Annotated in this window: 52 protein-coding genes, 4 tRNA genes and 2 pseudogenes (2 of these 58 only partly in view); 36 read left to right on the plus strand and 22 right to left on the minus strand. The window is 58.9% G+C overall.

What is annotated here, in order from left to right; all coding sequences use genetic code 11:
- A protein-coding gene (gene yjiA / locus ABH912_RS24620) for a GTPase (RefSeq protein WP_429511861.1) crosses the window boundary here: on the plus strand, positions 1–164 show its end. It extends 814 nt beyond the left edge of the window; the window shows 164 of its 978 coding nt (coding positions 815–978); its start codon lies off the left edge, out of view; it ends in the stop codon at positions 162–164.
- A 118-nt stretch (positions 165–282) separates the two neighbouring features.
- Here the strand turns inward: yjiA and ABH912_RS24625 are convergent, their stop codons facing one another.
- The 3 genes and pseudogenes from ABH912_RS24625 to ABH912_RS24635 all read right to left on the minus strand — a co-directional run bounded on the left by ABH912_RS24625 (position 283) and on the right by ABH912_RS24635 (position 3111).
- Positions 283–999 (minus strand): GntR family transcriptional regulator, encoded by a 717-nt coding sequence (locus ABH912_RS24625; RefSeq protein ID WP_429511862.1) that lies wholly within the window; start codon positions 997–999, stop codon positions 283–285.
- A gap of 25 nt (positions 1000–1024) precedes the next feature.
- Complete coding sequence (locus ABH912_RS24630; protein ID WP_033054262.1) at positions 1025–1729, minus strand: FadR/GntR family transcriptional regulator; 705 nt, start codon at positions 1727–1729, stop codon at positions 1025–1027.
- A 67-nt stretch (positions 1730–1796) separates the two neighbouring features.
- A pseudogene (locus tag ABH912_RS24635) lies at positions 1797–3111 on the minus strand (C4-dicarboxylate transporter DctA).
- Between ABH912_RS24635 and ABH912_RS24640 the strand changes: the two are divergent.
- Complete coding sequence (locus ABH912_RS24640; RefSeq protein WP_429511863.1) at positions 3110–3391, plus strand: hypothetical protein; 282 nt, start codon at positions 3110–3112, stop codon at positions 3389–3391. The pseudogene ABH912_RS24635 and the gene ABH912_RS24640 overlap by 2 nt on opposite strands.
- Here ABH912_RS24640 and glyA read toward each other — a convergent pair.
- Positions 3388–4641 carry a serine hydroxymethyltransferase gene (gene glyA / locus ABH912_RS24645; protein ID WP_033054266.1) on the minus strand — a complete coding sequence of 418 codons (1254 nt, stop codon included), beginning with the start codon at positions 4639–4641 and terminating at the stop codon, positions 3388–3390. The genes ABH912_RS24640 and glyA overlap by 4 nt on opposite strands.
- A 235-nt stretch (positions 4642–4876) precedes the next feature.
- A complete protein-coding gene (locus tag ABH912_RS24650; RefSeq protein ID WP_429511864.1) occupies positions 4877–8725 on the minus strand; it encodes a sensor domain-containing protein in 3849 nt (1282 codons plus the stop codon).
- Positions 8726–9010: 285 nt separating this feature from the next.
- On the opposite strand from ABH912_RS24650, the gene ettA reads away from it, so the two are divergent.
- Positions 9011–10675 (plus strand): energy-dependent translational throttle protein EttA, encoded by a 1665-nt coding sequence (ettA, locus tag ABH912_RS24655; RefSeq protein WP_429511865.1) that lies wholly within the window; start codon positions 9011–9013, stop codon positions 10673–10675.
- 345 nt (positions 10676–11020) lie between these two features.
- Positions 11021–12358, plus strand: coding sequence for an NADP-specific glutamate dehydrogenase (gene gdhA, locus ABH912_RS24660; RefSeq protein ID WP_429511866.1), 1338 nt, complete (start codon positions 11021–11023; stop codon positions 12356–12358).
- Here the strand turns inward: gdhA and ABH912_RS24665 are convergent.
- The 5 genes from ABH912_RS24665 to ABH912_RS24685 form a co-directional block, all read right to left on the minus strand.
- Entirely contained in the window at positions 12355–12849 is a 495-nt protein-coding gene (locus tag ABH912_RS24665) for a GreA/GreB family elongation factor (protein WP_033054275.1), read from the minus strand. The genes gdhA and ABH912_RS24665 overlap by 4 nt on opposite strands.
- Before the next feature lie 70 nt (positions 12850–12919).
- Entirely contained in the window at positions 12920–13276 is a 357-nt protein-coding gene (locus tag ABH912_RS24670; RefSeq protein ID WP_033054276.1) for a hypothetical protein, read from the minus strand.
- Between the two features lie 78 nt (positions 13277–13354).
- Positions 13355–13660: a chorismate mutase gene (locus ABH912_RS24675; RefSeq protein ID WP_033054278.1), complete on the minus strand. Its 306-nt coding sequence runs from the start codon at positions 13658–13660 to the stop codon at positions 13355–13357.
- Between the two features lie 34 nt (positions 13661–13694).
- A complete protein-coding gene (locus ABH912_RS24680; RefSeq protein WP_429511867.1) occupies positions 13695–15548 on the minus strand; it encodes a DUF4105 domain-containing protein in 1854 nt (617 codons plus the stop codon).
- 95 nt (positions 15549–15643) lie between these two features.
- A complete protein-coding gene (locus ABH912_RS24685; protein WP_033054280.1) occupies positions 15644–16132 on the minus strand; it encodes a DUF3015 domain-containing protein in 489 nt (162 codons plus the stop codon).
- Between the two features lie 275 nt (positions 16133–16407).
- On the opposite strand from ABH912_RS24685, the gene ABH912_RS24690 reads away from it, so the two are divergent.
- On the plus strand, positions 16408–18846 hold the full coding sequence (locus ABH912_RS24690; RefSeq protein WP_429511868.1) for a Lon protease family protein: 2439 nt from the start codon (positions 16408–16410) through the stop codon (positions 18844–18846).
- A 317-nt stretch (positions 18847–19163) separates the two neighbouring features.
- A complete protein-coding gene (locus ABH912_RS24695; RefSeq protein WP_033054282.1) occupies positions 19164–19505 on the plus strand; it encodes a hypothetical protein in 342 nt (113 codons plus the stop codon).
- 5 nt (positions 19506–19510) lie between these two features.
- Here the strand turns inward: ABH912_RS24695 and ABH912_RS24700 are convergent, their stop codons facing one another.
- Complete coding sequence (locus ABH912_RS24700) at positions 19511–21340, minus strand: hypothetical protein (protein WP_429511869.1); 1830 nt, start codon at positions 21338–21340, stop codon at positions 19511–19513.
- 159 nt (positions 21341–21499) lie between these two features.
- Here ABH912_RS24700 and ABH912_RS24705 point away from each other — a divergent pair, with 159 nt between their 5' ends.
- From ABH912_RS24705 to ABH912_RS24715, 3 genes are all read left to right on the plus strand, one after another.
- The gene (locus ABH912_RS24705; protein WP_033054284.1) at positions 21500–21988 is read left to right on the plus strand and encodes a TIGR00645 family protein; all 489 of its coding nucleotides are present in this window, start codon (positions 21500–21502) and stop codon (positions 21986–21988) included.
- Positions 21989–22119: 131 nt separating this feature from the next.
- Entirely contained in the window at positions 22120–22419 is a 300-nt protein-coding gene (locus ABH912_RS24710) for a DUF6482 family protein (protein WP_033054285.1), read from the plus strand.
- 121 nt (positions 22420–22540) lie between these two features.
- Positions 22541–23158, plus strand: a complete 618-nt coding sequence (locus tag ABH912_RS24715; RefSeq protein WP_046048787.1) for an FKBP-type peptidyl-prolyl cis-trans isomerase — start codon at positions 22541–22543, stop codon at positions 23156–23158.
- A gap of 116 nt (positions 23159–23274) precedes the next feature.
- Here ABH912_RS24715 and ABH912_RS24720 read toward each other — a convergent pair whose 3' ends face one another.
- The 3 genes from ABH912_RS24720 to ABH912_RS24730 form a co-directional block, all read right to left on the minus strand.
- A complete protein-coding gene (locus ABH912_RS24720) occupies positions 23275–23532 on the minus strand; it encodes a PA4570 family protein (RefSeq protein ID WP_008154268.1) in 258 nt (85 codons plus the stop codon).
- A gap of 206 nt (positions 23533–23738) precedes the next feature.
- Complete coding sequence (locus tag ABH912_RS24725) at positions 23739–24080, minus strand: zinc ribbon domain-containing protein YjdM (RefSeq protein WP_010467527.1); 342 nt, start codon at positions 24078–24080, stop codon at positions 23739–23741.
- A gap of 113 nt (positions 24081–24193) precedes the next feature.
- Entirely contained in the window at positions 24194–25162 is a 969-nt protein-coding gene (locus tag ABH912_RS24730) for a polyprenyl synthetase family protein (RefSeq protein ID WP_033054288.1), read from the minus strand.
- A 240-nt stretch (positions 25163–25402) separates the two neighbouring features.
- Here ABH912_RS24730 and rplU point away from each other — a divergent pair, with 240 nt between their 5' ends.
- The 5 genes from rplU (at position 25403) to ABH912_RS24755 (ending at position 29160) form a co-directional block, all read left to right on the plus strand.
- The gene (gene rplU / locus ABH912_RS24735) at positions 25403–25717 is read left to right on the plus strand and encodes a 50S ribosomal protein L21 (RefSeq protein ID WP_003176051.1); all 315 of its coding nucleotides are present in this window, start codon (positions 25403–25405) and stop codon (positions 25715–25717) included.
- A 34-nt stretch (positions 25718–25751) separates the two neighbouring features.
- Positions 25752–26009 (plus strand): 50S ribosomal protein L27, encoded by a 258-nt coding sequence (rpmA, locus tag ABH912_RS24740; protein WP_003176049.1) that lies wholly within the window; start codon positions 25752–25754, stop codon positions 26007–26009.
- Between the two features lie 194 nt (positions 26010–26203).
- Positions 26204–27427, plus strand: coding sequence for an Obg family GTPase CgtA (gene cgtA, locus ABH912_RS24745; protein ID WP_010467530.1), 1224 nt, complete (start codon positions 26204–26206; stop codon positions 27425–27427).
- Between the two features lie 137 nt (positions 27428–27564).
- Positions 27565–28683 carry a glutamate 5-kinase gene (gene proB, locus ABH912_RS24750; protein WP_033054289.1) on the plus strand — a complete coding sequence of 373 codons (1119 nt, stop codon included), beginning with the start codon at positions 27565–27567 and terminating at the stop codon, positions 28681–28683.
- Positions 28684–28695: 12 nt separating this feature from the next.
- Positions 28696–29160: a CreA family protein gene (locus ABH912_RS24755; RefSeq protein WP_033054290.1), complete on the plus strand. Its 465-nt coding sequence runs from the start codon at positions 28696–28698 to the stop codon at positions 29158–29160.
- 182 nt (positions 29161–29342) lie between these two features.
- Here the strand turns inward: ABH912_RS24755 and rpsT are convergent, their stop codons facing one another.
- Positions 29343–29621: a 30S ribosomal protein S20 gene (rpsT, locus tag ABH912_RS24760; protein WP_008154937.1), complete on the minus strand. Its 279-nt coding sequence runs from the start codon at positions 29619–29621 to the stop codon at positions 29343–29345.
- A gap of 252 nt (positions 29622–29873) precedes the next feature.
- Here rpsT and murJ point away from each other — a divergent pair, with 252 nt between their 5' ends.
- The 6 genes from murJ (at position 29874) to ispH (ending at position 37288) form a co-directional block, all read left to right on the plus strand.
- Positions 29874–31412 (plus strand): murein biosynthesis integral membrane protein MurJ, encoded by a 1539-nt coding sequence (gene murJ, locus ABH912_RS24765; protein WP_429511870.1) that lies wholly within the window; start codon positions 29874–29876, stop codon positions 31410–31412.
- A gap of 129 nt (positions 31413–31541) precedes the next feature.
- Positions 31542–32492: a bifunctional riboflavin kinase/FAD synthetase gene (gene ribF / locus ABH912_RS24770; RefSeq protein ID WP_008154932.1), complete on the plus strand. Its 951-nt coding sequence runs from the start codon at positions 31542–31544 to the stop codon at positions 32490–32492.
- Positions 32493–35324 carry an isoleucine--tRNA ligase gene (gene ileS / locus ABH912_RS24775; protein WP_429511871.1) on the plus strand — a complete coding sequence of 944 codons (2832 nt, stop codon included), beginning with the start codon at positions 32493–32495 and terminating at the stop codon, positions 35322–35324. It begins immediately after the preceding gene.
- Complete coding sequence (gene lspA, locus ABH912_RS24780; protein WP_033054294.1) at positions 35317–35829, plus strand: signal peptidase II; 513 nt, start codon at positions 35317–35319, stop codon at positions 35827–35829. The genes ileS and lspA overlap by 8 nt, the downstream gene beginning before the upstream one ends.
- A 7-nt stretch (positions 35830–35836) precedes the next feature.
- Positions 35837–36274, plus strand: coding sequence for an FKBP-type peptidyl-prolyl cis-trans isomerase (fkpB, locus tag ABH912_RS24785; RefSeq protein WP_197281706.1), 438 nt, complete (start codon positions 35837–35839; stop codon positions 36272–36274).
- Between the two features lie 66 nt (positions 36275–36340).
- Positions 36341–37288 carry a 4-hydroxy-3-methylbut-2-enyl diphosphate reductase gene (gene ispH / locus ABH912_RS24790; protein WP_033054296.1) on the plus strand — a complete coding sequence of 316 codons (948 nt, stop codon included), beginning with the start codon at positions 36341–36343 and terminating at the stop codon, positions 37286–37288.
- Here the strand turns inward: ispH and ABH912_RS24795 are convergent.
- Positions 37257–37814, minus strand: coding sequence for a GspH/FimT family pseudopilin (locus tag ABH912_RS24795; protein WP_429513152.1), 558 nt, complete (start codon positions 37812–37814; stop codon positions 37257–37259). The genes ispH and ABH912_RS24795 overlap by 32 nt on opposite strands.
- A 131-nt stretch (positions 37815–37945) precedes the next feature.
- Here ABH912_RS24795 and ABH912_RS24800 point away from each other — a divergent pair, with 131 nt between their 5' ends.
- From ABH912_RS24800 to thiO, 7 genes are read left to right on the plus strand one after another with little or no spacing between them, the layout of a single operon-like run.
- The gene (locus ABH912_RS24800) at positions 37946–38419 is read left to right on the plus strand and encodes a GspH/FimT family pseudopilin (RefSeq protein WP_429511872.1); all 474 of its coding nucleotides are present in this window, start codon (positions 37946–37948) and stop codon (positions 38417–38419) included.
- Positions 38416–38865 (plus strand): type IV pilus modification protein PilV, encoded by a 450-nt coding sequence (gene pilV, locus ABH912_RS24805; RefSeq protein ID WP_033054300.1) that lies wholly within the window; start codon positions 38416–38418, stop codon positions 38863–38865. Before ABH912_RS24800 ends, pilV begins: the two co-directional genes overlap by 4 nt.
- Positions 38862–39575, plus strand: a complete 714-nt coding sequence (locus ABH912_RS24810; protein WP_033054302.1) for a PilW family protein — start codon at positions 38862–38864, stop codon at positions 39573–39575. Before pilV ends, ABH912_RS24810 begins: the two co-directional genes overlap by 4 nt.
- Before the next feature lie 11 nt (positions 39576–39586).
- Positions 39587–40066 (plus strand): pilus assembly PilX family protein, encoded by a 480-nt coding sequence (locus ABH912_RS24815; RefSeq protein WP_033054303.1) that lies wholly within the window; start codon positions 39587–39589, stop codon positions 40064–40066.
- Positions 40053–43112, plus strand: a complete 3060-nt coding sequence (locus tag ABH912_RS24820; protein ID WP_429511873.1) for a pilus assembly protein — start codon at positions 40053–40055, stop codon at positions 43110–43112. The genes ABH912_RS24815 and ABH912_RS24820 overlap by 14 nt, the downstream gene beginning before the upstream one ends.
- A gap of 14 nt (positions 43113–43126) precedes the next feature.
- On the plus strand, positions 43127–43519 hold the full coding sequence (locus ABH912_RS24825; protein WP_033054306.1) for a type IV pilin protein: 393 nt from the start codon (positions 43127–43129) through the stop codon (positions 43517–43519).
- Positions 43520–43574: 55 nt separating this feature from the next.
- The gene (thiO, locus tag ABH912_RS24830; RefSeq protein WP_033054308.1) at positions 43575–44675 is read left to right on the plus strand and encodes a glycine oxidase ThiO; all 1101 of its coding nucleotides are present in this window, start codon (positions 43575–43577) and stop codon (positions 44673–44675) included.
- 3 nt (positions 44676–44678) lie between these two features.
- On the opposite strand, the gene ABH912_RS24835 is transcribed toward thiO, so the two are convergent.
- The 4 genes from ABH912_RS24835 to ABH912_RS24850 form a co-directional block, all read right to left on the minus strand.
- On the minus strand, positions 44679–46019 hold the full coding sequence (locus ABH912_RS24835) for a sigma-54-dependent transcriptional regulator (RefSeq protein WP_429511874.1): 1341 nt from the start codon (positions 46017–46019) through the stop codon (positions 44679–44681).
- Between the two features lie 2 nt (positions 46020–46021).
- Positions 46022–47611, minus strand: a complete 1590-nt coding sequence (locus tag ABH912_RS24840) for a sensor histidine kinase (protein ID WP_429511875.1) — start codon at positions 47609–47611, stop codon at positions 46022–46024.
- Positions 47601–47834 carry a PP0621 family protein gene (locus tag ABH912_RS24845; RefSeq protein WP_008037883.1) on the minus strand — a complete coding sequence of 78 codons (234 nt, stop codon included), beginning with the start codon at positions 47832–47834 and terminating at the stop codon, positions 47601–47603. The genes ABH912_RS24840 and ABH912_RS24845 overlap by 11 nt, the downstream gene beginning before the upstream one ends.
- A 122-nt stretch (positions 47835–47956) precedes the next feature.
- Positions 47957–48979 carry an outer membrane protein assembly factor BamD gene (locus tag ABH912_RS24850; protein ID WP_429511876.1) on the minus strand — a complete coding sequence of 341 codons (1023 nt, stop codon included), beginning with the start codon at positions 48977–48979 and terminating at the stop codon, positions 47957–47959.
- Between the two features lie 151 nt (positions 48980–49130).
- Here ABH912_RS24850 and rluD point away from each other — a divergent pair, with 151 nt between their 5' ends.
- The 9 genes and pseudogenes from rluD (at position 49131) to ABH912_RS24895 (ending at position 56018) form a co-directional block, all read left to right on the plus strand.
- Positions 49131–50093, plus strand: coding sequence for a 23S rRNA pseudouridine(1911/1915/1917) synthase RluD (gene rluD / locus ABH912_RS24855; RefSeq protein ID WP_007942311.1), 963 nt, complete (start codon positions 49131–49133; stop codon positions 50091–50093).
- Positions 50090–50815, plus strand: a complete 726-nt coding sequence (pgeF, locus tag ABH912_RS24860) for a peptidoglycan editing factor PgeF (RefSeq protein ID WP_429511877.1) — start codon at positions 50090–50092, stop codon at positions 50813–50815. Before rluD ends, pgeF begins: the two co-directional genes overlap by 4 nt.
- Before the next feature lie 130 nt (positions 50816–50945).
- Complete coding sequence (gene clpB / locus ABH912_RS24865) at positions 50946–53510, plus strand: ATP-dependent chaperone ClpB (protein WP_429511878.1); 2565 nt, start codon at positions 50946–50948, stop codon at positions 53508–53510.
- Between the two features lie 298 nt (positions 53511–53808).
- A tRNA-Asn gene (locus ABH912_RS24870) sits at positions 53809–53884 on the plus strand.
- A 9-nt stretch (positions 53885–53893) separates the two neighbouring features.
- Positions 53894–53970 (plus strand) — tRNA-Pro (locus ABH912_RS24875).
- A gap of 5 nt (positions 53971–53975) precedes the next feature.
- A tRNA-Lys gene (locus tag ABH912_RS24880) sits at positions 53976–54051 on the plus strand.
- 98 nt (positions 54052–54149) lie between these two features.
- Positions 54150–54226 (plus strand) — tRNA-Pro (locus ABH912_RS24885).
- A 166-nt stretch (positions 54227–54392) separates the two neighbouring features.
- Positions 54393–55163 (plus strand): annotated as a pseudogene (locus ABH912_RS24890) (MCP four helix bundle domain-containing protein); the annotation flags it as partial.
- Entirely contained in the window at positions 55155–56018 is an 864-nt protein-coding gene (locus ABH912_RS24895; RefSeq protein WP_429513154.1) for a methyl-accepting chemotaxis protein, read from the plus strand. The pseudogene ABH912_RS24890 and the gene ABH912_RS24895, both read left to right, overlap by 9 nt.
- Before the next feature lie 61 nt (positions 56019–56079).
- Here the strand turns inward: ABH912_RS24895 and ABH912_RS24900 are convergent, their stop codons facing one another.
- Both ABH912_RS24900 and ABH912_RS24905 read right to left on the minus strand, forming a co-directional pair.
- Complete coding sequence (locus ABH912_RS24900; RefSeq protein ID WP_429511879.1) at positions 56080–56478, minus strand: HvfA family oxazolone/thioamide-modified RiPP metallophore; 399 nt, start codon at positions 56476–56478, stop codon at positions 56080–56082.
- A 258-nt stretch (positions 56479–56736) separates the two neighbouring features.
- Positions 56737–56739 carry the 3' end of an NAD(P)/FAD-dependent oxidoreductase gene (locus ABH912_RS24905; protein ID WP_033054320.1) on the minus strand. Its footprint extends 1296 nt past the window's final position, so only the last 3 of its 1299 coding nucleotides appear in the window; its start codon lies beyond the right edge, outside the window; the stop codon is at positions 56737–56739.

Below are 56739 nucleotides of genomic sequence, written 5' to 3' on the forward strand. Positions count from 1 at the left end.
AGCCGCGGCGCATGGTGTTTCAGGGCGTGTTGAAGTTATACGGATTCGATTGGGACACGGAGTGGGCAGACGATGAAACGCGCGAAAGCGTGATTGTGTTCATTGCCGATGATTTGCCGGAAGAGAAGATTCGCGAGGGGTTTGCGCGGGTAGCGGCGGAGTAAGCCCCGACATTCTCAGCGGACCTGATGCCGTCATCGCGAGCAGGTCGAATCGTCGCACCGTCGCTCCCACAGGGGAATGCATTTCAAATGTAGGAGCGAGCCTGCTCGCGATGGCGATCTAACCGGCAGCACGATTCGGGCTGGGAACCGATTCAGCGTTCAGCAATGTCATCTCAAGATAATCCAGATGCCGGCTCAATAGTGTCTCGGCCTTCCGGGCATCCCCGCGTTCAACCGCATCCAGAATCCCCTCATGCGCCTGCCACACGCAATAACCATCCGCCTGCGCATCAAACTGCGCAATCGCCAGTGAAGTCAGAGGCACCAGACTGCCAAGAAAATGCGCCAAAGGTGCATTCCCCGCCATTTCGGCCAACTGCAAATGAAACTCCCCCGACAATCGAATCGCCGGGCCACGCTGATCGCGCTCCAGACACCGGCGTTCACTGTCGATCAAGTCGCGCAGACGATTGAGGTCTTGCGGGCGAGGTTGCTGACAGGCCAGCCGTACCAGCGTGAGCTCGGTCAGTCGCCGGGCGTGAAGCGTCTGCCGAGTCTGCTCGACATCTGTCGCGGCGACGCGGGGACGATGATGGGTGCGAAGGATGATGATTTGCTGATGAGACAGGCGCGTCAGTACCTGGCGGATGCTGCTGCGGCTCACCCCGAACATGTCCCCCAGGCTTTCTTCGGTGAAGCGACTGCCGGGGATGATGCGCTGTTCGAGAATGGCATCGAATATCCGTGAGTAGAGATCATCCGCCGACGGCTTCCCGGTGTTCGCTCGCGGGAAGGGCAGGGCTGTGAGGGTTTGCGGTGAGGCGAAGCTGTTCATGGCCTGTCTCCAGTTCGAAGCGGACTCAACTGCCGAGGTTGTCGTCCGGAATATTCAATTCGATGCCCATCCGCTGGCCTTCCCGAAGGATGTGCCGACGCATCTCGGCGCTGGCCTGGGCGCTGTTTTTGCTGCGAATAGCGCGCACCACGGCTTCGTTCTCCTCAAGGCGCTCCGCCAAATGTTCCGGGGAGTTGCGCAGCACGTCGGCGCTTTGCTTGAGGGCGTTGCTGGTCTGTTGCACCACGCTCTGGAAAATCGGGTTCGAGGTCAGCGTGAACAGCTCTTCGTGGAACGCGATGTAGGCGTTCACCCCGGCTTCGCTGTCGTTGGCTTCCAGTGCTTCGCGCATGTCCATCAGGGTCAGGCGCAGTTGCCCGACTTCCTTGCTGCTGATCGACTGCGCCACCAGGCCGACAATGAACGGTTCAAGCGTGTAGCGCAGTTGCAGCACGTCTTCCAGGCTCGCACCGGCGACTGCGCTGTCGTGGCTTTGGCTGTCGCTGAGATTGGCCTCCAGCACCACCACGCCTTTACCCGGCATGGAACGCACCAGCCCGAGAGTTTCCAGCACGATGACGGCTTCACGCAGGCTCGGGCGGCTGATGCCCAGTTGTTCGGCCAGCTCACGCTGCCCCGGCAGCATCTCGCCGGAGCGCCACTGACCACGGGCCAAAGCGGCCCGGAGTTTTTCTACTACTGAATTCACAACGGTCGACGAGGTGATCACTGTTCGCTCCATGAGCATCCAAAACGATTGATGACCGTGCCTGCCCGTGGGCAGGCACGGCGGTTATTCAGAATTCCTGCTGATGTGCCGGGCCGACAGGCTTTCTCGGCTGGAAGGTATAACCCACCTGACCAGAAAGTACTTTGTTCGCCCGTTGGATATCGATGTCCTTTTCCCAGCGCGCGATGGCCACGGTGGCGACGCAGTTGCCGATCAGGTTGGTCAGCGCCCGGCCGATGCCCATGAACCAGTCCACTGCCAACACCAGCACCAGGCCAACCACCGGAATCGCCGGGATCGCCGTCAGTGTCGCCGCGAGAATCACCAGCGCCGAGCCGGGAATCCCGTGGGCACCTTTGGAGGTGATCAACGACACCAGCAGAATGGTCAGCAGGTCGGTCATGGCCAGCGGCGTGCCGGTGGCATTGGCGATGAACACGATGGCGAGGGTCAGGTAGATCGAGAAACCGTCCAGGTTGAACGAGTACCCGGTCGGAATCACCAGCCCGACCGTCGAACTGCCGATGCCCAGATGCTCAAGCTTGCGCATGATTTGTGGCAGCACGGCGTCGGAAGAAGCGGTGCCCATCACGATCAGCAGTTCTTCACGCAGGTACTTGAGCAACGGCCACATCCGCAGGCCGGACAGACGCATCACCAAGCCGAGAATCAGCGACACAAAACGCCACGCAGGTCAGGTAAAACAGGCCAACCAGGCTGCCCAGGTGTTGCAGCGAGTCCAGGCCATATTTGCTGGTGGTGAAAGCGATGGCGCCGAACACGCCGATCGGCGCCAGACGCACGATCATGCCCATGATGCGGAAGATCACGTGGCTCAGCTCATTGATCAGTCGGGAAATACCCGACGCTGCTTCGCCCACCAGGTTCAGCGCACTGCCGAACAGCACCGAAAACAGCAGCACTTGCAGAATATTGTTCTCCGCGAAGGCGCCGATGACCGAGGTCGGGATCAGGTTCATCAGGAACTGGGAGGTGGTTTGCATGTGCTGACCGCGCTGGGCTATGTCGCCCATGTCGGCAGCGGAAAGCTGATCCAGATGAATGTTCGCGCCGCTGCCGATGCCGGTGGTGAAAGCGAACACCAGACCAATCACCAAGGCGATGGTGGTCAGGATTTCGAAGTAGATCACCGATTTCAGGCCGATGCGTCCGACCTTCTTCAGGTCGCCGGCACCGCTGATGCCGCTGACCACTACGCAGAACACGATCAGACCGATGAGCATCTTGATCAGTTTGATGAAGCCATCACCGAGCGGTTTGAGCTGGGCGGAGTATTCAGGAAGGGTCAGCCCACAGACGATGCCGAGCACCAGTCCGAGAACCACTTGGAGGAAGATAGAACGCGAGCACCATCTGAGCATGGGAGGAATCCTGGTCGGTGTCCTGGCTGCCGTGCGCTTCGCGCATCAGATTCAGGACTTAATTATTGTGGTCTTACCGGTATGTCCAGTGCAGGCGCAGTCTAGGCGCTGTTTTTGGGTGATCGCAAGCAAATTTTCAGAAATTGGCATGACCGGTCTTACCAGTTGGGCGCAATGCCCCGACCTTGAGCCTTTTCGCTGTTTGAAAAAAATCGCGGGCATAAAAAAACCGGCCATCACTGGCCGGTTTTTCATTGCTGCGGTTCTGCGGGCTGATTAAGCGCCGTACACCGGCAGCTTCTTGCAGATGGCCTTGACCTTCTCACGAACGGCGTCGATCACCGCTTCGTTGTTCAGGTCCGCCAGGATGTCGCAGATCCAGCCGGCCAGTTCTTTGCACTCTGCTTCCTTGAAGCCACGAGTGGTCACAGCCGGAGTACCGAAGCGCAGGCCGGAGGTGACGAACGGGGAGCGTGGATCGTTTGGCACGGAGTTCTTGTTCACGGTGATGAACGCTTTGCCCAGAGCGGCGTCAGCGTCTTTACCGGAGATTTCCTGCTTGATCAGCGACAGCAGGAACAGGTGGTTCTGAGTACCGCCCGACACGACGTCGTAACCGCGCTCGATGAACACGCCGGCCATGGCCTGGGCGTTTTTCACCACTTGTTGCTGGTAAGTCTTGAACTCAGGTTGCAGTGCTTCCTTGAAGCAGATCGCTTTGGCGGCGATCACGTGCTCCAGCGGGCCACCCTGGGCGCCCGGGAATACGGCGGAGTTCAGTTTCTTCTCGATGTCGGCGTTGGCGCGAGCCAGGATCAGGCCGCCACGTGGACCGCGCAGGGTCTTGTGCGTGGTGGTGGTCACGACGTCGGCGAAAGGTACGGGGTTCGGGTAGACGCCAGCGGCGACCAGACCGGCCACGTGGGCCATGTCGACGAACAGGTAGGCGCCAACCTTGTCAGCGATTTCGCGGAAGCGCGGGAAGTCCAGAATCTGCGAGTAGGCAGAGAAACCGGCCACGATCATTTTCGGCTTGTGCTCGACCGCCAGACGCTCGACTTCGTCGTAGTCGATCAGGCCATTGCCGTCGATGCCGTACTGAACGGCGTTGTACAGCTTGCCGGAGGAGGAAACGCTGGCACCGTGGGTCAGGTGACCACCGTGCGCCAGGCTCATGCCCAGGATGGTGTCGCCCGCTTGCAGCAGCGCCAGGTAAACGGCGCTGTTGGCTTGCGAACCGGCGTGTGGCTGAACGTTGGCGTAATCAGCGCCGAACAGTTCTTTTGCACGGTCGATGGCCAGTTGCTCGACCACGTCGACGAACTCGCAACCACCGTAGTAGCGCTTGCCCGGGTAGCCTTCGGCGTACTTGTTGGTCAGTACCGAGCCTTGAGCTTCCATGACCGCAGGGCTGGTGTAGTTTTCCGAAGCGATCAGCTCAATGTGCTCTTCCTGGCGCTGAGCTTCTTGCTCCATGGCGGCAAAGAGATCGGCGTCGTACTTGGCAATAGTCAAATCACGGCTGAACATGGCGGTCCTCAGGGATCGGGGCAGAAAAGGGGGGCATTCTAACCCAATGGGTTTTAGATGGCATATGAAAGGACATCATGTCGCAGACAAGTGGGCTTCACGACGGGATCAGCGGTGATCGTGCTGGCCTGTGGCGAGGGAGCTTGCTCCCGCTGGGCTGCGAAGCGGCCCTAAAAATCTTGTGAGCGCTGCGCACTCAAGCGGGAGCAAGCTCCCTCGCCACAGTGATTGCGTTTCAGTCGAACATGAACAACGCATCATTGCTGAACTGCGCTTCAAACCGGTTCGCCGGCATCGGCCGGCCGAACAGATACCCTTGAACCTCGTCGCAACCATGCTCACGCAGGAAGTCGAGTTGCTCGTGGGTTTCCACGCCCTCGGCGATAACCGCCAGGTTCAGGCTGTGGGCCATGGCGATGATCGCGCGGGCAATCTGCGCATCCTGCTCGCCCGACGGCAGGCCGTCGACGAAGGTGCGGTCGATTTTCAGCACGTCGATGGGGAACTGCTTGAGGTAGTTGAGCGATGAGTAACCGGTGCCGAAGTCGTCGACCGCAATGCTCAGGCCGAGGTTTTTCAGCCCGGCGAGAATCTGCATCGCTTCGCTGACTTCGCGCATCAGGATACTTTCGGTCAGTTCCAGCTCCAGGCATGCCGGCGGCAGGCCGGTTTCCTTGAGGATGGTGGCGATCCGCGTCCCGAGTTGGCCGTCGGAGAATTGCCGGGCCGAAATGTTCACCGACACCTTCGGCACCCGCACCTTGGCCTGATGCCAGGCCTTGAGCTGACGGCAGGCCTCGCTGATCACCCAGTCGCCGACATCCACCACCAGGCCGAGCTCTTCGAGCACCGGAATGAAGTCTCCCGGCGGCACCAGACCGCGTCGCGGATGGCGCCAGCGCAGCAAGGCTTCGGCGCCGGTCAGGCGTTTGCCATCGCCGCTGAACTGCGGTTGGTAATAGAGGACGAATTCGTTCTGCTCCAAGGCGTGACGCAAGTCGCTTTCCAGTTCCAGACGCTCCAGGGCGCTGGCGTTCATGTCGGCCTGATAGAACTGGAAGTTGTTCTTGCCACGCTCCTTGGCGTGATACATCGCGGTGTCGGCGTTTTTCATCAGCTGGCTGAGTTCGTTGCCGTCCTGAGGGCTCAGGGCGATGCCGATACTGGCGGTGACGAAGAACTCGCGGCCTTCAAGCACGAACGGTTTCACCAGGCTGGCGAGAATCTGTTCGGCCACATGAATCGCCCGGTTCAAGGCAATTTCACGGTTGGCCCGCGGTTGCAGCAGCAAGGTGAATTCATCGCCGCCCATGCGCGCCACGGTATCGTCATCATCGACACAGCCGAGCAGGCGCGTGGCCATTTCCTTGAGCATGCGATCGCCAGCGGCGTGGCCCAGGGAGTCGTTGATCGGTTTGAAGCGGTCCAGGTCGAGGAACATCAGCACCACCCAGGACTTCTGCCGTTCGGCCGATTGCAGCGCCGTGTGCAGGCGATCCTGGAACAGTGTGCGGTTGGGCAGGTGGGTCAGGGCGTCGTAATAGGCGAGGCGGTGAATCCGCTGTTCACTGGCCTTGCGTTCGCTGATGTCGCTGAAGAAGCACACGTAGCTGGCCAGATCGCCTTCGTCATCCAGCACCGCCGTGATCCCGACCCAGGCCGGGTAATGCTCGCCATTGCGTCGTTTGAGCCAGACTTCGCCTTCCCACGTGCTGTGCTGATGCAATTGCTTGAGCACATAACGCAGATGGGCTTCCTGCTGATCGTCGACGGTCAGCATGTTCGGCAGTTGGTCGAGCACTTGCTCTACCGCATAACCGCTGACACGGCTGAAGGCTTCGTTGGCCTGGACGATGTAGCCGGCCGGGTCGGTGATCAGGATCGCCGAGGTCGAGTGCTCAAATACGGTCGCGGCCATGCGCAGGTCTTTTTCGGCCCGGCGTTGCTGGCTGATGTCGCGACCGACGCCCAGTACGCCTTCGAATGCACCGTGTTCGTCCCAGACCAGCACCAGCCGCAGTTCGATAGGAATCTTGCGTCCGTCGGCCCGCAGGCAGTCGAACAAAAACAGTTGGGTCTGCACCTGGCTGCGTAACAGCGCCAGTTGGTCGGGTTTGTTCAGCGCTTTGCTGACCCGGTCCATCAGGCTGTAAATGCCGGTCAGCTGTTGCGGGTTGGCGATGGTCGATTGCCAGCCGTTCTGGAAAATCCAGTCGACGTCGTAGCCCAGAACGGCTTGCACCGACGGGCTGACGTAATTGAGCGCCATCTTGCTGTCGGTTGAGAAAATCACGTCGCTGATGCTTTCGGCGAGCATCCGGTAACGCTGCTCGCTGTCGCGCAGGGACTCACTGGCTTCAATCTGATCGGTGATGTCCTTGGCCACGCCGATGATCCGCGTGACCTGATCATGCTTGTCCCGCGCCAGCGCCTGTTCGCGAATGTCGAAGCGCCGCCATTTACCGTCCCGGTGGCGGAAGCGCAGCTGGCATTGCATCAATTGTCTGTAACCCGCCTGGCGCTGGGTTTGGCGCGAGCGGTGGTAGAAGTCGGCATCTTCGGGGTGCAGCAGAATTTCCCAGAAATACTCGCCCATCTGGTGCAGTTCGGTACGGTTGTAACCGAGTGTCTGGCCCAGGTGGTGGTTGCTGTAAATCATTCGCTGGCTGATCACGTCCTGCACGTACAGATGATCCGGCACGGTGCGCACCACATCGGACCAGAATCCTTCGCGTTCCAGCAGCGACAATTCGACAAGCTTGCGGCTGGTGATATCGGTGATGCTCAGGATCACCGCTTTATAGTCGTCCTGGTCTTCCGGCAGACGCAGGACCAGCCACAAGTGCTGGTCACGGCCATTGGCGTCTTGCAGTTTGATTTCCAGCTCAAGCTGTTTCTGCTGGTTGAGCACCGCATCGAGTACTTGATTGCCGATGGCGGTGCCGTCCTGCGGGTTACCGTCGATCAGCAGTTTCCAGGCTTGATCGCACGTGCTGACGTTGAGCAGTTGCAGGGCGACCAGGTTGACTTCGGTGATGCGCAGTTCCTGCAGCAGGTGCTGGCGCTGTTCCGGTGTCTCGAGCCAGGCCTTCAGTTGTTCGCTGCTGTACAGCTGAGCCTTGTCGAAGAAGCTTTTGAGCCCGGACACGTCGAGTACACACAAGGCGACGCCGGTGCCTTCGAAAATATCCTGGTAGCGTCGACGGCCTTCATGCACCTGGCGTTGGCGGCGGCGCATATTCAGTAGGGCGATGAGCGGCAGGAGCGAGAAGGCCAGGCCCAGAAGGCATTTGCCGATGAACGCCGGCAGCAGCTGTTCGATCACCCTTTGCCGGTCGAACAACCCGCGCAGTTGCCAGTCGCTGCTGCTCAGGGGCACGGTCAGTACGCTGTTGGCCAGCTCATCCGGTGTCATCACTGCCGGAGTGGCTGAGAACTGCCCATCGTCGCGGCTGATGATCTGGTGATTGACGCGGTTTTCCACCACCCACAGCGGGCGAATACCGGTTTCGTTTTGTTTGGTCAGTGACGAGAAAAATGTCGGTGTCAGGCGCAGAACCCAGTAGCCGCGGGTGCTGCCGCTGGCTTGATGCAGCAGCAGATGCACTACCGAACCGTTATTGGCGTTGCTGAAATAATGGGCCTGGGCGCGACTGCGTCGGACCAGTTCGCTCAGGTAGTCGGCATCGTCGCTGTTGTCGGCGCTGTCGGTGAGGATTTTCCCGGAAGGGCTGAGCAACGCGAGGCTGCGCAGCTCGGGCAAGGATTTTTGCAGTTTGAGAAACAGCGCCTGCTGTTCGTCGGCGCTTTGCGGTTGTTCGACGATCGGTAGCAGGTTGAGGGCGATCTGGGCGTTGAGCGCCATGTTCAGGCTGACTTGCGAGGCCAGATCGGCGGTGTAGTCGATGGTGTACTGACGCTGGCGTTGTTGGGTATCGCGCAGTTGATCCAGCAACTGCCAGAACAGCAGCGCGAGCAACAACAGGACGAGCGCCGCCAGCGCGCCCTTCAAGGACCCACGCAGGGTTGAGCCGGTCGCAGGATTGAGTGCGCTCACGGACGATGAGGGAGTGACATTAGACAAACTGTAATCCTGCGGTTTGGCTGGACTGGCGCGACGTGCACTATAAGCCGGACGCCCGAAGGGCGGCTAGCATGCCCTGAGTTGTGGCAAAGTGCCAGACCCGCTCGGCTGGACTGCCTTCCGTCAATCAGGTAGCTTTGCCGGTTACGCGGGAGCGTTCCAGCTCCTAGAATCAGGCTTTTTCAGCGCGCACGTATTGATAGCTATCAATCGGACGACGCGCACGGCCTGGCCGGGCATCGCCTGCGCTCCAATCATTCATCTGTCACTGACCCAAGGTTCTCCATGGCTCAATACGTATTCACCATGCATCGGCTGGGTAAAGTTGTTCCGCCGAAGCGGGAAATCCTGAAAAACATTTCGCTGTCGTTCTTCCCGGGCGCCAAGATTGGCGTACTCGGCCTCAACGGTTCGGGTAAATCCACGCTGTTGAAAATCATGGCGGGCGTCGACACCGAGTTCGAGGGCGAAGCCCGTCCGATGCCGGAGCTGAACATCGGCTACTTGCCGCAAGAACCGATCCTGGACCCGACCAAGACCGTGCGTGAAGTGGTCGAGGAAGCGGTCAGCGTGATCAAGAACGCCCAGGCGCGCCTGGACGAGGTCTACGCGGCTTACGCTGATGAGGATGCCGACTTCGACAAACTGGCCGCTGAACAAGCCAAGCTCGAAGCCATCCTGCAGGCCAGCGACGGTCACAACCTGGATCGCCAACTGGAAGTCGCCGCCGATGCGCTGCGTCTGCCGGCCTGGGATGCCAAGATTGAATTCCTGTCCGGTGGTGAGAAGCGTCGCGTGGCCCTGTGCCGCCTGCTGCTGTCCGCCCCCGACATGCTGCTGCTCGACGAACCGACCAACCACCTGGACGCCGATTCCGTCGCCTGGCTGGAGCACTTCCTGCACGATTTCCCGGGCACCGTGGTCGCGATCACGCACGACCGTTACTTCCTGGACAACGTGGCTGGCTGGATCCTCGAGCTCGACCGCGGCGCCGGTATCCCGTACGAGGGCAACTATTCGGGTTGGCTCGAAGCCAAGTCCGATCGTCTGGCTGCCGAATCCAAGCAGCAGTCGGCCCACGAAAAAGCCATGAAGGAAGAACTGGAGTGGGTGCGCAAAGGCGCCAAGGCCCGCCAGTCCAAATCCAAGGCTCGTCTGCAACGCTTCGAAGAAATGCAATCGCAGGAATTCCAGAAGCGCAGCGAAACCAACGAGATCTACATCCCGGCCGGTCCACGCCTGGGCGACAAGGTCATCGAATTCAAGAACGTTTCCAAGGGTTATGGCGATCGCGTGCTGATCGACAACCTGTCGTTCTCCATGCCTAAAGGCGCCATCGTTGGCGTGATCGGCGGTAACGGTGCCGGTAAATCGACCCTGTTCCGCATGCTGATGGGCAAGGAAACGCCGGACTCGGGCAGCATCGAAGTCGGCGAAACCGTGCAACTGGCATGCGTCGATCAGAGCCGCGAAGACCTGGACGGCAGCAAGACTGTGTTCCAGCAAATCTCCGACGGTTCGGATCAGATCCGCATCGGCAGCTACGAGATCCCGTCGCGCACCTACGTCGGTCGCTTCAACTTCAAGGGCGGCGATCAGCAGAAGTTCGTCAAGGACCTGTCCGGTGGTGAGCGCGGTCGCTTGCACCTGGCCCTGACCCTGAAAGAGGGCGGCAACGTCCTGCTGCTCGACGAACCGTCCAACGACCTCGACGTTGAAACCCTGCGTTCCCTGGAAGAAGCCCTGCTGGACTTCCCGGGCGCTGCCATTGTGATTTCTCACGATCGGTGGTTCCTTGACCGCGTCGCGACTCACATCCTGGCGTACGAAGACGACTCGCAAGCGGTGTTCTTCGAAGGTAACTACACCGAGTACGAAGCCGATCGTCGCAAGCGCCTCGGCGAAGCGGCTGCTCAGCCGCACCGTGTACGGCACAAGAAACTGGCCTGATTTCAGGTTGGTTGCATGAAAAAACGGAGCCTTAGGGCTCCGTTTTTTTTGGTCTTTCAGTGGTGCCTCGGTGCGACATTCGCGAGCAAGCCCGCTCCCACAGGGGGAATGCATTTCAAATTGTAGGAGCGAGCCTGCTCGCGATAGCGGTGTTACTTATGGTGCAAAACTCACATTGTGAATCCCTTTTCAGGTGCAAAACCGGCCTGAAAATGGGGTTTATTTATATCCTGTGCACCATTTAATTTCATAAACGCGACATTTTGCTCTGTTGCTGTGCGCAATCAGTTTGCTAAAGTCCGGCCCAATCTCTTCCTGCGACAATAAAATTGCCGAGACTTTTCCATGATCGAATCCGTTGAATCCTTCCTTGCCCGCCTGAAAAAACGCGACCCGGACCAACCCGAATTTCACCAAGCCGTGGAAGAAGTCCTGCGCAGCCTGTGGCCGTTTCTTGAAGCCAATCCGCGCTATCTGACTTCGGGCATTCTGGAGCGGATTTGCGAGCCGGAGCGGGCGATCGTTTTCAGGGTTTCCTGGGTCGACGATCAAGGCAAGGTGCAGGTCAATCGCGGATTCCGCATCCAGATGAACAGCGCTATCGGTCCGTATAAGGGTGGGCTGCGTTTCCACCCTTCGGTGAACCTCGGCGTGTTGAAGTTCCTGGCCTTCGAGCAGACCTTCAAAAACTCGCTGACGTCGTTGCCGATGGGCGGTGGCAAGGGTGGTTCGGATTTCGACCCGAAAGGCAAAAGCGACGCTGAAGTCATGCGGTTCTGCCAGGCCTTCATGAGCGAGTTGTATCGTCACGTCGGTGCAGACGTTGACGTTCCGGCCGGTGATATCGGCGTCGGTGCCCGCGAGATCGGTTTCCTGTTCGGCCAATACAAGCGCCTGAGCAACCAATTCACCAGTGTGCTGACCGGCAAGGGCCCGAGCTATGGCGGCAGCCTGATTCGCCCGGAAGCCACCGGTTTCGGCTGTGTGTACTTCGCTGAAGAAATGCTCAAGCGCAGCGGTGAAACCGTCGAAGGCAAACGTGTAGCCATTTCCGGTTCCGGCAACGTTGCGCAATACGCGGCGCGTAAAGTCATGGACCTGGGCGGCAAAGTGATTTCGTTGTCCGATTCCGAAGGCACGTTGTACTGCGAAAGCGGTTTGACCGAAGAGCAGTGGCTGGCGGTACTGGAACTGAAAAACGTCCAGCGCGGGCGCATCAGTGAACTGGCCGGCCGTTTTGGCCTGGAGTTCAAGGCTGGCCAGCACCCATGGGCGCTGAGCTGCGACATCGCGCTGCCCTGCGCGACACAAAACGAACTGGATGCCGAGGCGGCCCGCACGTTACTGCGCAACGGCTGCATCTGCGTGGCGGAAGGGGCGAACATGCCGACCACCCTGGAAGCGGTGGACCTGTTTATCGAGGCGGGGATTCTGTTCGCGCCGGGCAAGGCGTCCAACGCCGGTGGCGTCGCGGTGAGCGGGTTGGAGATGTCGCAGAACGCCATGCGCCTGCTGTGGACCGGTGGTGAAGTGGACAGCAAGCTCCACGCGATCATGCAGTCGATCCACCACGCTTGCGTGCATTACGGCGAAGAGAATGGCCGGATCAACTACGTCAAAGGCGCCAACATCGCGGGCTTCGTCAAAGTCGCCGACGCGATGCTCGCCCAAGGTGTGGTTTAAGCCGGTTCAATACGGATGATCTCGATCAACTGATCGCCAGCTGGACGTTGCCACAGCACCTCGTCGCCGAGTTGCGCCCCGAGCAATGCCCGGCCCAGCGGTGAGCCCCAGTTGATCAGGCCCGCCGACGCGTGGGCCTGGTCTTCACCGACCAGTTGCACGGTTTGCTCAGTGTTGTGTTCGTCGGCGAAGGTCACCCGGCTGCCGATCTGCACTTTTTGCGTTGAGTTGGCGGCGGTCACGACCTGAGCGCTTTGCAGACGCTGGTTGAAATACCGCAAATCGCGTTCAAGGTCCGCCAGGCGCTGCTTGTCGGCGTGCTCACCTTTGGCCGATTGCTCGCTGTGCAGGTGTTGCAATTCGGCGACTTTCACCTGCAACTGGATCAGCCCCGTGGGCGTGACGTAATTGGGCTGCGCGCTGACCTGCCGTTCGACGGGCTGATCGGCTTGCGCGGCGGCGTTATCTTCATTGACGAAGGCGCGACTCATGGTTGTCTCCCGTTATAGGGTTTGGGCCATGGTCGCAGGCTTTTAGTTTCGACAGATATCTGCCAGCGACTTATTGCGAGCGAAAAGCACGAGCGGCGCCCTGATCCTTCTGCTGCTGCCAGGCTTTGTCCCGGTCGTCCCAATGGTGGCTGCGATAGTCCTCGCGGTCCTGGTTTTCCAGCATGGCCTGACACTGACGGAAGCCATCGCTCCAGCCCTCGGCGTATTGCTTGTCCTTGAGGTAACGCGGAACGTTTTTACGAAACTCTCCGGTCATTGCCCCCGCCGCTTGCCGGCCACTGCTGCAACCGTCATCGAAGCCATCGGCGAACGCCGGTGGATAACCCTTGGCGATCAGATCCTCGTGGGTCGTCTGGCAACCCGCGATCAACATCAGCAAACCCACCACACCCACGCAACGCCACATCTCAGACTCCCAGGCCGTCAACGGCCTATGGGAGAAGTCTAGGAGTGGAATCGTGAGGCGTTTGTGAAAGACCTGTGATTAATCCGTTGGAGTTGCGGTCAGGCGCGCGTGTTCAGACAATTCCTGTTCGATGAATGCAGCGATCATGGCGCGGTAAACCTGCTCCGTAACTTCTGGGCTGGCACCTGCGTCCTCAGCCAGTGCGCGAACTTTGGCGATGACCTGCTCGACTCGCGCCGGGGCTTTCACCGCGTCGGGGTCCTTCTTGAAACGAGCCGCCTGCGCCACATAAGCGCCACGTTGGGCCAGCAGAGTGACTATCTGACGGTCCAGTCGATCAATGTTTTGGCGAACGTCCTCGAGGGAATTGCAGGTAACGACCATGTTGTTCGAGCTCCATGTTTCTACAAGGGAGGGATTAGTAGTGATACCACTTCACCTCAAGCATCACTTCATTCTCGGGCGAAGCCAGGTGGCTGAATTCGCGCTGGGCACTCAGGCGTAAACCCAGGTTGCGAGACAATTCCCACTGCTGGTTCAGACTCACGCTACGACGCACTTCGCCGTTGGTGAAGAAGTCGCCCTTGGCTTCCAGGCTGAAGTTGCCCACCGGGTTTTTCCACAGCAAACCGCTGTTAAAGCCTGCCGCCGGCGCGATGAAACCGGCAAAGTCATTGTTGTGTTCAATGCGCACGGTGCCCAAAGCAAAGCCGAGCATGTCGTCGCCCAGTTGCCAGGTCCCGCCGCCACCGCCATTGACGTGGCTGACCAAGGTTTCGTCGTCATGCTTGCCCGGCACTCGCTCCAGGCCGCCGGTGACTTGCCACGAGAGTGGTTGCAGCAATTCATTGCGCGGAGTCAGGGAGCGGATAGTCGCCAGGTCAAATTGCTGCAACTGCCAGTGATTGCCTTCGTACTGGCGCAGTTTCATTTGCAGGATTTCAATCTGCGCGCCGAGGGGGAAGCTCTCGGCGTTGTCGTTGAGGTCGTGATACGCCATGCGCAGGCCATACTCGCCAAAGGCCTTGTCGCCTCGAGTGCCGATGCCGGCCTGCCAGGTGCGCGATTCATGGCCATCCTCAGGCAATCCGGGTCGCGGGATATCCAGTTCCGGTGGCGGATTCAGGTTGATCGCCCGCAGCAATTCGAAACTGCGCTGCGCCCGTTGCGGATCACGCTCCTGGCCGTTGGCGCGGTAGCGCTCCAGGCGATAGGCCGCGTCGATGATCAGCGCCTGACGATCCTTGGGTTGAGCCTTGAACGCCGGTTCCTGCAACTGCTTCTGATCGGCGCTGACTTTCAGCACCCAATCCTGTTCTTCATGAGTCAACGGCTCGGCGCGGCTCAGCAGTTCTCGTTCGCGAGACGGTCGATACTGAATGGATTCCACCAGCCCGGCTTCTTTCACCGCTTTGACGGTGTCGGTAGGAATCGCGGTCAGCGGGAACTGTTCGGTCAATCGCAGGCTCGGACGGGCGACTTGCAGCAATTCCAGCAGACGATAAGAGCAGTTTTCGTCGAAGAAAAAATAGTCGAACTGGATCTGTTTGAGCTCCCAGACGTGCTCGACCATGCGCTCGGTTTCTGCCTGGGTCAGGTTCAGGCGGTATTCCCACAGATCGCGGTTCTCGAGACTGCGGTACTCCGAGAGTTTTTCCTGATAAGGCACCAGGGCAAACAAACCGGGATAGCCGCCCATCAAGCCTTTCCAGGCATACAGGATGCTGTTGTCCGAGCCCTCGATGTAGGCGCCGAAGTTGATCGCATAACTGAGCAGGGCGGTTTGATCGCTCTGCACATTGGCCTGGTCGATGCGCAGCAACGTGTGGCCGAACATCGATGACGGACTGTTCAGATACGCCGCCGGGAAAATCATCACCGCACTGTGGGGCGAAACATCCTTGAACCATTGCTTGAATTCAGTGCAGTCCAGTGTCGGCAGATCGCTCAGGTTGAGCTGCGCCTTCAGCCAGCGGGTGCGGGCGGGGTAGACGCATTGCGCATGCTTTTCACCGGCACTGGCCGGGGCGTACAGCGCTTGCACGGTCGCCGCCAGTTCATGGTCGGGATGTTCATTGCCGTCGGCGGCGAGGAAGAATTTCTTGTCGCTGACATAGCTGCGCCAGCCACCGAGTTTGGCGGTTTCGTAGTGGCCCAGGGAAATCCAGAAGGGGTCATTGGCCAATTGCTGCAAACGTTGATTGTCGACATGTGGCGCGGCAGACAGCGGGGCGCAGACACAGAGCGCCAGCCAGGCAAGGCGTTTGAGCATAGTGGGCAACTTAATTCGAAAGAAACAAAGGCCCGAAAAGGGCCAGGTTCAAAAAATAAAACCCGCTCCCCGAAAGAGCAGCGGGCGGGTCGAGCTTAAGCTTGAGTAGCGTACTTAGCCAGACGAGGATCGCTTTTCAGAACGGCGAGGGTGTTGGTATGCACGTCGTCAGCGGTCACGTCAGCCTTGCTGAAGATCTGCTGGAAGTGCTCATGAGTGACGGCGGCGAAATGCGCACGGTCTTCCGGCGCCACGCCCAGTACCACGGCGTAAGTGGTCAGCGCTTCGCCCTGACCTTTAGCCATGTCTTCAGACAGCTCGTTCATCATGCCATTCATGGCAATCCAGGATTTGCCGCCATAGGTCAGCGCCGCATTGGTTGAGCAACCGTTGGTACCAGAAGTCATACCGAAAGTTGCGTTGCCGGAAGTGCCGTTGGTGGTGGATGCCAGGAAGTGAGCCGGGGTGCCACGCTGACCTTCGAACAGCATGTTGCCCCAACCACAATCCGGGCCGCCTGGCGCCTGAGCCATGGCGTTGATGGATACAGCGGTGAAGAGAGTACCGAGAAGAATCCGTTTCATAGCTTTTTTCTCTTTATGTGCATACCAATGGACAGGGGGCTGGCCCGATCTGGCGCCAGTGGGCCGGTTATTGTTCCAGCCGCGCAGTTTGGAGTTTAGGCACGTTCCTGAGGTTCCGTTATTTTTTGCATAACATTCGCTGAAAACATTGATTTAGACCCGGTCCGCTTGGCGATATCGCTTTGTCTATGCTTTAGCTAGAGGCGCGCCTTGCAAGTGAGGTATGGGCAGCGCCAGAATGCCGCTATCTGCCCCGCCTGATGTAAGGAAGCCCGATGCCTGATCCTGTTGCTGCCAGCTTGCGTCTAGCGCCCGAAGCGCTGACCCGTCCGTTTTCCGCTGAACAGTTCAGCTTCTCTACCACCAATGATTTGGAGCCCTTCCGCGGTGTGCTCGGCCAGGAACGTGCGGTCGAAGCCTTGCAGTTCGGTGTGGCGATGCCACGCCCCGGTTACAACGTATTCGTCATGGGCGAGCCCGGCACCGGCCGGTTTTCGTTCGTCAAACGCTACCTGAAAGCCGAAGGCAAACGCCTGCAGACCCCGGCGGACTGGGTCTACGTCAACAATTTCGATGATCCTCGCGAACCTCGCGCACTGGAATTGCCCTCGGGCACTGCCGGCGCCTTTATCGATGACATCAACGGCTTGATCGATAACCTGCTGGCGACTTTTCCGGCCGTGTTCGAGCACCCGTCCTACCAGCAGAAGAAAAGCGCCATCGACCGCGCCTTCAATCAACGCTATGACCGCGCGCTGGATGTGATCGAGCGTCTGGCGCTGGAGAAAGACGTTGCGCTGTACCGCGACAGCACCAATATCGCCTTCACGCCGATGAGCGAAGGCAAGGCTGTGGATGAGGCCGAATTTGCCCAGTTGCCGGAAGTCGATCGCGAGCGTTTTCACGAGGATATTTCGTGGCTGGAAGAGCGGCTGAACGAAGAGCTCGCCAGCCTGCCGCAATGGAAGCGTGAGTCGAGCAATCTACTGCGCCAGCTCAACGAAGAAACCATCACCCTGGCCTTGCAACCCTTGCTCGCGCCGCTGTCGGAAAAGTACGCGGAAAACGCCGGCGTTTGCGGTTACTTGCAAGCGATGCAGGTGTATCTGCTCAAGACCGTGGTCGAGCAACTGGTAGACGACAGCAAGGCTGACGCCATCGCCCGCAAGCTGCTGGAAGAGCAATACGCACCGAGCCTGGTGGTCGGTCATCCGCACAGCGGTGGTGCGCCAGTGGTCTTTGAGCCGCACCCGACTTACGAAAACCTGTTCGGCCGCATCGAGTACACCACCGATCAGGGCGCGCTCTACACCACGTATCGACAGTTGCGTCCGGGTGCACTGCACCGCGCCAACGGCGGCTTCTTGATTCTTGAAGCGGAAAAAATGCTCAGCGAGCCATTCGTATGGGATGCGCTCAAGCGCGCGCTGCAATCGCGCAAATTGAAAATGGAATCGCCGCTGGGCGAGATGGGCCGTTTCGCCACCGTGACCCTGACACCGCAACATATTCCGTTGCAGGTCAAAGTCGTCATCATCGGCGCCCGACAGCTCTACTACACGCTGCAGGACCTCGATCCGGACTTCCAGGAGATGTTCCGCGTCCTGGTGGACTTCGACGAAGACATCCCGATGGTCGACGAAAGCCTGGAGCAGTTCGCCCAGTTGCTCAAGACCCGCACTTCCGAAGAAGGCATGGCGCCGCTGACCGCCGATGCGGTGGCGCGTCTGGCGACTTACAGTGCTCGCCTGGCTGAGCACCAGGGGCGTTTGTCGGCGCGGATCGGTGATCTGTTCCAACTGGTCAGCGAGGCGGATTTCATTCGCCAACTGGCCAGCGACGAAATGACTGACGCCGGGCACATCGAACGTGCGCTCAAGGCCAAGGCCACGCGGACCGGGCGCGTCTCGGCGCGGATTCTCGATGACATGCTGGCCGGGATCATCCTGATCGACACGGACGGCGCGGCGGTGGGCAAATGCAACGGATTGACAGTGCTGGAGGTCGGCGATTCGGCGTTCGGTGTGCCGGCGCGGATTTCCGCCACGGTGTATCCGGGCGGTAGCGGCATCGTCGACATCGAGCGCGAGGTCAACCTCGGTCAGCCCATTCACTCCAAAGGCGTGATGATCCTCACCGGGTATCTGGGCAGCCGTTACGCCCAGGAATTCCCGCTGGCGATTTCCGCCAGTATCGCCCTGGAGCAATCCTACGGTTACGTCGATGGTGATAGTGCATCGTTGGGCGAGGCTTGCACCTTGATTTCCGCCTTGTCGAAAACTCCGCTCAAGCAGTGTTTTGCGATCACCGGCTCGATCAACCAGTTCGGTGAAGTGCAGGCGGTAGGTGGGGTCAACGAGAAGATCGAAGGCTTCTTCCGACTCTGCGAAGCGCGCGGGCTGACCGGTGAGCAGGGAGCAATCATTCCCCACGCCAACGTTGCCACGCTGATGCTCGACGAAAAAGTGCTGGCGGCGGTGCGCGCGGGGCAGTTCCATGTTTACGCCGTGCGCCAGGCTGATGAAGCCCTGAGCCTGTTGGTCGGCGAACCGGCGGGTGCGCCGGACGCCGATGGCCAGTTCCCTGAAGGCAGCGTCAACGCGCGGGTGGTGGAACGCTTGCGGGTCATCGCAGAAATGATCAGCGAAGAAGACCTCAAGGAAGCTGAGAAAGAAGCTGCGCAGGAAGCACTGGTCGAGGCCAAGCCGGCCTGAGCAATCTGAGGATCACACGGATCCCCTGTGGGAGCGAGCCTGCTCGCGAAAGCGGTGTATCAGACGACATTGACGTCAGCTGACACTCCCTCTTCGCGAGCAGGCTCGCTCCCACATTTGTATCCGGTGCCTTGCGAAAAAGTGCCATCACTCTGACGTCAATATTCACACAATGACCATTCGGCGCCTTCTGGTCTCACTTGACGTGCTAGTCAGACTTTTCCTCTATTCTCAGGTCAAGGATATCGACAGTAATCACTGGATCGAGACAGTCCTCCCGTGGGGGCTGAATACCGGATCTACTGAGGGTCGCCGCCATGTCGCGCAACCTCTGCCTCACCCGTCAATGCCTGGGCCTTGTGACCCGTATCGAGTGTGCCATCCGCCCATTGGCGGGGGATACGGGCATGTGGACCTTACTCTTCGCCGCCGGAATGGAAGGCGAACAACCTTCTGCCATCAAAGCCCAGGGCCCGTTTCATGGCCCCTTTGTGGCTGAGTCGATACTCGACACCATTGTTGAAAGTCTCACCCTGCACGGCTATGAGCTGGCCGATGATCCGCAAATCTGGTGCCTGCACCTGCAAGCCCAGCTGCGGGAAATCAATGGTGGCCGCTGCCGCAACCCTGGAGGTTTCGAGTTTCGGCCCGATCACTGAACAGGCTATTGAGCAAGGCTGGACGTGTCCGCCTTGTCGAGTTTGACCTCGAAGCCATATTGCACGGTGGAGAGATCGGTTCGTTGATAGGTTTCCAGACGGGCAGGCTGCCCGTAGAAATAATGCACCCCCAATAATGCCGGGCCTTCTGCGCTCGCATCGTGGCTGACCGCCAGAATCTCCTTCAGATAATTGCCGCTGTCGTCCTTGGCGAAGAAACGCCAGTCCTGGGCGGGAAACTGCTTCAGATCAACCACCAGCGCATTGCCTTTGAGCACCAGCCCTTTGGGCAACTGGTGGGCGTCGAGGGTGTTCTTTTCGACGGTGGCGAGAAACAGCGGCATGGAGCCCACCGCGTAAGCCGGCGTTTCTGGAAACAGGTTCAAGTCGTAGGTGATGGTGCCGCGCAGGGGATCGACCTGGTAAGCCTCTGGCGGCAATTCGATCGGCTCATCGCGCTTGCCGTTACCGTCCTCGGTAAAGAAGCTGACCGGGCTTTCGCCGGGGTTGAAGGAGGTGCCGAGCAGCTCATCATTGAAGCTTTTGGGGTGATCGAACTCGATACGCGCGGCGCTGGGATCTTCGACCGACTGACTGATGCGCACGCTTTTTTTCAGTTGGTCCTCGCCAAGTGTGGCGCCCTTGAGCCAGATCGGGGCCTGGTCGTCGTACACCACCACCGGCAGCGTCAGTGGCTGGATGGTCTTTTGCGTGGTGTGTGGGTCGAAGCGAAGTACCGGCAGGTTCAGGTCCTTGTGGGTCACTGTGGCGGTTGAAAAGTCCAGTACGCTGACCTCAAGCGTTTCGATCGGCCCGTTGAAGTACACCTTGGAATAACGGTGGCTCTGTTGCTTCTCAAAGGCGCGCTGCTCTTCATCAATCTGTTTCTCGAAGCTCTCGCTCCAGGCTTTCTGTTGTTGCATTTTCGCCAGTTGCTTCTGATAGAAGGCTATTTGTGCGGAGGTTTCGTTGATCGAGCCTGAGCGCGCGAGAAATTGCCCGGTGCTGTCCCTGGCCTGGACAATCAGCGGATTCAGCGGCGTTTCGCCGATCTCGGGGGCCTGTGGCGCGCTGTTGTTGAATTCGATTTCGGCGTAGTTGTTTGCAAGGCTCAGCAGGGTGACGCTGAGATTGTCGTTGGTGCGAGTCTGGCCAACGTCCTTCTTCGTCAGGTCGAAGCTGTAGAGCCGGCGCGGCGCGATGACTTCCACCGTGCCTTGCAGGCTCACCGGTTGTGGCTGGTTCTTTTTGTCCACGTCCAGGCCGTCGATGAATGGATAGGTCACCGTCAAATCATCGGGGTTGGTCAGGTTGGAGCTCGACGGACTGAGCTGAATGCCCGGATCGGTCTCTGACCATTCCGGCTGAAACGGAATGACGCGTTTGTTGCTCAAAGTCACCGATTGCCATTCAAGACTATGGGGAAAGAGAAATGCGACCGGAATGTTGAAGTTGAAGGGGAACACCGGTTGCAAATCGGTCAGGTAGTCGGAACTGGAGTCTTTGTGCAGCACGAACAGACCATTGATGTACGTGTCGACCAAGGCTTGTGGGGTGGGATAGTGCTTGAGGACGGCGAGGGCGTCTTCACCGTATTCTGTTTCCACCGGTTTGCTGTCGAGCTTGAGTTGCGCACGCTCGAGCAACAACAGTGAGCCGCCGAGTTCAGCCACGGCTTCCTTGAGTTGCGGATCCTGAATCGCATCCAGAGACTTCTCGAACTGCGCAGTCTTTTCCTCGAGACTGACCTGGCGCTTCTCATCGCTGGGTGAGCAGGCACTCATCAGCAAAGCCAGGCAAATGCCGGCGCTCGTTAAAGGCAATCGCACATCCATTTCCCGTCTTCCTGTCCGATGTCGCTGAGCTGTCAATGCTTTGGACACTAGCAGAAAAACCTTGTCACACACGCGCAGGTTATGGATTTCCCAACGGTTTCTGGGTGTTACAGGTGGCTGATATACTCGCGGCCATTTCCAGGCCTTGTGTGAGATTTAATGGAACGCTTTATCGAAAATGCAATGTACGCCAGCCGCTGGCTGCTGGCGCCGATCTACTTTGGTCTGTCCCTTGGGCTGCTGGCCCTGGCGCTGAAATTCTTCCAGGAAGTCTTCCACGTCATCCCTAACGTGTTCTCGATGGCCGAGTCGGATCTGATTCTGGTGCTGCTGTCGCTGATCGACATGGCGCTGGTAGGCGGTTTGCTGGTGATGGTGATGATTTCCGGTTACGAGAACTTCGTTTCCCAACTGGACATCGACGACGACAAGGAAAAGCTCAACTGGCTGGGCACCATGGATTCCTCTTCATTGAAGATGAAGGTGGCCGCTTCCATCGTGGCCATTTCGTCCATCCACCTGCTGCGGATTTTCATGGACGCCAAGAACGTCGATCCCGAGCATTTGAAGTGGTACGTGATCATCCACATGACCTTCGTGATTTCGGCGTTTGCCATGGGTTATCTGGATAAGCTGACCAAGCACTGATCGTTTTATCGCTGTACCCAACCGCCCGTCTGTTGCGAAACAGACGGGCGGTGTCGTTTGTGGCTTGTACTTTGATGCGCCGAGGCCTATGCCTGTAAGAATCTTGGCTCGCCATTGCGTGAGGTGCGTTTATGGACCTGAAAGAGTTGAATGCTTATGCCATCGCCGGGAAGGTTGATGAGCTCAACCTGATCTCGATGGAAGGCGGGATCTACCTGTTGGAGGCGCGGATGCATGGCGCGGCGTATCCGCTGAGTGATGCCCACGGCCAGATGTTTCACCTGCGTTCGGTCGAGCATGCGCGTGAAGTGCTTCATGCCTTTCCCAGCTTGCCGTTCAACCTTGTGCACGTTTCGGTTCATGACGAGATGTGTGGGCTCGGCGCCAGTTCCGAGGGAAGCCTGAAGGTACCGATTGCGTGGCAGCACTGACGCCTCTCATCAACACAATGGCATCTGTGCTAGTCTGCTGGCCCTTTTGGTTCCGGGCGCTCCGGGACGCGCTGTGTACGCACGGCAAGTTCCAGGGCCGTCCGCACAGCGGAGCAGTGTCATGTCCGAAGTAAATCTGTCCACCGACGAAACCCGCGTCAGCTACGGTATTGGCCGTCAGCTGGGCGACCAACTGCGCGACAACCCGCCACCGGGCGTTAGCCTGGACGCAATCCTGGCAGGCCTGACCGACGCTTTCGCCGGCAAGGAAAGCCGTGTGGGTCAGGAAGAAATGTCCGCAAGCTTCAAGGTCATTCGCGAAATCATGCAAGCTGAAGCAGCTGCCAAAGCTGAAGCCGCTGCTGGCGAAGGCCTGGCATTCCTGGCTGAAAACGCCAAGCGTGACGGCATCACCACCCTGGCTTCCGGCCTGCAATTCGAAGTACTGACTCAGGGTGAAGGCGCCAAGCCAACCCGTGAAGATCAAGTGCGCACTCACTACCACGGCACTCTGATCGACGGCACTGTGTTCGACAGCTCGTACGATCGTGGTCAGCCTGCAGAATTCCCGGTTGGCGGCGTGATCGCTGGCTGGACCGAAGCCCTGCAACTGATGAACGCCGGCAGCAAATGGCGTCTGTACGTGCCGAGCGAACTGGCTTACGGCGCTCAAGGCGTTGGCAGCATTCCGCCGCACAGCGTACTGGTATTCGACGTCGAACTGCTCGACGTTCTGTAATACATGACCCTGTAGGAGCGAAGCTTGCTCGCGAATGCATCACCTCGGTTTCAAGTCGGAACCGAGTTGTCAGGTTCGCGGGCAAGCCTCGCTCCTACAGGGTTTTTCAGCGTTTTTCATATTTCGATCTTGTGGTGCAGTTCGCTTGTCGGGCGCAATGCCCGGGCATAGCAGAACAGAAACAGATTGCGCACCAGTTCCTTGAGCACCACCGGCTCGCTGGAACTCAAGCCGTTGACGTCCAGATCACCCTGATCCTGCAGCTCGTTCAAGGCTTCCTCTTCAAGCACCGCACAGACTTCCCCGGTTTCCCGATGCAGGATCCTCAGGTAAGGGTGTGGGCGGTCCAGCCAGGCGTCGATCAAATAAGTCATGGGTCTCATCTCCATCGATTGATTTCAATGAGAATAATTCTTATTCATCAAATAGCAAGGGCCTATTGGCGGTTTGGTTTTTTTTAAGGGTAAAGGTTGCGTAAGGTCAAAACGGCTGGCGTTTGGCTATTGCGAGGGATTGTTGGGCGAAGCGGGGGAGGGTGAAGCACCATCCCGCGCAGGACGCGGGATGGAATACAGCAGACTCAGACTTTTCTGACGAACTCGGATTTGAGCTTCATCGGGCCGATGCCGTCGATCTTGCAGTCGATGTCGTGATCGCCATCGCACAGGCGGATGTTCTTGACCTTGGTGCCGACCTTGACCACCAGCGACGTGCCTTTGACCTTGAGGTCCTTGATCACGGTGATGGTGTCGCCGTCCTGCAGGACGTTGCCGACCGAATCCTTTTTCACGGTGTCATCGGACGCTGCTTCGGCTTCGCCGCTGGCGGACCACTCGTGGGCGCACTCAGGGCAGATCAGCTGGGCGCCGTCTTCGTAGGTGTATTCGGAATTGCATTTTGGGCAGGGTGGCAACGTGCTCACTAAAGCTCCTTGGATTCAGGATCGCTAAAAAGCGCACATTGTATAGGGTTTTAGGTGGAAGAGGGCGGGGGGTAGCAAACCTGTGGGAAAGGGCTCCCACAGGTTGTGGTCTATCAGTGCGTACGGGCGACCGCAAATTCGCTCAACTCGACCAGTGCATCGCGGTATTCGCTGGCAGGCAGTGCGTCGAGGCACTTGATCGCGCGGGCCACGTAGTCACGGGCCAGTTGCGCGGTGTAATCCAGCGAGCCTGAGGCTTCCACGGCTTCGCGGATGCTTTCCAGGTCTTCGATACCGCCTTTCTGGATCGCCTTGCGCACCAGGGCAGCCTGCTCCGGCGTGCCTTCGCGCATGGTGTAGATCAGCGGCAGGGTCGGTTTGCCTTCAGCCAGATCGTCACCGACGTTCTTGCCCAGGGTTTCGGCGTCGCCTTTGTAGTCCAGCAGGTCGTCGACCAACTGGAATGCCACGCCCAGATGATCGCCGAATGTACGCAGGGCTTCTGACTGTTCCGATGTCGCTTCGCAGAGCGCTGCGGCACTGTGGGTCGAGGCCTCAAAGAGCATCGCGGTTTTGCCGCGGATGACTTCCATGTAGGTTTCTTCAGTGGTGCTGGCGTCACGAACCTTGGACAGCTGCAACACTTCGCCTTCGGCGATGATGCGCGTGGCTTGCGAAAGGATTTTCATCACTGGCATGGAGCCCAGTTCGACCATCATTTCGAAGGACCGCGAATACAGGAAGTCGCCCACCAGCACGCTAGGGGCGTTGCCCCACATGGCGTTGGCCGTCGAGCGGCCACGGCGCATGCCGGACATGTCGACCACGTCGTCATGCAGCAAGGTGGCGGTGTGCAGGAACTCGATGGTTGCGGCCAGCAGGCGCAGGTCATCGCCTTCGCGACCCAGAGCCTTGCCACACAGCAACACTAATAGAGGGCGCAGGCGTTTACCGCCAGCCGAGGTAATGTAATCGCCGATTTTCGATACCAGCGGCACTCGGGAAGTCAGCTGCTTCTTGATGATGCCGTCGACGGCGCTAAAATCGTCCGCCACCGCGCGGTAGAAAGCTTGGGGTTGCATCAGCGACAGTTGCTCCAGAAGGGTTGCGCGGCATGCTAGGACCCACGTCGGCGGGTGTCAAGGTACGATGGACGGCCTCTTGCATCGCCCTGGTAGCTTGCGTACAATCGCGCACCCTGAACTTCCTGGGCAGCACCTGCCTTACGCAATTGCAAACAGGCCTTCCAGCCTTATGCAGCCATGCCAGCCAATACCTCTTCTTATAAAGAGCTGGGTGAGCAGGATTATCGGAGAAATACCATGTCGTACGCAGTAATTGTTACTGGTGGCAAGCAATACAAGGTCGCCCCAGGTGAATACCTGAAGATCGAAAAACTGGAAATCGCTACCGGCGAATCCGTTACTTTTGATCGCGTTCTGTTGGTCGCCAATGGCGATGACGTGAACATCGGCGCTCCAGTTGTTGCTGGCGCTACCGTTGTGGCTGAAGTGATCTCCCAAGGTCGTCACGATAAAGTCCGCATCATCAAGTTCCGTCGTCGTAAGCACCACATGAAGCGTATGGGCCACCGCCAGTGGTACACCGAGATCAAAATCACCGGTATTCAGGCTTAATTTCAGCCTAATTCCTCACTAGGAGAATTGACTCATGGCACACAAAAAAGCTGGTGGTAGTACCCGTAACGGTCGCGACTCAGAAGCCAAACGCCTTGGCGTGAAGATGTATGGCGGCCAGAAAATCATTCCGGGCAACATCATCGTGCGTCAGCGCGGCACCCAATTCCACGCCGGTTACGGTGTTGGCATGGGTAAAGATCACACTCTCTTCGCGAAAATCGAAGGCGTGATCAAGTTTGAAGTAAAGGGCGCGTTCAACCGCCGTTACGTGAGCGTTGTCGCAGCTTAATTGCGCGATCGCTGGAAAAGCCCTGTCTCGCGACGGGGCTTTTTCGTTTGTGGGGTGAGTCTCTTGCAAAGCTGTTTGTGATGGGCTCCAGCGCTGGATTTGCGGTTGTTGATTGAGGTCGCTGCGCTCATTTTTGCAAGAGTCTTATGTCTTAGTGTTTTTCGGCTCGTCCGTATGACGAGAGGCGTTTTGTTATGAAGTTTGTTGATGAAGTATCGATTCGAGTAAAGGCCGGCGACGGCGGCAACGGTTGCATGAGCTTCCGTCGCGAAAAATTCATTGAAAACGGCGGCCCAAACGGCGGTGACGGTGGTGATGGCGGCTCGGTCTACATGATCGCCGACGAAAACCTCAACACCCTGGTGGACTACCGTTACACCCGGCACTTTGATGCCGAGCGTGGTTCCAACGGCGGCAGCACCGACTGCACCGGTAAAAAAGGTGAAGAGCTGGTACTGCGTGTTCCGGTCGGCACCACCGTTATCGACTCCGCTACTCAGGAAGTGATCGGCGACCTGACCAAAGCTGGCCAGAAGTTGCTGGTGGCTCACGGCGGCTGGCACGGTCTGGGTAACACCCGTTTCAAATCCAGTACCAACCGTGCTCCGCGTCAGACCACTCCGGGTAAGCCGGGTGAGGCGCGTGATCTGAAGCTGGAAATGAAGGTGTTGGCTGACGTCGGCCTGCTGGGCTTGCCGAACGCTGGCAAAAGTACCTTCATTCGTTCGGTATCGGCCGCCAAGCCGAAAGTCGCCGACTACCCGTTCACCACGCTGGTGCCGAACCTGGGTGTGGTCAGCGTCGATCGCTGGAAAAGCTTCGTGGTTGCGGACATTCCGGGCCTGATCGAAGGTGCTTCCGATGGCGCAGGCCTGGGGATTCGCTTCCTCAAGCACTTGTCGCGTACCCGTTTGCTGCTGCACCTCGTGGACATGGCGCCACTCGATGACGCCAGCGCCCCGGATGCTGCGGAAGTGATCGTCAGCGAGCTGACCAAGTTCAGCCCGTCCCTGGCTGAGCGTGATCGTTGGTTGGTGCTGAACAAGTGCGACCAGATCCTCGAAGAAGAGCACGATGCTCGCGTCAAGGAAATCGTTGATCGTCTTGAATGGACCGGTCCGGTCTACGTAATCTCGGCTATCTCCAAGTTGGGCACCGAGCGTCTTTGCCACGACATCATGCGTTACATGGAAGACCGTGCTGATCGCCTGGCTAACGACCCGGTTTACAAAGAAGAGTTGGCCGAACTCGATCAGCGCATCGAAGACGAAGCCCGTGCTCAGCTGCAGGCCCTGGATGACCAGCGTGCCCTGCGCCGTAGCGGCGTGAAGTCCGTCCACGACATCGGCGACGATGATTGGGATGAAGAAGATGTGGATGACGAAGATGGTCCGGAAATCATTTACGTGCGTGACTGATTCGTTGCGATAAACTTAAACGCCGCTCACTAGAGCGGCGTTTTAGTATCTGGAAATCGATAGTTGGTCACGAATAATCACGAATAACGTTACGGGCAGTGCCAGGTCGCGCTGTCCTCAAGCTAAGGTTGAAGATGATGCGGAGCAAGGTGACAGGTGCGCAGCGTTGGGTCGTGAAGATCGGCAGCGCTTTGCTGACGGCGGACGGCAAGGGCCTGGATCGCGCGGCAATGAGTGTTTGGGTCGAGCAGATGGTGGCTTTGCATGAGGCTGGCGTCGAGTTGGTGCTGGTGTCCTCCGGGGCGGTGGCGGCCGGCATGAGCCGCTTGGGTTGGACCGTACGACCCAGTGCGATGCACGAACTACAGGCCGCTGCCGCCATCGGTCAGATGGGGTTGGTGCAGGCCTGGGAGTCGAGCTTTGCCGAGCATGGCCGGCATACCGCGCAGATTCTCCTGACCCACGACGATTTGTCCGACCGCAAGCGCTACTTGAACGCCCGCAGCACCTTGCGCGCGTTGGTCGAGCTGAAAGTTATTCCGGTGATCAACGAAAACGACACCGTGGTCACTGATGAAATACGGTTCGGCGACAACGACACGCTGGCGGCGCTGGTAGCCAACCTGGTCGAGGCTGACTTGCTGGTGATCCTCACCGATCGCGATGGCATGTTCGACGCCGATCCGCGCAACAACCCTGACGCCAACCTGATTTACGAAGCGCGCGCCGATGATCCGGCGCTGGATGCGGTGGCGGGCAGTACGGGTGGTGCGCTGGGGCGTGGCGGCATGCAGACCAAATTGCGTGCTGCGCGGCTGGCGGCTCGTTCCGGTGCGCATACCATCATCGTTGGCGGGCGTATTGAGCGCGTGCTGGATCGCCTCAAGGCGGGCGAACGCATCGGCACCTTGCTGTCGCCTGAGCGCGGCCTGTTGGCGGCGCGCAAGCAATGGCTGGCCGGGCACCTGCAAACCCGCGGCACGCTTGTGCTGGATGCCGGTGCGGTGACGGCGCTGTCCAAGGGCAACAAAAGTTTGCTGCCTGTGGGTGTCAAGCTGGTCCAGGGCAGCTTCCGTCGTGGCGAGATGGTGGTTTGCGTGGCGCCGGACGGTCGTGAAATCGCTCGGGGTCTGGCCAACTACAGCGCGCTGGAAGCACAAAAAATCATCGGTCAGTCGTCTGAGGCGATTGTCGGTCTGTTGGGTTACATGGCGGAGCCGGAACTGGTTCACCGCGATAACCTGATCCTGGTCTGAAGGAATACCTGAATGCGCGTGGCAAAAGGATTGTTGGGTCTGCTGTTGGCGATGCCGCTGCTGGCCTCGGCCGAGGAGATCGGTCAGGTGTCGACGGTGTTCAAGTTTGTCGGTCCGAACGACCGCATCGTCGTCGAAGCGTTTGATGATCCAAAGGTTGAGGGTGTGACTTGCTACCTGTCGCGAGCCAAGACGGGTGGCGTGAAGGGTGGTTTGGGGTTGGCTGAAGATCGCGCAGAAGCGTCTATCGCTTGTCGTCAGGTCGGGCCGATCAGCTTCAAGGGTGAGTTGAAGGATGGCGACGAGGTGTTCAAGGAGCGCACGTCGCTGGTGTTCAAGACCATGCAGGTGGTGCGATTCCTCGACAAGAAGCGCAATACGCTGGTGTACCTGGTCTATAGCGATCGTGTGATCGAAGGCAGTCCGCAGAATGCGGTGACGGCGATTCCGATTTTGCCGTGGGCACAGGCTCAGTAATCTGACGCAAATCGAAATGTAGGAGTGAGCCTGCTCGCGATGGCTGTTTAACATTCAACACTGATGTTGACTGTTCTACTGCTATCGCGAGCAGGCTCACTCCTACTTTTTTGTGCGGTGTTTGTTAAATCGCAGGCAATAAAAAACCGACCCTAGGGTCGGTTTTTTAACAAGCTTATCGCTTATGCGGCAACAGCAAGGTTCAGAGCCTTGACGTGACCGTTCAGGCGGCTCTTATGACGAGCAGCCTTGTTCTTGTGGATGATGCCTTTATCGGCCATACGGTCGATAACTGGCACGGCCAGAACGTAAGCAGCTTGAGCTTTTTCAGCGTCTTTTGCGTCGATGGCCTTAACTACATTCTTGATGTAGGTACGAACCATGGAACGCAGGCTGGCGTTGTGGCTGCGACGCTTCTCAGCCTGTTTTGCACGTTTTTTGGCGGAAGGTGTGTTGGCCACCGTCGAGCTCCTCGAAAGACTTTTTAGGAAATAGCAAACAAAATAGGCCGCGAATCATGCCGATGAGTTGATGTCTTGTCAAGGGCGGTTGAGACGTTCCGCTAAGTGGTAGGTATAAAGAGGCGGGATATTTATTTCCGGCGCTTGACCTGTAAACTCGCGAGCTTTGGCTCTGTGCTGCTGCGGCGCGGAGTATCGCATAAGTAGGCGCTTTGTTCGCCTGCTGTTTATCGACAGGCACAAACTCTTTCAATGAATCTGCTCAAATCGTTGGCCGCCGTCAGCTCTATCACGATGCTTTCCCGGATTCTGGGGTTCGTTCGTGACACTCTCATTGCGCGCACATTTGGCGCCGGGATGGCGACTGACGCCTTCTTTATCGCCTTCAAATTGCCCAATCTGCTGCGACGGATCTTCGCCGAGGGGGCATTTTCCCAGGCATTCGTGCCGATTCTTGCTGAATATAAAAGCCAGAAGGGCGAGGAGGCGACGCGAACCTTCATTGCCTACGTCTCGGGCCTGCTGACGCTGGTACTGGCGTTGGTCACCGCGTTGGGCATGATCGCTGCGCCGTGGGTCATCTGGGTGACCGCGCCGGGCTTCACCGACACGCCGGAAAAATTCGAGCTGACGACCAGCCTGTTGCGCGTGACTTTCCCTTATATATTGCTGATCTCCCTGTCTTCATTGGCCGGGGCGATCCTCAATACCTATAACCGTTTCTCGGTGCCGGCCTTTGTGCCGACCCTGCTTAACGTCAGCATGATCATCTTTTCGGTGTTCCTGACGCCTTACTTTGATCCGCCGGTCATGGCACTGGGCTGGGCAGTACTGGCGGGAGGGCTGGCGCAATTGCTCTATCAGCTGCCGCACCTGAAAAAGATCGGCCTGCTGGTGTTGCCACGCCTGAACCTGCGTGACAGTGGCGTCTGGCGGGTCATGAAACAAATGCTGCCGGCGATTCTCGGCGTTTCTGTGAGCCAGATTTCGCTGATCATCAACACCATTTTCGCCTCGTTCCTGGTCGCCGGTTCCGTGTCCTGGATGTACTACGCCGACCGTTTGATGGAGTTGCCGTCCGGTGTTCTGGGCGTGGCGCTGGGCACGATTCTCCTGCCGACCCTGGCCAAGACCTACGCCAGCAAGGATCGCCAGGAATACTCGCGGATCCTCGATTGGGGGCTGCGCCTGTGCTTCATGCTGGTGTTGCCGTGCTCCCTGGCACTGGGGATTCTCGCCGAGCCGCTGACGGTTTCTTTGTTCCAGTACGGTCAGTTCAGCGCGTTTGACGCCTCCATGACCCAGCGGGCACTGATTGCTTATTCGGTCGGGTTGCTCGGGATTATCGTGATCAAAGTGCTGGCTCCGGGCTTTTATGCGCAACAAAACATTCGCACTCCGGTAAAAATCGCGATTTTTACCCTGATCGTCACCCAGTTGTTCAACCTGGTGTTGATCGGCCCGCTGGCCCACGCCGGCCTGGCGCTGGCCATCAGCATCGGCGCGTGCATTAACGCCAGCCTGCTGTTCTATCAGCTGCGCAAGCAGCAGATGTATGAGCCGCAACCGGGTTGGGCGAAGTTCGGCTTCAAGCTAGTGATTGCAGTGTTGGTGATGTCTGCTGTGTTACTGATCGGAATGCATTTCATGCCAGCCTGGGATCAGGGGCATATGCTGGAGCGGTTCCTGCGTCTGGGCGCATTGGTCGTTGCCGGTGTGGTGGCTTATTTCGGCATGTTGCTGTTGATGGGCTTCCGTTTGCGCGACTTCAATCGCAAAGCGCTGAGCTGAGGTCACGACCTCGATAAACACGGGCGAATCGACGGTTTTGTCGGCTCGATCACTTTGGGTTACGGTGTTGCCTGTCGTCGGCCGCCGGGTGTGGTTATAATCGACCACTTTATGAGCAAGAAGCGCGTTATGCAGCTGGTTCGAGGCCTCCACAACTTGCGCCCCCAGCATCGGGGCTGTGTCGCCACTATTGGCAACTTTGACGGTGTTCACCGTGGCCACCAGGCTATCCTGGCGAGGCTCCGTGAGCGTGCGCTCGAGTTGGGCGTGCCCAGCTGCGTGGTGATTTTTGAGCCGCAGCCGCGGGAGTTTTTCGCCCCGGACACGGCGCCGGCCCGTCTGGCCCGGCTGCGGGACAAACTGCAGCTGCTGGCCGAGGAAGGTGTCGACCGGGTCCTGTGCCTGGCCTTCAACCAGCGCTTGAGCAAGCTCAGCGCCGCCGAATTCGTCGACACCATTCTGGTGGACGGCCTCGGTGTACAACATCTTGAGGTCGGTGACGATTTCCGTTTCGGCTGCGACCGGGTAGGGGATTTCGATTTCCTGCAACAGGCTGGCGTCCTGCAAGGGTTTACCGTCGAAGCGGCGCAAACCGTCGAGCTGGACGGTATTCGCGTCAGCAGCACCCAGGTCCGCAATGCCCTGGCCGCTGCCGATTTTGCCCTGGCCGAGCGATTGCTCGGTCGTCCCTTCCGGATTGCCGGGCGGGTCCTGCATGGCCAGAAGCTGGCGCGCCAGTTGGGTACGCCCACGGCCAACATACAACTCAAGCGTCGCCGCGTGCCGCTGACCGGGGTTTACCTGGTCAACGTCGACATCGACGGCAAGACCTGGCCGGGCGTCGCCAACATTGGCGTGCGGCCAACCGTTCAAGGTGATGGCAAAGCCCACCTCGAAGTGCATCTTTTAGATTTTGCCGGCGATCTGTATGACCGGCGTTTGACGGTGGTTTTCCACCACAAGCTGCGTGAAGAGCAGCGTTTCGCCTCTCTGGAGGCGCTTAAGACGGCGATCAATGCGGATGTTGCCGCCGCCCGTGCCCTGTCGCACCTAGCGCCAATCGCTAATGAAGAGCCTTAAATGACCGACTATAAAGCCACGCTAAACCTTCCGGACACCGCCTTCCCAATGAAGGCCGGCCTGCCTCAGCGCGAACCGCAGATTCTGCAGCGCTGGGACAGCATTGGCCTGTACGGTAAGTTGCGCGAGATTGGCAAGGATCGTCCGAAGTTCGTACTTCACGACGGTCCTCCGTACGCCAACGGCACGATTCACATCGGTCATGCGCTGAACAAGATTCTCAAGGACATGATCATCCGCTCGAAAACCCTGTCGGGTTTCGACGCGCCTTATGTTCCGGGCTGGGACTGCCACGGTCTGCCGATCGAGCACAAAGTCGAAGTGACCCACGGTAAAAACCTGGGCGCGGACAAGACCCGCGAACTGTGCCGTGCCTACGCCACCGAGCAGATCGAAGGCCAGAAGTCCGAATTCATCCGTCTGGGCGTGTTGGGCGATTTCGCCAACCCGTACAAGACCATGGACTTCAAAAACGAGGCCGGCGAAATCCGCGCCCTGGCAGAAATCGTCAAGGGCGGTTTCGTGTTCAAGGGCCTGAAGCCTGTGAACTGGTGCTTCGACTGCGGTTCGGCCCTGGCTGAAGCGGAAGTCGAGTACGAGAACAAAAAGTCCTCGACCATCGACGTGGCGTTCCCGATTGCCGACGAAGCCAAGCTGGCTGCCGCTTTCGGTCTGCCATCGCTGGGCAAACCCGCTTCGATCGTGATCTGGACCACCACCCCGTGGACCATCCCGGCCAACCAGGCGTTGAACGTTCACCCGGAATTCAACTACGCCCTGGTCGACGTCGGCGACAAACTGCTGGTTCTGGCTGAAGAGCTGGTCGAGTCGTGCCTGGCCCGTTACAGCCTGGAAGGCTCGGTTATCGCGACCACCACCGGTAAAGAGCTGGAACTGATCAACTTCCGCCACCCGTTCTACGACCGTTTGTCGCCGGTTTACCTGGCCGAATACGTTGAGCTGGGCGCTGGCACCGGTGTGGTTCACTCCTCGCCAGCCTATGGCGTAGACGACTTTGTGACCTGCAAGAAGTACGGCATGGTCAACGACGACATCCTCAACCCGGTACAGAGCAACGGCGTTTACGCAACGTCGCTGGAGTTCTTCGGCGGCCAGTTCATCTGGAAGGCCAACCCGGCCATCGTCGACAAGTTGACTGAAGTCGGTGCGCTGCTGCACACCAGCATCATCGAACACAGCTACATGCACTGCTGGCGTCACAAGACCCCGCTGATCTACCGCGCCACCGCGCAGTGGTTCATCGGCATGGACAAAGAACCTGTGACCGGCGACACCCTGCGCAAGCGGGCGATCAAAGCCATCGAAGACACCAAGTTCGTCCCGGCCTGGGGCCAGGCGCGCCTGCACTCGATGATCGCCAACCGTCCGGACTGGTGCATCTCCCGTCAGCGCAACTGGGGCGTGCCGATCCCGTTCTTCCTGAACAAGGAAAGCGGCGAGCTGCACCCACGTACCGCTGAATTGATGGAAGAAGTCGCCAAGCGCGTCGAAGTCGAAGGCATCGAGGCCTGGTTCAAGATGGACGCGGCCGAGTTGCTCGGTGACGAAGCGCCGCAATACGACAAGATCAGCGACACCCTCGATGTCTGGTTCGACTCGGGCACCACGCACTGGCACGTTCTGCGCGGTTCGCACCCGGTGGGTCACGAGACCGGTCCACGTGCCGACCTGTACCTGGAAGGTTCGGACCAACACCGTGGCTGGTTCCACTCGTCGTTGCTGACCGGTTGCGCCATCGACGACCACGCGCCATACCGCGAGCTGCTGACTCACGGCTTCACCGTCGATGAGTCCGGCCGCAAGATGTCCAAATCCCTGGGCAACGTGATCGCGCCGCAAAAGGTCAACGACACCCTGGGCGCCGACATCATGCGTCTGTGGGTTGCTTCCACCGATTACTCGGGTGAAATGGCGGTTTCCGAGCAGATCCTGCAGCGCAGTGCGGACGCTTATCGGCGTATCCGTAATACCGCACGCTTCCTGCTCTCCAACCTGACCGGCTTCAACCCGGCCACCGACATCCTGCCGGCCGAAGAAATGCTGGCGCTGGACCGTTGGGCCGTGGACCGCACCCTGCTGCTGCAACGCGAGCTGCAAGAGCACTACGGTGAATACCGCTTCTGGAACGTCTACTCCAAGATCCACAACTTCTGCGTGCAGGAGCTGGGCGGTTTCTACCTCGACATCATCAAGGACCGTCAGTACACCACTGGTGCCAACAGCAAGGCCCGCCGCTCGGCGCAAACCGCGCTGTACCATATCTCCGAAGCGCTGGTGCGCTGGATCGCGCCGATCCTGGCATTCACCGCCGACGAACTGTGGGAATACCTGCCGGGCGAGCGTAACGAATCGGTAATGCTCAACACCTGGTACGAAGGCCTGACCGAACTGCCGGCAGACGTCGAACTGGGCCGCGCCTACTGGGAGCGGATCATGGAAGTGAAGGTCGCGGTCAACAAGGAAATGGAAATCCAGCGCGCGGCCAAGGCCGTCGGTGGCAACCTGCAAGCCGAAGTGACGCTGTTCGCCGAAGAGGCGCTGAGCGCCGACCTGGCCAAGCTGAGCAACGAACTGCGCTTCGTACTGATCACCTCGACCGCGACCGTTGCACCGTTCGTGCAGGCGCCGGGCGATGCCGTGGTCACCGAAGTCGGCGGTTTGAAACTGCAAGTGGTCAAGTCGAGCCACGCCAAGTGCGCCCGTTGCTGGCACTGCCGTGAAGACGTCGGCGTGAACCCGGAGCATCCGGAAATCTGCGGTCGTTGCGTCGATAACATCAGTGGCGCTGGCGAGGTTCGTCACTATGCCTAATGCGGCTGGCCGTTTCGGACGGCTGAGCTGGCTCTGGTTGAGTTTGCTGGTCCTGGTCATCGACCAGGCCAGCAAGTTCTACTTCGAAGGCAAGCTCGAGATGTACCAGCAAATCGTGGTGATCCCCGATTTGTTCAGCTGGACCCTGGCCTACAACACGGGCGCGGCGTTCAGCTTCCTGGCCGACAGCTCCGGCTGGCAGCGCTGGCTGTTTGCCCTGATCGCGGTCGTGGTCAGTGCGGTGCTGGTGGTATGGCTCAAACGTCTTGGGCGCAATGAAACCTGGCTGGCCGTCGCTTTGGCGCTGGTACTGGGCGGCGCGCTGGGCAATCTGTATGACCGCATTGCCCTGGGCCATGTGATCGATTTCATTCTGGTGCATTGGCAGAACCGCTGGTATTTCCCGGCGTTCAACTTTGCCGACAGTGCAATCACTGTCGGTGCCGTAATGCTTGCGCTGGATATGTTCAAAAGTAAGAAAACCGGAGAAGCCGTTCATGACTGAACAGGTATTGGCTGAGCAACGCATCCGCCAGAACACGGAAGTCACTTTGCACTTTGCACTGCGCCTGGAGAATGGCGACACAGTCGACAGCACCTTCGACAAAGCCCCGGCGACCTTCAAGGTCGGTGACGGCAACCTGTTGCCAGGGTTCGAAGCTGCGCTGTTCGGCTTCAAGGCTGGCGACAAGCGTACGCTGACGATTCAGCCGGAAAACGCTTTTGGCCAACCCAACCCGCAGAACGTACAGATCATCCCGCGCACGCAGTTCAAGGATATGGAGCTGTCGCCTGGGTTGCTGGTGATCTTTAACGATGCGGCCAATACTGAGCTGCCTGGTGTGGTGAAAGAATTCGATGATGAGCAAGTGACCATCGACTTCAACCACCCGTTGGCCGGCAAGACATTGACCTTTGACGTCGAGATCATCAACGTCATAGCACTGTAAAACCTTCGCCCGACTCTGGTCGGGCGGGGTCAGCATTCTTTCTGCGCGCAAGACACGAGGCACAGCATGCAAATCAAACTCGCCAACCCCCGTGGCTTCTGCGCCGGTGTGGACCGGGCGATCGAAATCGTCAACCGCGCCCTGGAAGTCTTCGGGCCGCCGATCTACGTGCGCCACGAAGTGGTCCACAACAAATTCGTCGTCGAAGACCTGCGTGCTCGCGGGGCGATCTTCGTCGAAGAGCTGGATCAGGTGCCGGACGACGTCATCGTGATCTTCAGTGCCCACGGTGTTTCCCAGGCCGTGCGCACCGAAGCCGCGGGTCGTGGCCTGAAGGTGTTCGACGCCACTTGCCCGCTGGTAACCAAGGTACACATCGAAGTGGCACGTTACAGCCGCGACGGCCGTGAATGCATCCTCATCGGCCACGCCGGTCACCCGGAAGTCGAAGGCACCATGGGCCAGTACGATGGCAGCAATGGTGGCGCGATCTATCTGGTCGAAGACGAAAAAGACGTCGCCGCCTTGCAGGTGAACAATCCTGAAAAACTGGCGTTCGTGACCCAGACCACCCTGTCCATGGACGATACCAGCCGCGTCATCGACGCCCTGCGTACACGCTTCCCGGCGATCGGTGGCCCGCGCAAGGACGACATCTGCTACGCCACGCAAAACCGTCAGGACGCGGTCAAGCAACTGGCCGACGAATGCGACGTGGTCTTGGTGGTCGGCAGCCCGAACAGCTCCAACTCCAATCGCTTGCGTGAACTGGCCGAGCGCATGGCCACCCCGGCCTACCTGATCGACGGTGCCGAAGACCTGCAAAAGAGCTGGTTCGACGGTGTCGAGCGAATCGGCATCACTGCTGGCGCCTCCGCCCCGGAAGTGCTGGTGCGGGGCGTGATCCAGCAGTTGCAGGCGTGGGGCGCTACCGGCGCCGATGAATTGGCCGGTCGCGAGGAGAACATCACCTTCTCAATGCCTAAAGAGTTGCGCGTCCGCTCCCTGCTTTAAGGCTTTTGCCCCCTGGGCACAGCGCCTGCTCAGCCTTATGGCTGCGCAGGCTGACGCGGCCGGTCGCGGCCAGCACCACCTGGAGTTGAGTGACCGGTTCGCGGGCTGCGCAAATGTGCAGTGTCCCTGCTTGAAAGGCCCGTCCGGGCATTTGTGGCTCGCCAATACTGTTGAAACGTATGTATCGCCTGACCGGCCAATTGCCGACAATCGGCACCTGAGTGCCACTCGCGCGCTCAACCAGCAGCGGATTGCTGTTGTCCTCCGCCCCTTTACCACTGATATCCAGAATGATCCGCCAGCCCTGGCTCCAGTCGCCGTTGATGGCATGAATCACGACACTCTGGTTGCGTGTGATGGCAACGGTTCTGGCGTTGCGTATACCGCTGATAAGCGACTCTGCCACCTGCTCGCGATGGTTCGATTCAGTCAGTGCTGCAAACGCCGGACTGACCAACAGCAGAACAATCCCGACAATTGTCAGTCCCATAAGCAGTTCGATCAGGCTGAAACCTCGCTGATGCATGTCATCTCCCTCCCTGGAGTGCTGCGGCCCGCGCGATCCCTGCGCGAGTAATGGCAAAACAATCGAACACCTGCCGGTCGAATGCTCTAGCGTGTAGAAGCAGGTATAGCCGACGGCAACGGAGCGCACCGATGGATCATCGTACAAAAGGTTTCACGCTGATCGAGCTGCTGATCGCGCTCGCGGTGTTTCTGATCCTGATCACGCTGGCCGTACCGGCGTTTACCCGTTCGGTGCAAATCACCAAGGCCGACACCGAAATTGGCGATCTGCAACGCGGTCTGAATTTCGCCCGACTTGAGGCGATCAACCGGGGCATCACCACCCGGCTTCGCCCGACGACGGAGGGCGGGGTCTGGACCGGAGAGCTCTCGGTTTATGACGGTACTGGCAAATTGGCCAATGTATTGCGGGTTGTTCCAGCGATGAGCAGCGGGGCGACTCTGACGCTAACCTTAGGAGTGACCGCCATTGATTTCAACAACCTGGGCGGGTTATCGGCACCGTCCACGGCGGTAGTGATCAGCTATGTATTGGGGGCGCAAAGCAGGACGCTGAATGTGTGTTTGAACGGACGAATTCTATTGGGTGGAAACTGCGGATGAGGGGATGGAGCAAGCGTGCACAGGAGGGCATGACGCTGATCGAAGTTTTGGTTGCGTTGTTGATTCTGAGCGTGGGGCTGTTAGGGGCTGCGGCGATTCAGCTCAATGCGCTCAAATACACCGACAGTTCGCGGATGACCAGCCAGGCCAGTTTTATCGCCTACGACATGATGGACCGCATTCGCGCCAACTCCGGTGCCGACTACACCGTCACGCCACCGACCTCAGGCAACCTGAGCGTCGCCCGGGATCAGGACCTCTACGACTTCACCACCAACATTGTCAATTTCGGCGGCGCCACCGCCACCGGCAGCGTTACGCTCAATAAGCAGGTGTACACCATCACCATCACCTGGGATGACTCTCGGGCTGCGAACATCGCCGATTCACGGCGCAGTTTCGTCTTGACCAGTCGCGCCACCGTCGATCCGGTGCCGACGCCATGAACCGGTCCAATAGAGGTTTCGGCCTGATCGAGTTACTGATCGCCCTGGCGCTGAGTTTGGTCGTGGTCCTGGGCGTGGCGCAGATTTTCATCGCGGCCAAGAACACCTATGTCAGCCAGAACGCCGCTGCCGCCATGCAGGAAGATGCGCGTTTCGTGCTGAGCAAACTAATTCAGGAAATTCGCATGGTCGGCATGTTCGGATGTCTGGGGACGGTCACTGATTCAAGCTCGGCGGGTGACTTCAATGCCTTTCAGACAACACCCATCAGTTGGGACAACGCCAACCTCAAACTGACCCTGGTGACTGCGGATGTCGGCGGCAGTGGCGGGGTGCCGACCTGGACGGTGGTTTCCGATTGTCGGAACACCGCAACGGCCTACACCGGCGTCCGGGTTCCGGCGTCGGGCGAGCTGGCGTTTCCGATCCGCCGCCTGATCTACAGCTTCAGCAACAATCAACTGCTGATGGGTGTCGGTCCCGGCACGCCGGCTCAGGCGGTGCTGGTGAACAACGTCAGTGCCTTCAACGTGAGCTTCGGCCTCGCCAGTTCCGCTACGGATGTGGCCGCCTCCAGTTACAGCAGCAACCCGTCTGATCCGGCGCGCATTCGTAGTGTTCGCCTGACATTGACCCTCACCGACCCGAACAACCGGGTGCGCAATCAAACCTTCAACGTGGTTGCCGCTCTGCGCAACCGCTTGCAATGAGGGGCGGGCCGATGAGTATTGCTCCCGTGACCCCTCACGCCCAGCGTGGCATGGCGCTGTTGGTCAGCCTGGTGTTTCTTCTGTTGTTGACACTGATCGGCCTTTCATCGATGCAAAACGCCACGCTGCAGGAAAAAATGGCGGCCAGCGTGACCTTGCGCAATCAGTCGTTCCAGGGCGCCGAGTCGGCGTTGCGCGTAGGTGAAAGCGCAGTGCAACTGGAGACCTATTCGTTGCCGGTCTGCAGCGGCACCACCCAATGCGCGCCACCGGCCGAGTCGTCGACAATCACCGGTGCCGGCTTCAACTCCACCTCGGGGGTGACCTGGATCGCCTCCGGCAGCGGTTTTTACGGGGTGCAGAACATCGGCACCACCCTGACCGCCGTGAATGTGCCAAGCAACACCTCGACAACGCTGTACCGGGTGACCGCAGTCGGCATCGCGGGCAACTCGCGCAGTGTGGTGGAGAGTATTTATGCGAAGTACTAAACAGCTGTGGCGCCTGGTTTGCGGCGTGCTATTGGGGTTTTATCTCTCAGCGCCAGCGTATGCCTTCACACCGTCGGATTCTCCGCTGTTGAGCGCCGCGGCTGTCGCGCCTAACGTGATGCTGTTGATTGACGATTCGGGCAGCATGAACAGCATCGTCTGGGCGGCGGGTTTCGATCCGACGGTCACAAATCGCCCTCAGGTGACCATCTGCAGTTCAGATGGCTCCTGCAAGGAAGGGCAAAATCTCGACATGACCGACACCAATATTTTTCTGTCCAGCCTCAATCGCGGTGGCTGTGCGTCAGGTTATGTTGGTTTTTTTAAAGGCTCTCAGGGGGCGAATTCGTTTTGCCTGAAACTGCCCGATCCGGTGGGCGGCGAGAACACCCGTTACTCGGCCAACTACCTGTCTTACCTGATCAGTCTGGCGAACAGTTCGACCAAGGATTTCACCACTGGCTCAATCCCCACCGATTACCGGATGAACGTTGCGCGCAAAGTCTCCACTGATCTGGTGACCACTAACCGTGGGCTGCACATAGGCCTGGCGACGTTCAACCCAGCCACCATCTACAACTCTGGCAATGGTGGCTACATCGCCCGTTCCATTAGCGACCTGTCGGTGGAGAGCAACTTTAATAACCTTGTTTCGTCGATCAACGGCTTGAATGCAGTCGCCAATACCCCATTGGCAGAAGCCTATTACGAAGTCACCCGCTACATGCGCGGCATGGCGCCGTTCTACAACTCGACGCCTGCGACCTACACCAGTCCGATCCAGTACCGTTGCCAGAAAAACTATGGTGTGGTGATTACTGACGGCTTGCCCACCTTTGACAGGACCTTCCCGACCACTGATCCCTTGGGCGGTACACGACTGCCCAATTGGGACGGTGTAAACAACGATGGTCCCGGCGGCGACGATGAGGGCGATACGCTTTACCTGGATGACATCGCCAAGTTCGCCTTCGACATCGACATGCGCACGACCGGCACCGATTCCGCGAACAAAAACTGGGACGCAGCGGATTTTCCAAAGCAGAACATGAACACTTACACCGTCGGTTTCGCCACTGCGAACCCGATGTTGTCGGACGCGGCGACTTACGGGCAGGGCAAGTATTACCAGGCTACCGACAGTACAGGCCTCAACAGCGCACTGTCGTCGGCGCTGAGCGACATCACCTCCAAGGCCGGCTCCGGCGGCAGTGGCGTCGCCAGCGGGACCACTCTGGCCAGCGGTACGAGTTACTTTCAGACCAGTTACGATCCCAAGGATTGGCGCGGCACGATCAAGTCCTACGGGTTTACCTCCACTGGCACGGTCAACACCGCTTCGGTGTTGTGGACAACCGATACCACCATCGTGCCCGGTGCCACGGCACCGACCTATCAATCCTGGAACACCCTGACCAATGCGGCCGTGACGCTGGCCTACGCCAGTTTTTCACCTGCCCAGCAAACTTCCCTCAACCAGAGTTTGCCCACCGGCATCACCGGCAGCGATCTGGTGGAGTGGAGCAAGGGCACCAACAAGGCCGGCCTGAAAGTGCGCAGTGTGCTGCTCGGCGACATCATCAATTCGCCGTTGGCCCTGGCATCGCCCACGGATAAAACCGCGTCCGATCTGTCCGGCGACACCACTTACAGCACTTATCTGGCAACCAAAGCGGCAAGCATGAACGCCAGCCTCGTGGTGAACGCCAACGACGGCTTTGTAAACGTCATCAACGTGTCCAATGGCACGCGGCGTTACGCTTTCATGCCGTCCAGCGTGTTGCCGTCACTGCGGTACATCGCTGACCCCACTTACATAAACGGGGTGAGCCACAAGTTTCTGGTGGACGGTCAGGTGGGTGTGTTCGATGCCCAGCTCAACAGTGCCTGGAAAACCCTCGCGTTGGGCGGGACGGGGGCAGGAGGGCGAACCTTCTATGCGCTCCAACTGTTCGACGCATCGGCCGGTAACGTAACCAAGGCGTTGTGGGAGATCAGCGCACCGGCCACAGCAAACACGGCGAACGTTTTCAATGATCTGGGTTATGCCTATGCACGACCGGAAGTGGCACGCTTGGCCGACGGTCGATGGGCGGCATTCATCTCCAACGGTTATGGCAGCAACTCCGGGGTGGCAGCGTTGTACGTGGTCGACATTCGCGACGGCACGCTGATCAAGAAGATAGTGGTCGACGGCGCCGAGACGACCAACGGCCTGTCGTCGGTAAAACTTCGGGTCAACTCACAGAATGTGGTGCAGGCCGCTTATGGCGGCGATTTGAAGGGGCGGCTGTGGAAGTTTGATTTGAGCGCCACCGCCCCGGAGTCATGGGATCTGGCGTTTTCCCGCAAACCGCTGTTTACCACCGCAGGTGGCGTCACCCAGCCGATCACCGCACAGCCATTGCTGGCGGACAATTCGTTGGGAGGGAAGGAAGTGTTTTTCGGCACCGGTAAATTCAACGAGACGGCCGACAAGACCAATAAAGATCTTCAGGCGTTCTATGCCGTGTGGGATGCGGAAGGTGGCTCCGGGCAAATCACAACGTCCAGTTTGCAGGCGCAGTCGGTGACCGGCGTGTTCTCCGGTAGCAATGGGCAATTCATCACCACCAGCCAGAACGACGTGACCTATCCGGCGGAAAAAGGCTGGTACCTGCCGCTGGTGTACAACAACGTACTAACCGGTGAGCGGGTGATCAATCAGGCCAGTCTGGTGGCCGGCCGGATCGTATTCACCACGGCCAGCGTGGACACCACCGACCCATGCGCCAGTTTCGGTACCGGCAAACTGGTCGAGCTGGATGCATTCAGCGGTAAGATGCTCAATTACGCGGTGCTCGACAGCAATGGCGACGGCCTGGTCGACATCAAGGATTCGATTTCCAGCGGGGTGATTTTCACCGGTGGTATTCCGACGCTGAACGCGATCGTCAACAATGCGGCCCGCAAGATTGTGAACGACTCCAGCGGTGGCATCAGCTCCCTGGTGGAAAAGCCCGGCAGCGGCGGCAGCCGTCGCATCATGTGGCGACAAATTCAGTAAGTGAGAGTTGAGGCATGCGCAGATCCAACCGAGGTTTTACCCTGATCGAAATCATGATCGTGATTGCGATCATCGGGATCGTCATCACCATTGGCTACCCGAGCCTCACCGAGTATGTGAATAAGGGCCGCCGCACTGAAGTCGCCGGCCTGCTCTCCGAACAAGCGCAGATCCTTGAACGCTACTATTCGAAGAATAATGTCTACTCCAATGCCATCCTGAACGCCAATAACGACTTCTACACCATTACCCCGACCCTGACCGATCAGACCTTCCTGCTGACGGCGGTGCGCAAGCCCGGCAAGGCCATGGCAGCTGACAAGTGCGGTGATTTCACTATCACCAACACTGGCGTCAGAAGCGTGGTCAATGCGACGGCCACGTCCAAGGATTGCTGGGGCCGCTGAGTTCCTTTTCGGGTGCCTTTTGTGCCCTCTGTCTATTTAACGGTTGGATTAGAACATGACCAGGCAACAGCAAGTGGTGATTGTCGGCGGCGGCGTGATTGGCCTGCTGACAGCGTTCAATCTCGCGTCCGAAGTGCAAAGCGTTGTGCTGCTGGATCGCTCGAACGTCGGTCAGGAGTCGTCCTGGGCCGGCGGCGGCATCGTCTCGCCGCTCTACCCGTGGCGCTACAGCCCGGCGGTCACCGCGTTGGCGCACTGGTCCCAGGATTTTTATCCACAGTTGGGTGAGCGATTGTTTGCGGCCACCGGTGTCGATCCCGAGGTGCATACCACCGGGTTGTACTGGCTGGACCTGGATGATGAGGCCGAGGCGCTGGCCTGGGCGGAGCGGGAAAACCGTCCGTTGCGGGCTGTGGATATCTCGGCGGCTCACGACGCGGTGCCTGTGTTGGGGTGCGGTTTTTCCCGGGCGATCTACATGGCCGATGTGGCCAATGTGCGTAATCCGCGGCTGGTGAAGTCCCTAAAGGCTGCGTTGCTGGCGCTGCCGAACGTCACGATTCATGAGCAGTGTGAAGTCAGCGGGTTTATCCGTGAAGGCGCCACGGTGGTCGGGGTGCAGACTTCGGCGGGAGCGATTCATGGCGATCAGGTAGTGCTGACTGCGGGTGCCTGGAGCGGTGATTTACTCAAGAGCCTGGATCTGGAGCTGCCGGTCGAGCCGGTGAAAGGGCAGATGATTCTCTACAAATGCGCAGCGGATTTCCTGCCGAGCATGGTTCTGGCCAAGGGGCGTTATGCGATTCCTCGGCGCGACGGGCACATTCTGATCGGCAGTACGCTGGAGCATGAAGGCTTCGACAAGACGCCGACCGAATCTGCCCTCGAGAGCCTGAAGGCGTCGGCGGTGGAGTTGATTCCTGCACTGGCGGATGCCGAGGTTGTCGGGCACTGGGCCGGGTTGCGACCGGGCTCGCCGGAAGGTATTCCCTACATCGGTCGGGTGCCAGGGTTCGAAGGGCTTTGGCTCAATTGCGGGCATTACCGTAATGGCTTGGTGCTGGCGCCTGCGTCGTGCCAGTTGTTTGCGGATGTGATGCTGGGGCGTGAGCCGATCATTGATCCGGCGCCATATGCACCGACTGGACGGATCTGAGACTCAATCGAGTCCCAGTTTCTTGAGCCTGTAGCGCATCGACCGGAATGAAAGATTCAACCGCTGAGCCGCCGCCGTGCGGTTCCAGCGGGTTTCTTCCAGGGCCTGGAGGATAAGGTTGCGTTCGACGTTTTCCAGGTAGTCTTCCAGATTGTCGATCTGCGTCAGGTCCGGCACACCGCCTTCCGGGTTGCAGTTGCCTTCGGCCAGTCGCAGGTCGCTGGTTTCAATTTGTTTGTTTTCGCACAATGTGTGCGCCCGTTCGAGCACGTTCTCCAGTTCCCGCACGTTACCGGGGAATCGATAGCTTTTCAGCGCGTCGAGGGCTTGGGGGTGGAGCTTCGCGGCGGGTTGGCCAGTGCTGATCGCCAGGCGTTTGAGCACATGGCTGGCGAGGGATTCGATGTCGTCACGGCGTTCACGCAAGGGCGGCACCCGTAGTTCGATCACGTTCAACCGGTAGTACAAATCCTGGCGAAAGCGTTCGGCGGCGACTTCGGCGTCGAGGTCTTTGTGGGTGGCGCAAAGGATGCGCACATCAACCACGGTTTCCTGTTGCTCGCCGACACCGCGAACGGCTTTTTCCTGTATTGCCCGTAGTAGTTTGACCTGCATCGCCAGCGGCAAATCAGCCACTTCGTCGAGGAACAAGGTGCCGCCATGGGCCGCCTGGAACAGGCCGGGTTTGTCTTCGAAGGCGCCGCTGAAGCTGCCTTTGCGATGCCCGAAAAATTCGCTCTCCATCAATTCCGACGGAATCGCCCCGCAATTGACCGGGATAAACGGTTGATTTGCGCGGGGGCCTTGTTCATGGATCAGTCGCGCGACCAATTCCTTGCCGCTGCCGGATTCGCCGCTGATGTACACCGGCGCCTGGCTGCGGGCCAGTTTGTCGATGTGTTTGCGCAAGGCGCGCATGGGCGGTGAATCACCCAGCAGCCGGCGATTGATGGCGATGCCGGTGCCGCCGGGCGCAGGCAACCGAAGTGCGCTACTGACCAGTTCCCGCAGGCGAGTGAGGTCCACCGGTTTGGTCAGGAAGTCGAAGGCGCCGGCCTTGAGGGCGTTGATGGCCGTTTCCAGGCTGCCATAGGCGGTGATCATTGCCACCGGTACTTGGGGGTGGCGTTGCTGGATGTGTTGCACCAGCTCAAGGCCGGTGCCGTCCGGCAAGCGCATGTCGGTGAGGCATAAGTCGAACGTCTCTCGTGAGAGCAGGGCCTGGGCTTCGCCGAGGTTGCGGGCACTGAAGGTGTCGAGTTTCATCCGTCCCAGGGTGATTTCCAGGAGTTCGCGGATATCCGGTTCGTCGTCGACGATCAGGACTTTTTGCCGTGGGCTCATGTTCAACTTTGTTTCCGTCCGTGAGCAAAGGTGATGCGAAAGCAGCCGCCGCCTTGGCGTGGTTTGAAGTCTAGGCGGGCCTGGTTGCATTCGCACAGCTCACGGGACAGATAAAGCCCCAGGCCGGTGCCTTGGGGGCTCGTGGTGAAGAACGGTTCGAACAAGTGCACGTGATGCTCCGGTGCCACGCCGGGGCCATCGTCCAGGATCTCGAGGACCGACAGCTGGCTGTCCGGGTCGACGAACAACTCCAGCCAGACCTGTGCCAGGTCGTGATTCAAGGCGCTATGGCGCCAGGCGTTGCGCAACAGATTGTCGAGAATCTGGGTCAGTTGGTCTGGGTCCATCAGGGTTTTGAAGTCCCCTGAGCCGATGCGCAGATGAATCTGCTGATGCTCGGTCGCCCCCTCGCGGTTTTCGTTGACGTACTGCTCCAGCCACGGCTTCAGATCAAGCCGTTGCGCTACGGTTTGCTGGCGGCGGGACAGTTGCAGGACGTTTTCGATTACCCGATTCATTCGCTGAGAGTGGTCTTGAATAATCTGTGTCAGACGTCGATCCGCTGGGTTCAGTTCCTCTGATTCTTGCAATAGCTGCGCGGCATGACTAATGGCGCCCAGTGGATTGCGGATTTCATGGGCGATACCGGCGGTCAGGCGACCGAGTGCGGCGAGCTTCAATTGCTGGGCCTGTTGGGCGATTTGCGCGAGGTCTTCGAGAAAGACCAGGGTCTGGTGGTGTGGGCTTTGGTCCAGGGCAATGAAGCTCGGTTGCAGCTCCAGACCACTACTGGCGACTTTCAGGCTCTGGGGGCGCAGCGTCGGATTGTTGAGCCACAGTTGCAGGCGTTCGACCAGGCTGGGTAGGTAGTCATCTATCAGTTGGCCTGCAAGATTGTCCCTGCCTAACAGGTTCAAGGCGCTGTGGTTGGCCAGTTGAACCCGCCGTTTGTCGTCGAGTACCAGGATGCCGGTACGCATGCGTTGCAGGATCAGTGCGTTGAGGGCTTCGAGGCCGACGACTTCGCTGGCCCGTTGTTCGGCGAGGGTTTCGCTGACCTCCAGGCGTCGGGTCAGCCCTTGCACCAGCAATGCCGCAGCAAAACACAGGGCGCCGAGCGTGCCGACTTGCAGGTAATCGTTGGGGGTGGCGGGATGGCTGAGACTCAGGAGGAAGCTCAGCCCGACGATACCCAGCGCGCCAACGGCGGCAATCAGCAGGCCGATGCGCCCTCGCAACAAGGTGTTACTGATGGCTACGGATACGATCAGCAAGTTGCCGATGGCGCTGGCCACACCGCCGGCGGCGTAGAACAAGCCGCACAGCAGCAGGACGTCGGTCAGCGCCAGGCTGAACAGTTGCGCCGGGCGTCGAGTGTTCTCGAGGAACACCACCAGCAAGATATTCAGCACCAGGTAAAACCAGCTGCCTCTGCGCAGCAGGTCGTCATTGGCGGACGTCAGCAGCTGGTTGTCCATGTTGCTGGAGATCAACAGCACCAGGGTGATGCCGACGCTCAAACGGTAAAAGTGATAGAGACGCAGCAGTCGCTGGGCCTGTTTGCTGCCGGGACTGGAGGTCTCAGCGATCACTGGAACCCGGGCCTTGCTCAAGATGAGCCTGGCTGCAATACCACTGTTGTTGAAGGCTCAGCGCGCGGTCGCGTGGCAGGTGTACGCCGCAATGGGCGCAGCGGACCATGGGGGCCGCTTCCAGCTCGGCAGGGGACTTGGGCACGGAAGCCTGGCCCTTGAACTTGCGCCAGAACCATACCGCAGCGGCAATCAGGGCGATCCAGAACAGTAAACGAAGCATGATGAGCTGCTATTCGACGAGTGATGAGCCAGTTTAGCCAAGGACATGACCAGCGCACAGCGTAATCATCGAGCCCATAAAAAAGGAGCCTCGAAAGGCTCCTTTTTGTACAACCCGATGTGTCAGTCAAACACGCCGAAGGTCATGTAGCTGAACCACGAGCGGTCGCTGTTATTGGCTTCGGAGTCGTGTTCCTCTTCTTCGATCACGTCGCCATTTTCATCTTTAGGCTTGAGATCGTTTGGAATCGCGTCCTTGGCGTCCTGGAATTGCTTCTGCACGTCCTGGTTGGCGCGGGTTTCGCCCGGCGGCAGCGGTGGACGGGATTCGATCAGGCCCAGGGTGGCCTTGCTCAACCACGAACGGTTGTCGGCTTCGGCCACCGAAGGCTGGAACTGACCGTCCACCAGGCTTGGGTGGTTCGGGTAGTTGAGCTTCAGGGTTTCGAGACTGGTGGCGGCCAGGTCGTCCAGGTGCAGACGCTGGTAGGCCTCTGTCATCACCGCCAGGCCGTCACCGACCGAAGGGGTTTCCTGGAAGTTTTCCACCACGTAGCGACCACGGTTCGCGGCAGCGACATAGGCCTGACGGGTCAGGTAGTAGTCGGCAACGTGAATCTCGTAGGCCGCCAGCAGGTTGCGCAGGTAGATCATGCGCTGCTTGGCGTCCGGCGAGTAGCGGCTGTTCGGGAAGCGGCTGGTCAGCTGGGCGAACTCGTTGTAGGAGTCGCGAGCGGCACCCGGGTCACGCTTGGTCATGTCCAACGGCAGGAAGCGCGACAACAGGCCGACGTCCTGGTCGAAAGAAGTCAGACCCTTGAGGTAATACGCGTAATCCACGTTCGGGTGCTGCGGGTGCAGGCGAATGAAGCGCTCGGCGGCGGACTTCGCAGCTTCAGGCTCGGTGTTCTTGTAGTTGGCGTAGATGAGCTCGAGTTGAGCCTGATCGGCGTAGCGACCGAACGGATAACGCGACTCCAGCGCCTTCAGCTTGGCTGTGGCGGCGGTGTAGCTATTGTTGTCCAGATCGTGCTGAGCCTGCTGGTACAGCTCGACCTCGCTCAGGTTTTCGTCTACGACTTCCTTCGATGAGCAAGCAGCGGTCAATGCGAGGATGGCGATCAGCAGCAGGTGTTTCACTTGCATGGCGGCTTGCGTCCCTATGACGGCCGCTGTCTTGGGCGGGGCCGTCCTGTTATGATGAGTGCCCCGTTGAATAGCCTCGGGGCAAAAGACGCCGTATTTAACCACAAGCGCGCAGCCGAAACCAAAGGCTGTGCCGACGCCTAGTCTGAGCATGTCCGATAAAATTGAACTTCGCGCAGAGGTGCCGTCCGAATTGGGCGGCCAACGCCTCGATCAAGTCGCCGCACAATTATTCGCTGAGCACTCGCGCTCGCGCCTTTCCGCCTGGATCAAAGACGGCCGCCTGACTGTGGATGGGGCGGTTATCCGCCCGCGAGACATTGTTCACGGTGGTGCCATTCTTGAACTCACTGCCGAGCAGGAAGCTCAGGGCGAATGGATCGCTCAAGACATCGAGCTGGACATCGTCTATGAAGATGACGACATCCTGGTGATCAACAAACCCGCGGGTCTGGTGGTGCATCCTGCCGCCGGTCACGCTGATGGCACCTTGCTCAACGCCTTGCTGCACCACGTGCCGGACATCATCAATGTGCCCCGCGCCGGTATCGTGCATCGCCTGGACAAGGACACCACCGGTCTGATGGTGGTGGCCAAGACCATTCAGGCGCAGACACAGCTTGTCACGCAATTGCAGAGCCGCAGCGTAAGCCGGATCTACGAATGCATCGTGATCGGTGTGGTGACTGCCGGCGGCAAGATCAACGCGCCGATCGGTCGTCACGGTCAGCAGCGCCAGCGCATGGCCGTGATGGAAGGTGGCAAGCAAGCTGTCAGCCATTACCGCGTGCTCGAGCGTTTCCGCTCCCACACTCACGTGCGGGTGAAGCTGGAAACCGGTCGTACGCACCAGATTCGTGTGCACATGGCCCACATCAACTACCCGTTGGTCGGAGACCCTGCCTACGGCGGTCGTTTCCGTATTCCGCCGGCTGCCAGTGTGACCATGGTCGAATCGCTGAAGGCGTTCCCGCGTCAGGCGCTGCATGCGCGGTTCCTGGAGCTGGATCACCCGACCACCGGTAAACGCATGAGCTGGGAATCGCCACTGCCGGACGATTTCGTCTGGTTGCTGACCCTGCTCAAGCAAGACCGCGAGGCGTTCATCGGATGAGTGACTGGCTGATTCCCGACTGGCCTGCGCCTGCCGGGGTGAAAGCCTGTGTGACCACCCGTGCGGGCGGCGTCAGTCTGGCGCCGTTCGACAGCCTCAACCTCGGCGATCACGTCGATGACAGCCCCGAAGCTGTTGCCGAAAACCGTCGTCGCCTCACCGATCATTTCTCTATTCAGCCGGCCTGGTTAAAGCAGGTTCACGGCATTGCCGTGGCCCACGCAGACCCAAGCCAGGTGGCCACTGCCGATGCAAGCTGGACAGCAACGCCCGGTATTGCCTGCACGGCGATGACTGCGGATTGCCTGCCAGCGCTATTCTGTGACCGTGCCGGCACTCGCGTAGCGGCGGCTCATGCCGGTTGGCGCGGGTTGGCGGCGGGTGTGCTGGAAGCGACCCTCGACAGTCTGGCCGTGCCACCAGAAGACGTATTGGTCTGGCTCGGCCCGGCCATTGGCCCGCAAGCCTTTGAAGTCGGCCCTGAAGTGCGCGAAACCTTCGTCGAGCAATTGCCCGAAGCCGCCAAAGCCTTTGTGCCGAGTGCCAATGCTGGCAAATTCATGGCTGATATCTATGAGCTGGCGCGCTTACGTCTGGCGGCTCGCGGCGTCACCGCTGTTTATGGTGGCGGTTTCTGCACCGTGACCGATCCTCGCTTCTTTTCTTACCGCCGCAGCCCACGCACCGGTCGGTTTGCCTCTCTTGTCTGGCTCGAACGCTAGAATTAGCTGACCTGCATCAACGTCACGACGCTTGAATCTTCCAGAATCGACCGCATCTATAACGGTATCTAGCAGGTTTCTTCATTCAGGATGTTTTATAGGTCCGGCCTGCTCAAAAGGAAGGTGACCCATGCGTATAGACCGTTTAACCAGCAAGTTGCAGTTAGCCTTGTCCGACGCCCAATCCCTGGCCGTCGGCCTCGATCATCCGGGCATTGAGCCGGCGCACTTGATGCAAGCCATGCTTGAGCAGCAGGGTGGTTCGATCAAACCCCTGTTGATGCAGGTTGGCTTCGACGTCAACAGCCTGCGTAAAGAGCTGACCAAAGAGCTCGACCAACTACCAAAAATCCAGAACCCGACCGGCGACGTCAACATGTCGCAGGATTTGGCGCGCCTGCTCAATCAGGCCGATCGTCTGGCCCAGCAGAAGGGCGACCAGTTCATTTCCAGCGAGCTGGTGTTGCTCGCCGCCATGGACGAGAACAGCAAGCTCGGCAAATTGTTGCTCGGCCAGGGCGTCAGCAAGAAAGCCCTGGAAAACGCGATCAACAACCTGCGTGGTGGTGAGGCCGTCAATGACGCCAACCACGAAGAGTCGCGCCAGGCGCTGGATAAATACACCGTCGACCTGACCAAGCGCGCCGAAGAAGGCAAGCTCGATCCGGTGATCGGCCGGGACGACGAAATTCGACGGACCATTCAGGTCCTGCAACGCCGTACCAAGAACAACCCGGTGCTGATCGGTGAGCCTGGCGTCGGTAAAACCGCCATCGCTGAAGGCCTGGCCCAGCGCATCATCAACGGCGAAGTGCCGGATGGACTGAAAGGCAAACGCCTGCTGTCCCTGGACATGGGGTCGCTGATTGCCGGTGCCAAGTACCGTGGCGAGTTCGAAGAGCGCCTCAAATCGTTGCTGAACGAACTGTCGAAGCAGGAAGGGCAGATCATTCTGTTCATCGACGAGCTGCACACCATGGTCGGCGCCGGTAAAGGCGAAGGCTCGATGGATGCGGGCAACATGCTCAAGCCTGCGTTGGCCCGTGGTGAACTGCACTGCGTCGGCGCGACCACGCTCAACGAGTACCGCCAATATATAGAGAAGGACGCAGCCCTCGAACGGCGCTTCCAGAAAGTGCTGGTGGACGAGCCGAGCGAAGAAGACACCATCGCGATTCTGCGTGGCCTGAAAGAGCGCTACGAGGTTCACCACAAGGTGGCGATCACCGACGGCGCGATCATCGCTGCGGCCAAGCTCAGTCATCGCTACATCACTGATCGTCAGCTGCCGGACAAGGCCATCGACCTGATCGACGAAGCGGCAAGCCGCATCCGCATGGAGATCGATTCCAAACCGGAAGTTCTGGATCGCCTTGAACGCCGTCTGATTCAGCTGAAGGTGGAATCCCAGGCGCTGAAGAAAGAAAGCGACGACGCGGCGAAGAAGCGCCTGGAAAAACTCCAGGAAGAAATCGTTCGTCACGAGCGTGAGTACTCGGACCTGGAAGAGATCTGGAACGCGGAAAAAGCCGAAGTCCAGGGTTCTGCGCAGATCCAGCAAAAAATCGAACAGTCCCGTCAGGAACTGGAAGCTGCCCGCCGCAAAGGCGACCTGAACCGCATGGCCGAGTTGCAGTACGGGATCATCCCGGACCTGGAGCGCAGCCTGCAAATGGTCGACCAGCACGGCAAAACTGAAAACCAGTTGTTGCGCAGCAAGGTGACCGAAGAAGAGATCGCCGAAGTCGTTTCGAAGTGGACCGGTATTCCGGTGTCGAAAATGCTCGAAGGCGAGCGCGACAAGCTGATGAAGATGGAAAGCCTGTTGCACCAACGTGTGATCGGCCAGGACGAAGCGGTGATTGCCGTTTCCAACGCCGTGCGGCGATCCCGCGCCGGTTTGTCCGATCCGAATCGCCCGAGCGGCTCGTTCATGTTCCTCGGCCCGACCGGTGTCGGTAAAACCGAGCTGTGCAAGGCGCTGGCCGAGTTCCTCTTTGATACGGAAGAGGCGATGGTGCGGATCGACATGTCCGAGTTCATGGAGAAACATTCCGTGGCTCGTCTGATCGGCGCGCCACCAGGCTACGTAGGCTATGAAGAGGGCGGTTACCTGACCGAGGCGGTGCGTCGCAAGCCTTATTCGGTGATCCTCCTGGACGAGGTCGAGAAGGCCCACCCGGACGTCTTCAACATCTTGCTGCAAGTGCTGGAAGATGGCCGACTGACCGACAGTCATGGCCGCACGGTGGATTTCAAAAATACCGTGATTGTCATGACCTCCAACCTGGGGTCGGTGCAGATCCAGGAACTGGTCGGTGATCGTGAAGCGCAGCGTGCGGCGGTGATGGATGCGATTTCCAGGCACTTCCGGCCGGAGTTCATCAACCGGGTCGATGAAGTGGTGATCTTCGAACCGTTGGCTCGGGATCAGATCGCAGGTATTACCGAGATCCAGTTGGGTCGCCTGCGCAGTCGCCTGACCGAACGCGAGCTGAAGCTTGATCTCAGCCCTGAGGCCATGGATAAGCTGATCGCGGTGGGTTACGACCCGGTTTACGGCGCGCGGCCGCTCAAACGAGCGATCCAGCGCTGGATCGAGAACCCGCTGGCGCAGCTGATTCTGTCTGGTCGTTTCATGCCGGGCGATACCGCCAAGGGTGTCGTGGAGAACGACGAAATCGTCTTCGTCTGATCCACGGCGGCAGCAAAATTGAAGAGGCCTCGCATTGTGAGGCCTTTTTTTCGCCAGGCTGTTGAACTTAAAGGAAAAGGCTTGTAAAGTGCGCCCCGCAGTAAGTCGCCCTGAAGGGTTCCAGCTCCCCAAGCAGGAATCTGAAATAAGTTGCAAATCATTAACTTGAAAGCAATTTAGGGGGTTGACAGAGGTGCTTAAGATTGTAGAATAGCGCGCCTCAGACACACGAACGCAGCGATGCGAACGGGTCGAAGAGGTGAAGCAAGCTTCACAGTTGTAAATTGAAATATGTAGTTCCGTGATAGCTCAGTCGGTAGAGCAAATGACTGTTAATCATTGGGTCCCAGGTTCGAGTCCTGGTCACGGAGCCAATTTCAAACCGGGGTATAGCGCAGTCCGGTAGCGCGCCTGCTTTGGGAGCAGGATGTCAGGAGTTCGAATCCCCTTACCCCGACCATTTTTGGGTCGTTAGCTCAGTTGGTAGAGCAGTTGGCTTTTAACCAATTGGTCGTAGGTTCGAATCCCACACGACCCACCATTTTTGAAACCAGTTCACGCTGGGATCAGATCTTAAGATCAGAGGCCAAAAGCACTGATCGAAGAAGGCGACTTTTTTAAAGGTCGCCTTTTTATTACCGGGGTATAGCGCAGTCCGGTAGCGCGCCTGCTTTGGGAGCAGGATGTCAGGAGTTCGAATCCCCTTACCCCGACCATATTAAAAATCCTCGTATCGAAAGATACGGGGATTTTTTTTGTCTTCGATTTTTATCTTCGAGAAACAACACTTCAGTCATCGTACAACTTGCCGATAACGAGGCGACGGGGTACTGCCGAAAAAACGCCCCTTATCCAGGCCACTACAAGAAAAAGGCGTTCGTTATGTTGCTTCGTCAGTTAAATATCGCTCCTCGGGCAGCCTTGGGGTTTGCCCTGATTGCCGTATTGGTCGCTTTGCTCGGGATTTTTGCCCTGGGGCAGATGTCGAGCATTCGTGACAGCGAGGTGGCGGTGGAGAAACAATGGCTGCCGAGCATTCGCGGCGGTGACGAGATCCGCGAAATCATGCTGCGCATCCGCACTATTTCCCTGCGCATGGCACTGGATCAGGATCCGAAGAACATATCTGTCTACCGTGGCCAGATGGACACCCGCGACAAAGAGTTGAGCCAGAAGATTGCGGCTTATGATCAGTTGGTCAACACCGCCGAAGGCAAGGCCTTGTATGACCAGTTCAAAACCACCTTCGCGGCTTATCGCTCCGGCATTGCTCAATCGTTCTCCCTGGCCGAACAGGGTCGCCGTGACGAACTGACCAAACTGCTGCTGATCGATATGAAAACCGTGGTCGATGGTTCGGGCAAACAGCTCACTGACTTGGCGGATCTGTTCGCCAAACAAGTCGCCTCCGAGAGCCAGAAATCTGCAGCTCATTACGAAACATCGCGGATGATCGTCAGCCTGTTTATCGCATTGGCGGCATTGTCCACCGTCGGCCTGGCCATGCTGCTGACCCGCAGCATCGTCAAACCGTTGAACGAAGCGTTGAATGCTGCAGAAAACGTGGCACGAGGTGACCTGACGCGCCCCATCGAAGCCCATGGCAACGATGAAGTGAGTCGCTTGCTCAAGGCGTTGGCGACCATGCAGCACAACCTGCGTGAAACCTTGCAAGGTATCAGCGGCTCCGCGGCGCAATTGGCGACAGCGGCTGACGAGTTGAATGCGGTCACGCTCGACAGCACGCAGAACCTGCAACAGCAGAACAACGAGATCGAACAAGCGGCGACGGCTGTCACGGAAATGACCACCGCGGTGGAGGAGGTCGCCCGCAACGCGGTGTCGACCTCCGACGCCACGCGCCAATCCAGTGAGTCCGCACACGCCGGCCAGGAGCGGGTCAGCGAAACAGTCACGGCCATCGGCGCCCTGGCCAGCGATGTGCAGATCACGGGCGGATTGGTGCAGTCCCTGGCTAACCAGTCTCAGGAGATCGGCAAGGTGCTGGATGTGATTCGTGCGATTGCCGAGCAAACCAACTTGCTGGCCCTCAATGCTGCCATTGAAGCGGCGCGCGCCGGGGAAAGCGGTCGCGGTTTCGCGGTGGTTGCCGACGAAGTTCGCGCCTTGGCTTATCGCACGCAGCAATCGACTCAGGAAATCGAGCAAATGGTTCAGGGCATGCGCAACGGCTCAACTCAGGCGCTGGATTCCATGCAGGCCAGCTCAACCCGTGCGGCCAGCACATTGGCTCTGGCCGAGCGAGCGGGCGAAGCGTTGCAGACCATCACCGCGTCGGTGCATCAGATCCATGAACGCAATCTGGTGATCGCCAGCGCTGCCGAAGAACAGGCGCAGGTGGCGCGGGAAGTGGATCGCAATCTGGTGAATATTCTTGATCTGTCGGTGCGATCTGCCGCCGGCGCGGATCAGACCAGCGCGTCCAGCCATGAGCTGTCTCAGCTGGCCAATGCCTTGCGGGGCATGGTGCGGCGCTTCCAGCTTTAAATTTTACAGACGCAAAAAAGCCGCGCTTCTCGAAGGAAAGCGCGGCGTGGTTCTTGGAAGCTTAGGCGCCGTCTTGGTCTTTCAAGTGCTCGAACAGGCCTTTTGGCATTTTCTTGCCATTGGCTTCGTAGTTGGCCTTCACGTTGTCGAAAGCCTCTTGCTCGTCGATGAAGCCGTCATGGTTGGTGTCGATCTTGTCGAAATTGGACTTCGGCGCGACTTTCTGGAATTCGGCACGGGATACCTTGCCGTCGCCATCGGTGTCGGTTTTTGCCATCGACGCATCGCCACACTTGCCTTCGCCACATTTGCCTTCAGGGGTCTTCACCACCTGTTCGGCCGAGGCCAGCAGGTAACCCTGAGTCAGAGATTGCGAGGCGAACACAGCGCCGGACAACATCATGCCACCGGCCAAAACAGCGCCGAGCAAACCGATAGTGTTTTTGGTGGTACGGGACATTTCGATACTCCTGGGTTGCACGACACAACCGTTCGATAAAGGACGCCACGTAAGTGCGGCGATAACCGTAGCTGGCGGGGTGCCTTGCTCGGGTGTGGCCATTTAGCGGGCGTGGTGTATCGCTACTGTGTCGCGCAAGGGGGAGTTTGTAAGCGAAGGGGTGTAATCGGGGGGAGAGATACAGTGAGACACAGATCTCCAAATCAATGGAGACCGACTGTAGGAGTGAGCCGGCCCGCTCCTACAGTTGGATTGTGGCTA

The sequence above is a fragment of the Pseudomonas sp. BT76 TE3572 genome, from assembly GCF_050435365.1.
Taxonomy (GTDB): domain Bacteria; phylum Pseudomonadota; class Gammaproteobacteria; order Pseudomonadales; family Pseudomonadaceae; genus Aquipseudomonas; species Aquipseudomonas fluorescens_W.

Bases quoted from the DNA above. Each gene is read 5' to 3' on its own strand.
- ABH912_RS24795 (WP_429513152.1), bottom strand. From the start codon at position 37,814: ATGCATCAGCGAGGTTTCAGCCTGATCGAACTGCTTATGGGACTGACA.
- ileS (WP_429511871.1), top strand. From the start codon at position 32,493: ATGACCGACTATAAAGCCACGCTAAACCTTCCGGACACCGCCTTCCCA.
- cgtA (WP_010467530.1), top strand. From the start codon at position 26,204: ATGAAGTTTGTTGATGAAGTATCGATTCGAGTAAAGGCCGGCGACGGC.
- thiO (WP_033054308.1), top strand. From the start codon at position 43,575: ATGACCAGGCAACAGCAAGTGGTGATTGTCGGCGGCGGCGTGATTGGC.
- ABH912_RS24900 (WP_429511879.1), bottom strand. From the start codon at position 56,478: ATGTCCCGTACCACCAAAAACACTATCGGTTTGCTCGGCGCTGTTTTG.
- ABH912_RS24895 (WP_429513154.1), top strand. From the start codon at position 55,155: ATGCAGCACAACCTGCGTGAAACCTTGCAAGGTATCAGCGGCTCCGCG.
- ABH912_RS24705 (WP_033054284.1), top strand. From the start codon at position 21,500: ATGGAACGCTTTATCGAAAATGCAATGTACGCCAGCCGCTGGCTGCTG.
- ABH912_RS24810 (WP_033054302.1), top strand. From the start codon at position 38,862: ATGAACCGGTCCAATAGAGGTTTCGGCCTGATCGAGTTACTGATCGCC.
- ABH912_RS24730 (WP_033054288.1), bottom strand. From the start codon at position 25,162: ATGCAACCCCAAGCTTTCTACCGCGCGGTGGCGGACGATTTTAGCGCC.
- proB (WP_033054289.1), top strand. From the start codon at position 27,565: ATGCGGAGCAAGGTGACAGGTGCGCAGCGTTGGGTCGTGAAGATCGGC.
- ABH912_RS24710 (WP_033054285.1), top strand. From the start codon at position 22,120: ATGGACCTGAAAGAGTTGAATGCTTATGCCATCGCCGGGAAGGTTGAT.
- ABH912_RS24850 (WP_429511876.1), bottom strand. From the start codon at position 48,979: ATGCAAGTGAAACACCTGCTGCTGATCGCCATCCTCGCATTGACCGCT.
- rplU (WP_003176051.1), top strand. From the start codon at position 25,403: ATGTCGTACGCAGTAATTGTTACTGGTGGCAAGCAATACAAGGTCGCC.
- ABH912_RS24715 (WP_046048787.1), top strand. From the start codon at position 22,541: ATGTCCGAAGTAAATCTGTCCACCGACGAAACCCGCGTCAGCTACGGT.
- ABH912_RS24680 (WP_429511867.1), bottom strand. From the start codon at position 15,548: ATGCTCAAACGCCTTGCCTGGCTGGCGCTCTGTGTCTGCGCCCCGCTG.
- ABH912_RS24825 (WP_033054306.1), top strand. From the start codon at position 43,127: ATGCGCAGATCCAACCGAGGTTTTACCCTGATCGAAATCATGATCGTG.
- ABH912_RS24720 (WP_008154268.1), bottom strand. From the start codon at position 23,532: ATGACTTATTTGATCGACGCCTGGCTGGACCGCCCACACCCTTACCTG.
- glyA (WP_033054266.1), bottom strand. From the start codon at position 4,641: ATGTTCAGCCGTGATTTGACTATTGCCAAGTACGACGCCGATCTCTTT.
- ABH912_RS24755 (WP_033054290.1), top strand. From the start codon at position 28,696: ATGCGCGTGGCAAAAGGATTGTTGGGTCTGCTGTTGGCGATGCCGCTG.
- ABH912_RS24685 (WP_033054280.1), bottom strand. From the start codon at position 16,132: ATGAAACGGATTCTTCTCGGTACTCTCTTCACCGCTGTATCCATCAAC.
- ABH912_RS24625 (WP_429511862.1), bottom strand. From the start codon at position 999: ATGAACAGCTTCGCCTCACCGCAAACCCTCACAGCCCTGCCCTTCCCG.
- ABH912_RS24670 (WP_033054276.1), bottom strand. From the start codon at position 13,276: ATGTGGCGTTGCGTGGGTGTGGTGGGTTTGCTGATGTTGATCGCGGGT.
- clpB (WP_429511878.1), top strand. From the start codon at position 50,946: ATGCGTATAGACCGTTTAACCAGCAAGTTGCAGTTAGCCTTGTCCGAC.
- ettA (WP_429511865.1), top strand. From the start codon at position 9,011: ATGGCTCAATACGTATTCACCATGCATCGGCTGGGTAAAGTTGTTCCG.
- ABH912_RS24800 (WP_429511872.1), top strand. From the start codon at position 37,946: ATGGATCATCGTACAAAAGGTTTCACGCTGATCGAGCTGCTGATCGCG.
- ABH912_RS24845 (WP_008037883.1), bottom strand. From the start codon at position 47,834: ATGCTTCGTTTACTGTTCTGGATCGCCCTGATTGCCGCTGCGGTATGG.
- ABH912_RS24675 (WP_033054278.1), bottom strand. From the start codon at position 13,660: ATGGTCGTTACCTGCAATTCCCTCGAGGACGTTCGCCAAAACATTGAT.
- ABH912_RS24835 (WP_429511874.1), bottom strand. From the start codon at position 46,019: ATGAGCCCACGGCAAAAAGTCCTGATCGTCGACGACGAACCGGATATC.
- rpmA (WP_003176049.1), top strand. From the start codon at position 25,752: ATGGCACACAAAAAAGCTGGTGGTAGTACCCGTAACGGTCGCGACTCA.
- ABH912_RS24820 (WP_429511873.1), top strand. From the start codon at position 40,053: ATGCGAAGTACTAAACAGCTGTGGCGCCTGGTTTGCGGCGTGCTATTG.
- ABH912_RS24640 (WP_429511863.1), top strand. From the start codon at position 3,110: ATGGGAGGAATCCTGGTCGGTGTCCTGGCTGCCGTGCGCTTCGCGCAT.
- lspA (WP_033054294.1), top strand. From the start codon at position 35,317: ATGCCTAATGCGGCTGGCCGTTTCGGACGGCTGAGCTGGCTCTGGTTG.
- murJ (WP_429511870.1), top strand. From the start codon at position 29,874: ATGAATCTGCTCAAATCGTTGGCCGCCGTCAGCTCTATCACGATGCTT.
- pilV (WP_033054300.1), top strand. From the start codon at position 38,416: ATGAGGGGATGGAGCAAGCGTGCACAGGAGGGCATGACGCTGATCGAA.
- pgeF (WP_429511877.1), top strand. From the start codon at position 50,090: ATGAGTGACTGGCTGATTCCCGACTGGCCTGCGCCTGCCGGGGTGAAA.
- ispH (WP_033054296.1), top strand. From the start codon at position 36,341: ATGCAAATCAAACTCGCCAACCCCCGTGGCTTCTGCGCCGGTGTGGAC.
- ABH912_RS24690 (WP_429511868.1), top strand. From the start codon at position 16,408: ATGCCTGATCCTGTTGCTGCCAGCTTGCGTCTAGCGCCCGAAGCGCTG.
- gdhA (WP_429511866.1), top strand. From the start codon at position 11,021: ATGATCGAATCCGTTGAATCCTTCCTTGCCCGCCTGAAAAAACGCGAC.
- ABH912_RS24665 (WP_033054275.1), bottom strand. From the start codon at position 12,849: ATGAGTCGCGCCTTCGTCAATGAAGATAACGCCGCCGCGCAAGCCGAT.
- ABH912_RS24695 (WP_033054282.1), top strand. From the start codon at position 19,164: ATGTCGCGCAACCTCTGCCTCACCCGTCAATGCCTGGGCCTTGTGACC.
- ribF (WP_008154932.1), top strand. From the start codon at position 31,542: ATGCAGCTGGTTCGAGGCCTCCACAACTTGCGCCCCCAGCATCGGGGC.
- ABH912_RS24815 (WP_033054303.1), top strand. From the start codon at position 39,587: ATGAGTATTGCTCCCGTGACCCCTCACGCCCAGCGTGGCATGGCGCTG.
- ABH912_RS24700 (WP_429511869.1), bottom strand. From the start codon at position 21,340: ATGGATGTGCGATTGCCTTTAACGAGCGCCGGCATTTGCCTGGCTTTG.
- rluD (WP_007942311.1), top strand. From the start codon at position 49,131: ATGTCCGATAAAATTGAACTTCGCGCAGAGGTGCCGTCCGAATTGGGC.